The following is a 55,048-nucleotide window of genomic DNA, read 5'->3' as shown; positions in this document are numbered from 1 at the left end:
TCGGAGGACTCGACGACGACCGCTGTCGCGCCGGAATCCGTGACGATCCACTCGATCTGTTCGCGTGACGAGGTCGGGTAGATCGGCACCGGCACCGCCGCGACGGCCCAGATCGCGAAGTCGAACAGCGTCCACTCGTAGCGGGTGGACGACAGGATCGCGACCCGCTCCCCCGGGCGGACCCCCGCCGCGACGAGGCCCTTGGCGAGCCGCTGCACCTGGTCGCGGAACTCCCTGGCAGTCACCGGAGACCAGCCGTCGGAGGTTCTGCGCCGGAACGCGACGTGGTCCGGCGCCTCCTCGGCGTTGGCGTAGACCAGTTCCGCCAGGCCGCCCCTCTCGGGGGCGGGAGCGAGCGGGGCGACGACGACCTCGCGCATGGTGCGTCTCCTTCGACGCGGGAACCCGGAAGTGTGATGATGGGTCACGAACACGCGGAGGAGATATGGCTCGTATCCCAGAGTTCTGCGCCGGATGTTGTGATGGGTAACAACCTCGATGGCTGACCGGGAGCCGTTCCACCTCGGCGGGCGTGCGCTGCACGAGCGGCTCACCGAGGACCTGCCCGCGCTCACCGAACTGGTGCTCGCCGCGGTGACCTCGCGCATCCCCGCGTACGGCCTGCTGCCGTCCGAGGAGCTCGCGGGCGATATCAACCGGGTGATCGCGCAGACGTTGCGGTCGTTCGTCGCCATGGTGCGGACGAAGTCCCTGCCGAGCGCTGAGGAGCTGGCCTTCTTGCGGGAGTCGGCGGCGCGGCGGGCCGAGGAGGGCATCCCGATCGACATCGTGCTCACGGCGTATCACATCGGTGTCCAGGTGGTGTGGGAGTCGTTGACGCCGGAGGTGCGCCCGGAGGAGGTGCACGACGTGATGGCGGTGAACTCGCTGGCGTTGCGCTACCTGGAGCTCATCACGCCCGCGGTGGGCGCTGGCTATCTCGACCAGCGGCAGACGCTCTTCGACGACGAGCGTTCGGCGCGGCACACCCTGTTGACGGCGCTGTTGGACGGCGCGCCCGCTGATGCCGCGGCGGGCCGGACCGGGTTCCGGCTGCCACCGTGCTACCTGGTGCTGGCGCTCTCTGTGGGCAGTCATCCGGACGAGACCCAGACCGGCGTGGACCAGTTGGTCGCCGGGCGGCGCAAGCTCAGGCGGCTCCGGGCGGAACTGGAGCGCCAGATCAGGGGGCCGGTGCTGTCCTCGCTCACGCCTGCGGGCGGGATCGCGCTGCTGCCGCATCCGACGCCGGTCGGCGAGGTGGGTGATCGGGATTGGGATCGGTTGCGGCGGATCGTCGCTGACGTGGCTCGGGCGGCGGGGGCGGAGATCACCGGCGGGGTCACCGCGGTCGCTCCTCAGGAGGTCGCCGGGGCGGCGAAGCTGGCTGATGAGGTTCGCGCGGTCGCGGCGGCTTCGGGCAAGCCCAGCGGCGTGTACCGGCTGGATGACGTGCTGTTGGAGTACCAGTTGTCGCGGCCGAGCGCCGCGCGCGACCGGCTCGCCGCGATGTTGCGCCCGCTCGACGGGAACGAGGAGCTGGTGCAGACCTTGGAGACCTATCTGCGGCGTGGGAGCCGGCGGCCGACCGCGACGGACCTGCACGTGCATCCGAACACGGTCGACTACCGGCTCCGGCGGATCGCGGAACTGACCGGGCTCGACCCGACGAGCGTCGCGGACATCGCCTTGATCAGCGCGGCGCTCGCGGCTCGGGCGACGCCGCGCTAGCTGGTCGCGTCAGCGGGCCTTGGAGGCGGCTGCCGCGACGACCGCGTTGGCGAAGGCGGCCATGCCCTGCGCGTTGGGGTGCAGCGGGGCCGCGATGTGCGTCGGGACGAGCCCTTCGAGGTACCGGTCCTTCGGTGCCGCGCAGATGTCGTGCCCGACCGTCACCGCGGCGAAGTCGACGAACCGCATTCCGCGGGCGAGCGCGTTCTCACGCGCCGTCGAACTGATCTTGTTCATGATGCGCTGGAGGTAGTTGGCGTCCCGCGCCCACACCGGTTGGACGGGGAAGCAGCCGTTGGGGCGCACGTAGGTGCCGTAGCCGGTGACCAGCACCTTCGCGTTCGGAGCGCGGCGCCGGATCTCGTCGAGCGCGGCCCCGAACTTCGGTGCCCACGCATCGACGGCCTCGCCGATGGTGTCTCTGCCGCCCGCTGTGAGCCGGTCCGCGCAGGAGAACCCGATCGGCTCGGGCAGGAGGTTGATGCACGAGAGCGCGTGGGTGAACAGCCCGGAGTCGTTGGCGCCGATCGTGACGGTGACCAGGCCGGTCGTGGTGCTCAACGAGTCGAGTTGGGGCGCGAGAACGCCGAAGCGGCGGTTGGTGAGGTCGCTCGTCGTCGCGCCGGAACAGCTCACATCGGTGAGCTTGGCGCCGAGGGACTTGGCTGCGATCGCCGGGTAGTTGTTGTTCGAGCGCAGGCACAGGAGGTTGATGTCCTGGTTCGGGATCAGCGGCCCAGCGGCCGCGGAGTCTCCGAGCGCCACGTAGTTCAGCGGTTCACGCGCTTGCGCGGGTGCTGCGGTCACCGCTGCCGCGGTGGCGACGCAGAGGACTCCAGCCCAGATTCGTCGACCCAGCCGCATCCCAGCCTCCAACACCGTTGTTGTAGCGCGTGTTCACATGGTGAGGGGTGGGAACGTGAATCTGAGTGGGATTCCGCCCAGATTGCGCAGCTGGTGCTTGTGACCGGTCACGAAAGCCACACTGAGGCATGCCGGATTTCGCGACTGCGCAGGCCTGGAACGCACTCGGTGGCCACGCGGAGATGGTCCACGGGGTGACCTATGTGGGAGCGCGAGGTGTACTTCCGGCTCGATTGCCCGTTCGAGAGTTGGCGCGGGCGACCGTGGGCGCGTGCTCGCTCGCTGCGGCGGAGCTGCTGGCGGCGCGAAATGGAACCGCGGTTCCTGCGGTGCGCGTGCATGAGGCGGCAGTCGCGACGGCTTTCGTCAGTGAAAGGCACCTTCGGGTGGACGGCCGCGCGACGGTCGGGTTCGCGCCGTTGTCGGGCTTCTGGCGGACTGCGGACGGTTGGGTCCGAACGCACGCGAACTACCCGCACCATCGTGCTCGGTTGCTGCGCGCGCTTGGCCTCGCGGACGCCGGGGACGACGAACGGCTGGCGGAGGTCCTGGCCGACAGGTTGAGCACCTGCCGGGCGGAGTGGGTTCAGGAGGCGGTCTACTCGGCGGGCGGCTTGGCCGTTGCGGTGTCGTCGGACACGCCCGATCACCCGCTCGTGGAGACCTTTGACTTCGGCGATGCGGCGCGCGCTCTGCCAGGTGCTTCGTTGCCTGCCAGTGGGGTGCGCGTTCTCGATCTGACCAGGGTCATCGCGGGGCCGATCGCGACGCGCACGCTCGCCTTGCTGGGAGCGGATGTGTTGCGTGTGGACAGCCCTCGGCTCGCGGAGAGCGATGACGCTCACGCGGACACGGGCCAGGGCAAGCGCTCGACTCTTCTCGACCTCGCGGATCGTGCGGACCGAGGTGGTTTCGACGAGCTTCTCGACGCGGCGGATGTCGTTGTCACGGGGTATCGGCCGGGGTCGCTCGACCGGCTCGGTCTCTCCGCTGAGGCGATGCGCGAGCGGCGGCCCGGGTTGGTCGTGGCTCAGCTGTGCGCGTGGGGTTGGAGTGGTTCGTGGGCGCGGCGTCGCGGTTTCGACAGCCTCGTCCAAGCCGCGAACGGCATCGCGGCGATCGAGGGAACTGGCGATCAGCCGGGTGTCCTGCCCGCTCAAGCGCTCGACCACGGCACCGGGTACTTGCTGGCCGCGGCGGTCTTGCGCGCGCTCAGCGAGCGGCGTGGGCGGACCGTGCGGTTCTCGCTGGCGGGGACGGCGGCGTGGTTGGTGCGCGAAATCCGCTCCGCGGTACTGGAGGGCGCGGAGTACTCGGCTGAGCCCTGGTTGGCCACGGCCACGTCCGCTTACGGCGAGCTGAGGCATGCCCTGCCGCCCATGCACTACGACGGCTGCCCGCAGACCTGGAGCGACGCACCGACTCGCTGGGGCACCGATCGGCCGCGATTTCGGGACTGGCGGAACGCGTAACCAGTAGGTTACGCTTTTGGTGTGGACGAGGTGGCCGGAGCGATCGCAGACCCGGTGCGACGGGAAATCCTGACCCTGCTGCGCGAGCAGCGGCGGTCGGCGGGAGAGCTCGCTGACCGCTTCCCGATCAGCCGTCCCGCTGTGAGCCGCCATTTGCGGGTGCTCAGGGACAGCGGGCTGGTGCACGACGAACTTGTCGGCAGACAGCGGTTCTACGTGCTGCACCCGGAGCGGATGACCGAGCTCGCCGAGTGGCTGGCCACCTTCGCCCGGCCGTCCGGCTGGGAGCACCGCCTCGACGCTCTGGAGACCGAGGTCTACCGGACTCGGCGCGAACGCCGCGCACAAGACCTGCAAGAAGGAGAAACAGCATGAGCCGCACACCTACCGCCCGCCTGCTCCACACCGACTCCGGTGCCGAACTGGTGATGGACCGCACTTTTCGCGCGCCCATCGACGACGTCTGGGCCAGCGTCACCGAGTCCGAACGCACCGCGCGGTGGTTCGGGCCGTGGAAGGGCGACGCCGGCCCAGGTCAGATGATCAAGCTTCAGCTGGCCTTCGAGGAGCAGCAGCCGTGGTGCGACGTGCGCATCGAATCCTGCGCGGCACCCCGGCAGCTCGAGGTGTCGATGAAGGACGAGGTCGGCAACTGGAGGCTGGCGCTGGCGCTGTCCGAGAAGGACGGCGTGACCACGCTGCAGCTGACCCACCACCTCGAGTCGGTCGAGGGCATCGGCGAGATCGGGCCTGGCTGGGAGTACTACCTCGACATGCTCGTCGCGGCGCGGGAGGGGACCGCCCAGCCCGAGTTCAGCGAGTTCTACCCGAAGATGAAGGAGTACTTCGAGGGCCTGAGCTAGCCGACGACCACGGTGTTCTGGCACACGGTGAGGCGCCAGCGCCCTTCCTCCTTGGTCATCACGTACAGCGGGGCGCCTTCGCCGTCCCCTGGCACGGGCTCGCCATCGAGGGTCAGGTAGCGCTGGCGCACCTTCACCGCGGCGACGTCGGGCCGGATGAACAGCACGTGCACGACCTCGTAGGTGGCGGTGGAGTCGGCCGTCGCGCCCGGGAGCACCTTGCGGGTGAACTCCGCGATGGCGTCGCGGCCGATGAGGACCTTGCCGTGGCCGGTCGTCCAGACGGCGTCCTCGCGGAACAGTCCGACGAACTCCTCCACCAGCTCGTTGCGCTGTGCGTGCTCGACCTCGGCGACCACTCGCTCGATGGCCTCGATCTCCTGCTGCTCACTCGTCGCTGTCATGCGAGCAGCTTCCAACCAGAACTCAGGTTGAGGTCAACCCGGCCTCACGCGACCCTCGTCGCGAGCTCGGGCGATAGCCTTCCCGGGTGAGTGAGCAGTCCCTGAGCGAGGACGAGATCCGGCAGCGCGTTCGCGAGGCGATGCGGCGCAGCCAGCTGCAGAAGGCGCAGGAGAAGAAGGCCGAGCAGCGGGTCGAGGGCACGCTGCTGCCGATCCTGCGCAGCACGTCCTCCTCGCCCGATCTGGCTCACTTCCCGCACGTGCCGATCGTCCCCGGGACGCTTTTCGCGTCCTTCGCCCACGTCAGCATGACCTCGGAGGGCACGATCGGCATGCACCACGTCGTCGAGGACCAGCTCGGCGAGCGCGGCGTCGACGAGCTGATGGCGGAGGCGACGGCGAACCTGATGGCGGGGCTCACGGCGCAGATCAGGGGTAGCGAGGAGACCCCGGACCGGATGGTCAGCCTGGAGCGGGAGGGCTACTTCGCCGGGTCGGCGGTGGTGGCGCCGGACTTCCACGAGTGGATCTCCGGCATCCTGGAGGAGGAGCAGCTGCTCATCGCGCTGCCGTGCCCGGACCAGATCTACGTCACCGGCGCCAGCTCGTACTGGTCCGACCAGCTCGCCAAGATGGTGCTCGACTCGGACTACGAGCCGAACCCGCTCACGCCGACCCTGCTGCTCTCGGAGGGCTCCGGCCTGGAACTGGTCGTGGAACAGCCGGTCAGGACGGAGAACGCCTAGCTTCGGAGAGCACCTGGACGGCGTGAACGGTCGTGTAGCCGCGCCAGTCCAGGGCACCCGCCGGCGAGATCTTGGCGTAGTCGACGATCCAGCCGCCGTCGTCCTGCTGGAGACGCGCGAGGCGGTCGAGGTCGGCGGCGATCACCTCTGGGGTGAACAGGGACCGTGACGGCAGTCCGGGGCGCGGCGAGAAGTCCAGTGGGTGCAGCGACTCCTCCTCGGTGCCGCCGTCGACGAGCACCCGGCCGTCCGCTGGCACGTGCGCGGCGAGCGCGCGGAAGAGTTCCATGGCCTCGTCCGGGTAGCGGTCGTGCACGGCGTCCAGAAAGCGGATCGCGAAGGACAGGACGTAGGCGAAGGGCTGTCCCTCGATCCGCCTGATCGCTTCGAAGCAGTAGTGAATCGCGCGGTCGAGCCACGGGTGCGCGGCCACGGCGGGGTCGTGGGCCGCGACGCGCAGTGCCTCGGCGGCGGTGATCGAGGTGATCTGGAGCGAGGACCCCGGCTCGGCGTTCTGCCACCACGGTGCTGAGGCGGCGGAGATGGTCAGCGGTAGCGCGAACGGCAGACCGCCGTCGGGGAGCGACACCGACGCGAGCCAGTCGCAGAGCGCCACGGCTTGGGGTGCGCACACGGGCCCGATGTCGCCCAAGGCTTCGAAGGCGTGCAGGGCCGCGCCGGGCTGGCTCTCCGGTGACCGCAGGTCGGGTTCTAGTCCCCAGCCGTAGCCGCCGTCCGGGTTGCGGTAGGCGTCCAGCGCGGCGAGCACGGCTGTGGGGTCACCGCCTCCGACCAGCAGCTCGAAGCGGCGGCGGTCGAGCACGCGGGCGTGCCCGGCCATGAACGCGGAGGCGGCGGCGAGGTCGATCGTCATGCGCTCATCGTGCTTCGCCGCCGCGACGGCGGTCTTGCAGAAACCGGTCATTCCCCCGGCGGTGGTTCGAGCGCGAGGACCGAGGGCACGCTCTCCGGGTCGAGCAGGCGGAGCACGCCGTAGCCGATCCCTGCCAAGCCGGTGAACAAACCGGCTCCGACCAGATTCGGATGCATGCCGCAGCGCCACCCGTGGTCGTCGACCCCGTCGAGCACTCCAGCAGCTTGCCGGTAGATCGCGTCGGTCAGGGCGGGGTCGCGTTGTGCGGCCAGGAGGAGGAAGTCGAGGTTGCCGAGGTCTCCGTGGCAGAGGGAGTGGTCGCTGCCGAAGCCGGACTTCAGCGTGACCGCGGTGGCGGTGTTCAGTTCTTCGCGCCAGGCCGGGTCGTCGATGACGTCGAGCACGATGTGGCGCGCGATACCGATCCCGGGCGCTCCGTGGCACCAGGCGACCGCTTGGTCGGAACCGCTCCCGTCGGTGGCGAAGAGGAGTTCGGTCTTGACGTCGCGGCGGACATCGCGCCAGTGCCCCGTTTCGGCGTCGAACAGGTGCGCCTCGTAGGCCAAGGCCGCACGCATCGCTTCCTCGTAGCGACCGTCACCGAGCACCTGGGTCGCGACGGCCAACGCGGCCGCGATTCCGGAGACGCCGTGTGCGAAGCCACCGAGAGGATCAGCGCCCAAGCCCATGTTCCTGAGCGCGGCGACCGTCCAGCCCGCTCCGACCGCGCACGGCTGCTGCTGGGACGCGAGCCGGTCGGCCGCGGCGGCGATCGCGTCGCGGACGACGCCGTCGGGGCGCACGTGGTGCAGCGCGGCGAGCCCGAAAATCGCGCCTGCGCCTCCGCCCACGACCTCGAACTGCTCGTCGGCGTCCACTGCGGAGCGCAAGTGTTTCGCGATCGACAGCGCCTGGCCGAGGAGATCTTGGTCGGGGACGAGGGCGTGCAGCTGCGTGAGCCCGTAGATCAGGCCTCCCGCGCCTTGCAGTCCCACAACGCCGATTTCTGGGATGCGCTCGACCTGGCGCACTGCGGAGCGCGCGGCTTCGGCCGCCAAGCGCGTCGATTCGCGAGAACCGCGCAGCTCGCCGTGGCGCGCGAGGAAGGTCGCGATGCCGGTGAGCCCGTCGTAGAACCCCGCGCCGAGCAGGCCGACCGCGTAGTTGCCGCTGCGGCCGGTCGAACAACCGAGCCAGACCGCCTCGCCTTCGGCGCTGACCGCCAAGGCCGCGACCTTTTCCGCGAGCGCGTCGGCAGCGGCGGCGAGCCGCGTCCGGTCCACGGGCTGGGCTGTGGGGGTCGGCTCGTGGCGCTCGCGCGCGACGGTCAGCTCCGATCGGATCGTCTCCGAGGTGACTGCTGTGCGGATGAGCCAGGTCTGCAACTCCAGGTCGTCCGAGCCGAGCCGGTCGAGGACGTCGCGAGCGATGCTCATGCCGGATCGCACGGCGAGGTCGGTCAGGGGCGTGCCGTCGGCGGCGTGGACGGGACCGCCGTCAACGCCCACCGTGAACAGCGGGACGTCGTTGCGCCACATGTCCCGCTGTTCAGCTTCGACGAACGCGGCCAACCCAGGCCGTCGCGCGACGTCAGCGCGGAGCCGGTCGAAGTGCCGCTGACGGTCTGCGGTGTCGCGCAGCAGGCTCGGGTGGAAGGAAGTGGACAACAGGAGGCCGTACACCATCGTGTCCCGCACGATGCAGCGGACGCGATCGCCCGAGAAGGCCGCGAGCGGGCCAGCCTCGTCGAGCAGTTCGGCGCGGTGGCGGACGAACACGTCGTACGTCGCGGCGAAGCCGGAGAGGACGTCCTCCAGGTGCTCGATCGGGCGGGGAGTCCGTGACTGCGCGGCGGGCTCAGCGAGCTGCGGCCTGAACTCGACGCGCATGCGATCGGTGCCCGCGTCCACGACCACGGCCTTGGGTTGTGCGGCGCCTGGGCGCGGCGCGACGGCGGACGACCCGAGACCAGCCACTTCCGTCGCGTCGGCGGGGCGGGCACCGACGGGCAGGAGACCGCTGAAGAGGACCGAGCCGTCACGCATGGCCGCGGCGGTCGCTTCAGCCGCGGAACCGGAGCCGGAGTTCATCGAGGGGAACAGCGGTTGGAAAACCGTCTCGATGTCGATGAGAAACGGACGTTCTCCGCAGACGATCACGTTCTCGACATGGCAGTCACCGGCGTGCACGAGGTAGAGGACCGCGAGCAGTCCGCCGTACCTGCGGAACAGTCGCTCAACTGATTCACCGGGCTCGCAGTCGGACGCTTCGACGAACTCCGTCCATCCGTACTCGCCGCGATTCAGGCAGCGCAGTGTCGGCAGCTCAGGCCCTGCGAGGCGTTCGTTCACCCACTCCAACAGAGCCTTGAAATGGACATCAGTGGCGAGCGGGCGCGGTTTGTACACGCATCGGAGCCCGCCCTCGAATTCCACGACCGAGACGGTCCGCGCACCGCCGTGGGGGTCGCCGAGCCCGAGCCGGACATCGACGACGGCACCCGGGTCCGCGCCCCCGGCGAAGCATTCGACCAGGTCAGGAAGGTCTCGGGCCAGCCGCTCGGCGAACTCGGCCGCCTGGCGGGCCCAGAGGTCGGTGACAACGGCCAGCTGCCGCTCGAGAACGGGATACCGGTCCAGCACCGACTGGCGCTCATCGGCCAGTTTGATCAAGAAATACGCGAATCTGCGCTCGCTGTCCTCGCCGTCGAGAGTGCCCCGCTCGCGAGCGTCGGCCAGCTCGGCGAGGCAGACCCGCTGCGCCATGCCGTTGAGCCTGCGCGCCAGATCGGGCAGCAGCATCTCCGCCCAGCGCCGCGCGTCGAGCACCGCGGGCGCTGTCTCCACCAAGCCCTCGTGCGCCCAGCCGATCAGCGGCTCGGCCAGCACCGCGAACGGTGCGGCCGTCCGGTCGACCAGTCGCGCACCGAGAACGCGGTGGCGATCCTCGACAACGATTGCGTCACCGCGCCCCCGGGCTTCGCTCATCGATCAGAAATCAGCGAGCGAGCAGCACTTCGGAAAGCCCGAGAGAAAAGTCGGACAGTTCATGGTCGGAAAAGCACCGGTCACGTCACTTTCCAGAGCGGACAGAACGGACAGCTCGGCTTCCACGTCGCCTGCGGCGGCGTGTGCACTGGTCGGCGCGTCAACAAGCTGAACGGACATTCAGGAGCACCTCTCACATTCGCATTGTGACCAAAACCCCAGGCAGCATGACGCAGCGGGACCCACCGCCGCAACCGATTCAGGTAAATCAAAATTCTCAACGTGCGTTGCGACTTCAATTCACGAACTGTTGAGTGCGTCGCGCTGTGCCGGAGTGAGGCGGTCAGGCGCGGCACCAGCTACGAACGCACCGTCCGCCAAGCGCAGGACGGCGACGGGGCCAGCTAGGTCGGGGCGTTGGTCGGCATTGCGAAGGGCTTCGGCTACGCGTTCCGGCGACCAGTCGAGCGCGGTGGACAGCTCGGCGACGGTGAGTGGGCGGGCCGCGTGCACGAGGGCGGCTAGGACGGTCAGGACGTCGCGCAGGACGGATTCGGTGAGGCCGCCACCGGTCATGTCGTCGCTGAGCTGCGCGAAGAACTGCGCCATCTTCGCCAAGCGGGCGCCGGTGGGCGTGGCGCGGTCGAAGACCTCGACGCCGCGCTGCGCCGTCTCGGCGAGCATCTGGTTCGTGCGGGCGCTGGTCATCCACGTCTGGAGCCAGACGTCGTCGTCGATGAGGTACCGCTCGCGCCCCCGCGACCCCTCGCGCTCGCGGCGGACGAGCTCGAGCCCTTCGAGGTAGGCCACCGACTTGGACACGGAGGCGGGGCTGACCGCGAGCTGCCGCACCAACTCGGCGGCGGTCAGGCTCCCGGAGTCGGCCGTGACCAGGGCGGTGAGCACGCGAGCGGCCATGCGGGGCACCCCGGTCCGGACCATCAGCTCGGCGAACTGCCCGGCGAAGTCGGTCATGGATCGCGGATCGCGTCCGTGCTGGTCAGCGGGTGGAGACGCCGCCGGGTGGAAGACCGGTTTGCGGCGCCTGGCCCTGGCCCAGGTGCTCGTGCGCGCCTGGTCGGCCCGGTACTCGGCGGCGCCTCCGTTGCGGGCCACCTCCCGGCTCACGGTGGAGGTCGGCCGCCCGAGCTGCCTGGCGATCTCGGCGAACCCCAGGCCGTCCACCAAGCCGGTCGCGATCTGCTCGCGCTCCTGATCGCTCAGCCTGCCGCCCGGCATCCGCGGTGCCTTTCCCTCGCTCGTCGGTGGGGAGAGTGTGCCGGTTTTCGGCGGCGACGGTCGGGTAGGCCCTCAGGAACACAGCCTGGAAGGAGACGAGGATGAGTCAACGCGTCGAGGTCCGGCCGATGGGTGCGCACGAGTTCGCCGCCCTGGTGGGCGAGGGTGACATCGCGACCCAGCACCGCGTGGTCGTGCCGGAAGAGCTCGCCGAGGAGCTGCGGGTGCAGGTGGCGCGGCCGGAGCTGACGGAGCGGCAGATCGTCGCCGAGGCGCTCGCCTTCCTCCTGGAGCACAAGCCCGCGACCGCGCTGCCGCACGACATCGACCTCGGTGGGGTGCACCGCGCCGACACGCGGTTCCTCCCGGACGTGCGCACGCGCCTGACGCGCTGACGTCCGGGAGGACCTCACCTCAGTAGTCGCTCGCGTGGCTCTCGATGACCCACAGCGTGCCGCCGGACGGTGACGCTGACTTCTTCTTGGCGTTGTAGCCGAGGGTCAGGAACGTGCCGGGCGCGATCTCGACGCTCGACGGGTTCGCCTGGTCGCCGTGGCCGGAGTTGTACAGCGGGAGCACCTTGCTCTTGGCCCACGTGGCGGTCGGGTTGCCGATCAGCATCCCGGATGTCGGACGGCCGGTGCGCGCCCTGTCGCCGTAGGTGAACAGCAGCTTCCCGCTTGCGGTCTTGAGCAGGTGGTGCGAGTTCGCGAGCACACCGGTGAAGCTCTGGTACGCGAAAACGGGCTTCGCGGTGTACGGGTTCCACCTGGCGATGATGGCCGGGGAGCCATTCCCGTTCTGCTCGGCGCGCACGACCGCGACGACGGTGTCGCCGTACTGGACGAAGCTCGGCTCCTGGTAGGCGCGGCCGGGCGGGTTGCTGTTGCCGATGATCTTGTGGGCCGAGCTGACCTGGAGCCGGGGATCGGCCGTGGGGCGCCAGGTCGCCTGGATGTAGTGCGCGCCGCCCGCAGGACCGCCGGTGTAGACCGGGATCAGCACCTGGTCGGTGTGCGTGCCGCGGTCGGCGAGCGCCAGCGGGCTGCCGTGGCTGTAGACACCGGTGGCGAGTCCGGGCGCGGTGAGCTGCACGGGGTCGGTGAACCGGGTCCAGCCCGGCTTCCACACCGAGTAGTAGACCTTGCCGCCCGGGACGAAGAACGTCATCACGACGCTGCCGTCCTGCATCTTGCCGAGCTTGGGGTCGCGGGTGTCGATCCCGTTCATCGAGCCGGGGTTGGCGAGCGCGGGGGCGGCCGCGCTCCACGTGCGGCCGTTGGCGCTGCCGAAGGACAGCCGGATCGTGCCGACCGTGCCCGCGTGCTCGGCGGCGCGGTGCCACACGGCCATCAGCCTGCCGTCGTTGAGCTTGACGACGTCGGGGAACCGGGCCTCGAACTCGCCGGGCTCCTGCACGATCTTCGCGACCATGCTGACGGCGGCCGTCGCGGGCTGTGCGGTGACCCCGACCAGCAGCACGGCCGCGAGCACGGCGAGAGTTCTCTTGATCACGCGGGCATCCTGGCCCACAACCGGCGCCGGGGAAAGCACTTCCTTGACCTCCAGCGCGCTGGAGGTCGCACGCTGCGCTGATGTCTTCTCCTCTGTGGTCCTCCGGCGGCTTCCGTCGCCTGTGGACGGTGGCGCTGCTGGGCGCGGTCAGCACGTGGGCGACGCAGGTCGCGCTGTCCGTCGGTGTCCTCGCGCACCACTCCGGGGCCGCGCTGGCCGCGGTCCTGCTGGCGGGGAACGTGCCGGCGCTGCTCGTCGGGCCGCTCGGCGGGGCCGTCGTGGACCAGGTGCGTCCGCACGTGGTGCTCCGCGTGGCGCTCCCGGCTCAGGCGGTGGGGCTCGTGGTCATGGCGGTCGCGATCGGCGGTTCGCTCGTCGCCACCGCGTTCGGCTATGCGGTGTTCCTGATCGCGGGGCGGTTCGCGGGACCGGCGGCGCAGCGGCTGCGGTACCTGGCAGCACCAGAATCCTTGCGGGGTAAGGCAAATGCCGCAATCGGCGCGGTGACGGGGATCAGCACGATCGGGCGCGGCGCTCGGGACGGTCAGCGTCGCCACGCTCGGGGCGTTCGCCGCGTTCCTGCTGGCCGCCGGAATGTGCGTGGTCGCGGCGGCGGTGGCGTGGCCGGTGCGCTCCCGCTCGGCTCGTGAGCGCGAGGAGGGCCAGCGGTTCAGGTTCGGTGGTGGGCTCGCGGCGCTGCGGCGGTACCCGCTCGCGCGGCGGATCGTGCTGGTGGGCATCGCCTGGGGGTTGGTCGGCGGCGGCTACGAGGTGCTGTTGGCGGTGTTCGCGACGCGGGTGCTCGGCGCGGACGGCACCGGGATCGGCCTGCTGTACCTGGTCGACGGCGTCGGGGTGCTCGTGGGCAGTCTGCTCGGCGGACGCGTGCCCGCGCACCGGCGACAGCTCGCGTTCACGATCGGCTACATCACGCAGGGTGCGCTGTGGACGCTGTTCGCGGCCAGTCCTGGACTGCTGACCGCGATGGCGGTGCTGTTGGGAATGCGCGTGGCGAGCGGCGTGGTCATCGCGCTGGACACCACGTTGCTGCTGGAGTCGGTGCCGGAGTCCTTGCACGGCAGGGTGTTCAGCATGCACGCGGTGAGCTACGGCGCCGTCCTGCGCGTCTCGCTGAGCGCGACCGGTGCGCTGCTGGGGGTCGTCGGCGCGCCCGCGCTCGTGGTGGCGGGCGGCGTCGGCTCGGTGCTGATCGGCCTGTTTTGGGCATATGCCGGAAGATCATCGCGTTGAAGTCCATTGTGGACAGACGTGGCGGGCGGACCGTAACCGCCGCTCCACAACCGCGTGAACGCCACTCGCATCCGGGTGAGCTTCCCCCGCGCCCCCACCGGACGTGGCTTACTGGCCTGCGATGGCGATGGAGAGGCGGTTCGAAAAAGCATGTCCTTGATGTCTCGCCTGAGTGCCCCGAACGCGACCGACGACCTGTCCCGGCTGGCGGCCGAGGTGCTGGCCGACAGGGGCTCGGCGCCGCCCGGTGAGCTGGCCGCGCTGCTGGAGGACCCACCTCGGGTGACCCCGTCCAGCCTGGTCTTCGTGACCGAGCAGCCGAGCATGCTGGGCATGTCCGCGGCCCAGCTGTCGTTCCTGCGCCCCGAACCGGCCGCGGTGGCGGAACCGGCGGCAGCGGATGACGACGAGATCCCGGAGCTGTTCTGCCCCGGCCCGGTGCGCGACAACCCGGAGCTCGGAGAGGAGGTCAACGAGCGGATGGTGGAGTGGGCCGAGCAGGTCGGGATCTACGAGGGCCGCTCGGAGCACCTGCGCTCGTGCGGCTTCGGCAGGCTGATCATGCTCACCCACCCCGGGACCGACGACGCGGACCGGCTGCTCGCGGCGACCAAGGTGGTCGTGGCCGAGTGGGCGGCGGACGACTACTACCTCGACGAGGAGGAGGTCGGCGCCGATCCTCGGCGGACGGCGGCGCGCTTCGGCATCCTCTACGGGGTGGTCGACCCGGTTCCGCTGCCGCACCGCTACGAGCACGAACTGCGGCGGCACATCGAGGAAGACCCGATCGCGCTGGCCTTCCGCAGCGGCATGGAGCACCTGGCGCGCTACACCTCGGTGACGCAGATGGCGCGCTTCCAGCACCAGATGTCGATCCTGTTCACCACGCTCGACCAGAACGCGAGCTGGCGGGTCACCGGGGAGCGGCCGCCGGTGTGGGAGTACCTGATGCACCGGCACCACAACAGCTACCTGCCGCCGATGATCCTGATCGACGCGGTCGCCGGCTACGAGCTGCCGCCGCAGGAGTTCTACGACCCGAGGGTGCGCGAGGCGTTCTCGATGGCGGGCATGGCGGCGGTGCTGCTCAACGACCTGCACTCGATGAGCAAGGAAGCCGACGACGACCTCAGCCTGCCGATCGCGCTCATGGAGCAGGAGGGCTGCACGCGCCGGCAGGCGGCCAAGCGCACGGTGGAGATCCACAACGAGCTGATGAAGCGCTTCGTGGCCGAGGCTGCGGCGCTGAGCCTGGTGGGTTCGCCGATGCTGCGGCGCTTCTTCGCCGAGACGTGGGCGTGGTGCGGCGGCAGCCGCGAGTGGCACGCCACCTCCCGCCGCTACCACGCCGACAAGGCCGAAGTGGCGTAACGGCAGCAACGGAGAAGGGGCCGCCCGGCTGGGCGGCCCCTTCTCCGTGCGGGTGGGTCAGATCCGGTCGGCGGCGATGAGCAGGTAGTGGAAGCTGCCCTCGCGGTAGGCCTTGAGGAACGGGGCCTCCACGCCGGTGGCGACCGAGGACTGCTCGCGCAGCTCCCAGTACGGGATCGCGGTCGGGGTCAGGTCGACAACGGCGATCGGCACCAGGTTGTTGGCCTGCATGGCCTTGAAGTACGCGCTGCGCGGGTGGATGTTGCACGTGTAGTGCTGGTCGATCTGGCTGACCGCCTTCGACCGGCCGCCGGTGACGTCGTTGTAGCAGCCGGTGATGGTGACGTAGCGACCGCCGACCTCCAGTTGCCTGGCGTGTTCGGCGAACAGTTCGTGCAGGTCGACGTACATGGTGCTCTCGTTGTTCCAGATGGCCTTGCGCGAACCGGACTCGAAACCGGTGTCGAGCATGTTGCGGAAGTGGTAGCGCACGCGGTCGTCGACGCCGCGCTCCCGTGCTCGCGCGTTGGCGAAGGCGACCTGCTCCTCCGAGATCGAGACGCCATCGACCTCGCAGCCGAAGCGCAGGTTGGCCATGATGCTCGACCCGCCGCGGCCGCATCCGGCGTCCAGCAGCCGGTCGTGCGGCCTGACGTCGCCGAGGTGGTCGAGCAGGACGTCGGCCTGGGCGGTTTCCATCCGGTGCATTTCCGCGATCACCGCCTGGTCGCGGATCTCGGCGGGCGCCCGGAGCACGGCCGGGTCGTAGTCACCGAGGCCGTAGTGGTGGTGGTAAAGGCCATCGACGTCACCGAGGCGCAGGTTCACCGGGTCGCGCTCTTTGTTCCAGTACTCGGCGACCGAGCGCTGGTAGTCGCTGCGCAGCACGGGCTTGGCAGTGGCCGGGGAGTGCGTCGCGGTCATGCGTGAGCTCCTTCGAAGACGCGCTGGATTTATCGGGTCACGGCACAAAAGACACCATTGCGAAACAATTCTGAGATATTCGCACGGATTGACCCGAAGGCATTTCGAAGCTAGCCCGCATTTCTCGGGCAGTACAGTCACCCGAAGGTGTGAGGGCTTCATAAAAGCGATCAGAAGTAATTCGATGCTGCACTCGGGGGAAATACCGGAAGACTTCGTCACCTTCAGTGACAAATCTCTAGATCATCGCAGGTGGGAGGCTGCTGCACCGCCATTCAGGCGACAGGAGAAAACCGGTGCGGCCGAGCGCGAAACGCGACCGGGACCCCTCCCGGTCACCCTGGGTTCTGATCACGTCGACACGAACGACGGCTTTGAAGGAGCGCCCCTTGCGCAGCAGCACCAGGGCCGAGGTATTGCAGCTCGCCGAGACTGTCGTGCGGAACCTGTGCGCGCACAGCAATCTGCTGTGGCGGGTCGAGTGCGACATGCGGGCGCGGCTGCCGGCGATCATCCAGTGGGAAGCATCCGCGCTCGTGCCGGACATGGCGCGGCACGCGGTCGGCGAGGCGGCGCCGGACCCGGCGGAGCTCCAGCGCGTGGTCGAGGAGAAGGTGCGCGCGGGGCTCGCGGAGCTGATCCGCGCGGAGGCGGGCCAGCTCGTCCCCGGGCTCGCGGCCGAGGCCGTGGCGGCGGCGACGCCGGACGTGGGCGAGCTGCGGGAGGAGCTGACCCGGCACACCGCGATGAGCGCGGCCGGGACGGTGCGCGGGGAAGTGCTCAAGACGATCCCGGAGGTCGTGGCGACGTCGGCGGCGGAGGCGCTGAAGACGATCGGCGAGGCGCTGCGCGAGGAGCAGGCCAAGGCGATCGGCACGATCCGCGGGGTGGTGGAGCGGGAGGTCGACCAGCTCCTGGAGGAATTCACCCCGAACGTCGTGCAGGTCGTGCTCCCCGAGGGCGGGGTCATCGACCTGGGCACGGACTCGCACGCGGTGCTGCCGGACCTGCTGACCGCACTGCACGCGCGCTGCCACGTGCTCCTGGTCGGCCCGGCTGGCACGGGCAAGTCGATGCTGGCGAAGCAGGCAGCGCAGGCGCTCGGACTGGACTTCCAGGCGCTCTCGCTCGGGCCGACCACACCGATGAGCAAGGTGTTCGGGTACTTCGACGCGCACGGCACCTACCACGACACGCCGTTCCGCAGGGCCTTCGAGCACGGCGGGGTGATGCTGCTCGACGAGATCGACAACGGTCACCCCGGCCTGCTCGCGGAGCTGAACCAGGCGCTCGCGCTGGGCACCTGCGCCTTCGCCGATGGGATGGTGGTCGCGCACGCGGACTTCCGGCTGGTCGCGACGGGCAACACCTACGGGACCGGCGCGGACCGGAACTACGTCGGGCGGCAGACGCTCGACGCCGCGACGCTGGACCGGTTCGTGGTGGTGGACGTGCCCATCGACGAGAAGCTGGAGGAGCGGCTGGCGCTGCGGCACGCTCCGTCGCACCGGGACGCGGTCCGCGAACTGCTCCAGTTGGTCAGGGGGCTGCGCGCGAAGGCGGCGGAGAAGCAGCTGCCGGTGATGTTCTCCCCGCGCACGACGATCGATGGGGCGAAGCTCATCGAGGCGGGCGCCAGCACCGAGCAGGTGATGAGCTGGCGCGTGATCCGCGGACTGTCCCCGGCGCACCGCGGCGCTCTGGAACTGGAGTAGGGCGATGAGCGGATTCGTGCTCGCCCCGATGCTGTCGTGGCAGGAGTTCCTGGACGCGGCAACGGCTCGTCCGTCCACCGAGCACGGCAAGTCCCGCGGCTACACGACCGAGTGGGCGGGCGCGTCGTGGGAGGAGGCCGTGCGGCTCGGCCGGGACGGTTGGGCGGTCGCGCTGCGGGAGGCCGACATCACCGTCGGACAGCTGCGCGAGCGGGCCGGTCTCGACAGCGCGGTCACGATCTTGGAGCCGTCGTGGGACGTGACCGGCAGCGAGGTCGACGTCGGCGCCTACCTGTCCGGGGTGCCCGAGTGCATGGTGGACGCGGTGCCGAGGCAGGTCTCGCGGCGCGGCAAGGTGATCACCTTCCTGATCCCGATGTCGTACTCGTCGAAGGTCCGGCACGAGTGCATCGTCAACCGCGGCCTGGCTCTGGCCACGCTGTGCGCCGCGATCATCGAAGCGGGGCACAGCGTGGAGATCTGGTCCGGCGACGCGGGCCTGGTGAACCCGAGCACCCGGTACCGCGCGATGGTGCGGGTGATCAGCGCGGGCGAGCCGCTCGACGTGGGCAGGCTGATCTTCGCGACCGCGCACCCGGCGATGTGCCGTCGGCTGGCACTGGGGTTGTGGGACGCGCAGCCGAGGAAGGTGGCACTCGCGATGCGCGAGGCCGAGTACGGCTGGCCGCCTTTCGAGTGCCGGGCCGACGACCTCCCCGAGGGCATCACCGACCCGTACGTCTTCCCCTACCTCTCCGAGAACGACACCCAGTGGAACGACCTGGACACCGCGCTCGACTGGTGCCACCAGATGTTCGTCGAGCTGGGGCTCATCGAAGAGTGACGCGGGCGAGCGCCCCGGTCTCCAGTGCGGTCCAGATCGCGCGGTCCGGGCCGAGCGCGATTCCGTGCGGCTCGGAGCCGGGCGTCGGCAGGTCGTGCACCGCGATCTCGCCGCGCGTGGTGATGCGGCCGACGCGGTTCGCGCCCCATTCGGTGAACCAGAGCGCGCCGTCGCCGCCGCTGGTGATCGCGTGCGGGCGGGCGGATCGGTCGGGCAGCGGGAACTCGTCGATCTTGCCGTTCGTGCTGATGCGCCCGATCTGACCCGCGGCGATCTCGACGAACCAGAGCGCGCCGTCGGGACCTGCGGTGATGCCGACCGGGGCGGCTGCTTCGGTCGGCAGCGGGTGGACGGTGACCGTGCCGTTCACAGTGCCCTTGCCGTTCACGGCGATCCGGCCGATCGCGTTGGCCTGGTTCATCGCGAACCACAGCGCGCCGTCCCCGCCCGCGGTGATCGCGGAGGGGAACGCGCCGCTGACGGGGAGCGGGAACTCGGTGAGCTGGCCCTTGACGGTGAGCCTGCCGATCCGGTCGGTGCCGGTCTCGGTGAACCACAGAGCACCGTCCTGCCCGGCGGCGATGCCGAACGGCGCGCACCCCTCCGGCAGCGGGAACTCCGTGACGGCGCCCTTCGTGGTGATCCGGCCGACGCGGTGCGCCTGGTACTCGGTGAACCAGAGCGCGCCGTCCGGGCCCGCGGCGATGATGGTCGGGCCGCATTTCGCGTCCAGCTGGTGCAGGGTCGGCTCGGCGCCGGGTTCCATGCGGCCGATCTGCCCGCTGTGCACCAGCGTGAACCACAGCGCGCCGTCCAGGCCGGTGGTCAGCGCGTACGGGCCGCTGTCCGGGCCCGCGACGACGTGCTCTTCGATGTGGACGCTCATCAGCTCTTCTCCAGACCGTGCTCGGCGGCGACGCGTTCGATGTCGGCGGGGGTCCCTGCCATGATCGTGCGGGCGTTGGCGGTGACCAGCTCGGCGGGCCAGTCCCACCACGCGGCGCGGCGCAGGCGGTCGACGTCGGCCTCGTCGAAGCGCCGCCGGATCGGTTTGGCCGGGTTCCCGCCGACGATCGTGTACGGCGGCACGTGAGCGGTGACGACCGCACCGGCCGCGATGATCGCGCCGTCCCCGATGTGCACGCCGGGCATGACCACGGCCTGGTAGCCGAACCAGACGTCGTTGCCGACCACGGTGTCGCCCCGGCTCGGCATGCCGGTGACGATGTCGAGGGTCCGCTCGGCCCACTCGCCGCCGAACATCGTGAACGGGTACGTGGACACGCCCATCGTGGGGTGGTCGGCCCCTGCCATCAGGAACCGCGTTCCGGAGGCGATCGCGCAGTACTTGCCGATCAGCAGCCGCTCCGGCCCGTAGCCGTAGAGCACGTTGCGCTGCTCGAACGCGGTCGCCCCGTCCGGGTCGTCGTAGTAGGTGTACTCGCCGACGACGATCTTCGGGGAGCTGACCAGCGGCTTCAGGAACACGACGCGCTCGTGCTCGGCCAGCGGGTGGACGGTCGTCGGATCAGGTGACACGCGGTGTCCTTTCGTGGAGCTCGTCGCGCGGCCCAATCTGCCTCAACCGCCGCGCGAACGGGTCGGATTTTCGGTCGTCACTCCGGCATGAGGATCGTGGAGAGGATGCGGCGGGTCCGCCCCTCGCCCGGGTCGCGGTCGGCGAAGTCGGCGATCAGGTCACCGAGCCGCTGCTGGAACTCGGCGTACTCGGCGTCGGTGACGCGGAGCGCGGCCTGGCGGAACGCGATCCCGTCCCGCATCGGGTCGACGTCGTCCCGCTCCAGGTAGCGGTCCATGTCGCCGGTGATGCCCGCCAGGTAGACGGTGAACATCGTGCGCAGCTGGTCAGGGCTGATCCGGTCGGTCTCGGGCTCCGGCATGGCCAGTTCGTAGGTGCGCTCCACGGTCCCCCGCACCTTGCGCTCGCCGACCACGCGCAGCACCTCGGCCTTCACCAGCACGCCGACGTGCCGGTAGAGCGTGGTGTGCGGGACGTCCGGCAGCCGCTCGGCGAGATCGGCCGTGGTCAGGCGGCGCCCGATCAGCGCCTGGGCGATGCGCCAGCGCACGGGCTGGTGCAGCAGGTCGGTCAGGGACGGCCGGTCAGCGGGCACGCTCGCTCCCATTGATTCCAAATGTGGTATTAATACTGGTGTTGGAATCAGCCTAGGAGGGGAGCGGGCCATGGCGGTGCTTCGGGTCGGCGACACGGCGGTGCGCGTGGAACTGCGCTGGTGGGAGCGGCCCTTCGCGGGCTGGCGACGGCGGGTGGAAGTCCCGCTGACCGCGATCGGGGACGTGGAGCGGGTCGAGCACCCGACGCGGCGCGCGGCCACGCCCGGCGGTCGCTCCGGCGCGGTGGTCACCGGCGTGCTCAAGGTCGGGCGCTGGGGCGTCGGCACGCGCACGAGGCAGTTCGTCAGCGTCCGCCGAACCGTTCCGGCCGTGCGGATCACCACCGACCGCGCGGTCGTCGGCTACGACGAACTGCTGGTCAGCACGCCCAACGCGGAGGACGTCGTCGCGGTCCTGAGCCGATGACCACCCGGAAGAAGGTCGGCGTCGCGGCGCTCGTGCTCGTCGCTCTGCTCGTGGGCTGTCTCGGCGTCGTGGGCGTGCTGCGCTCGCGGACGCTGACCTTGCCGCAACCAACGGGTCAGCACCCGGTCGGCCGCACGATCACGACGGTGCCGGGCGGGAGCGCGGCCGCCGACGAAGCACTCCGCGCCGCCTGGATCTGGTACCCGGCCGAGCCCGGGTCCGCGCCGCTCGCGGAGTACGTCCCGGACGGCTGGCACGGCTCGTTGCCGCCGACCGTGGGCCTCGGCTGGCTGCTCCAGGACGTTGACGCGGTGCGGCCATGGGCTCGCCAGGACGCCAGGCCCGCCGCGGGCAAGCACCCGCTCGTCGTCATGGCGCCTGGTTTCCAGAACGCGCCGTGGATGTACAGCTCGTGGGGTGAGGAGTTGGCGAGTCGCGGCTACGTCGTGGCGCTGCTCGTGCCCGTGTCGACGCCGGCGCGAGTGGTCGACGGCCAGCGCCGGAGCACGCCCGACGCGGCAGAGCCGCCGAAGCCCGCCGAGATCGACGAGCTGATCCGACAGCAGGCAGCCGACATGAACGCGCTCGCCTCGGCGATCGGGGGCGAGCACTACCGGGCCACGTCGTCGAGCACGGCGCGCATCGGCAGCCCGCTCGCCGGGCACGTCGACCTCACGCGGACCGTTTTCGCCGGTCACTCGCTTGGCGGGAGTGCGGCGGTGCTGGCGTGCGCGGGGCGGACGGACTGCGCGGGCTCGATCAACTTCGACGGGCCGCAACCGGTGCTGCCGCCGGGCTTGGTCGCGAAACCGGGCCTGCTCATCGGGTCCGACCGATCGTGCGCGGCCGTGTCACCGTGCTCGCCGGAAGGACAGTCCGAGGAACACGTTCGCTGGGTGCAGGAGCGGCGCACAACGACACCGCCGACGTGGACGGCGACGATCACCAGCGCCGGTCACAACGGTTTCGGCGACACAGCGTTCTACTTCGCCGCTCCGCCTGTCAGTGGGCTCACCGGAACGGGCACGATCGCGCCGGAGCGCATGCACGCGGCGGTCACGGCGGTCTTCGGGGCGGCGATCCCGGCCTTGCGGGACGGGAAGAGCCCTCGGCTCGACCTGCCTGATCTGACTACGACGATGCGATGACCGCGAAGCCGCACACCAGGAACATCGTGACCACGACGGTGATGGGGAGGATGTGCTTCTTCAACGTTGCTCCGTAGGCGAGAGGCGGGTGGCCGCGACGGATCGACGCACGACTAATCGTCACCCATCCGTGGGACCTTGAGGGGAATTCAAGCACCCGCGAGCAGCCCGCCATGACCGGTATGCGCCCCTTGTCCCGGAACACTGACCGCCGCGCAGTCGTGAACTCCGCTCGCGATTCTGGGCGCGAACGCGTGTGCCGCTGACCACTGAGGGTCAGCGGCACACAGCGGTTTCAGGCGACCGGGGTGGGGGTTCGACGGGCTTGGGTCATGGGGCGTGCGGCAGGCGTGGTGTTGGTGCTGCGGAACCCGCGCAGGCGCAGGCTGTTGGTCACCACGAACACCGACGACAGCGCCATGGCCCCACCGGCGATCATCGGGTTGAGCAGCCCGGCCGCCGCCAACGGCAGCGCGGCGACGTTGTAGGCGAAGGCCCAGAACAGGTTCGTCTTGATGGTGCTCAACGTCTTGCGCGCCAACCTGATCGCGTCCGCCGCGGCCCGGAGATCGCCGCGCACCAACGTGATGTCACCGGCCTCGATCGCCGCGTCCGTCCCGGTGCCCATGGCCAGCCCGAGATCGGCTCGCGCGAGCGCGGCGGCGTCGTTCACGCCGTCGCCGACCATCGCGACGACCTTGCCCTCGGCCTGGAGCCGCGCGACGACGTCGACCTTGTCCTTCGGCAGCACTTCGGCGATCACCTCGGTGATGCCGACCTCAGCGGCCACCGAGCGAGCCACGGCCTCGTTGTCGCCGGTGAGCAGCACCGGGGACAGCCCGAGCGCGCGGAGCTGCCGGATCGCCTCGGCGGAGGTGTCCTTGACGGTGTCGGACACCACGAGCACGGCCCTGGCCTCGCCGTCCCACCCGACCGCGATGGCGGTGCGACCGGCCGACTCGGCGGCTGCCTTGGCTTCAGCGAGCGGTGCGGGCAGGTGCTGGCTCCACTCCTCCAGCAGCGCGGTGCGACCGGCGATCACCGCGCGGCCGTCCACGATCCCTTGCACACCAAGGCCTTCGACGTTGGTGAAGCCCTCGACCTCGGGGAGTTCACCGACGCGCTCGCGAGCGCCCTTGGTGATCGCTTGGGCGATCGGGTGCTCCGAAGCGTTCTCCAGCGCACCGGCCAGGCGCAGCGCCTCGGCCTCGTCGACCCCGGCGGTGTGCACCCCGACGAGCGCCATCCGCCCGGTGGTGACGGTGCCGGTCTTGTCCAGCACCACGGTGTCCACGGCGCGCGTGGACTCCAGCACCTCCGGCCCCTTGATCAGGATGCCGAGCTGCGCTCCCCTGCCGGTGCCCACGAGCAGCGCGGTCGGCGTCGCCAGGCCGAGCGCGCACGGGCAGGCGATGATCAGCACGGCAACGGCCGCGGTGAACGCGGCGCCCGCCTCGGCTCCACCACCGAGCCAGAAGGCAAGTGTGCCAACGGAAAGCGCGATCACGACGGGCACGAAGACCGCCGAGATCCGGTCGGCGAGGCGCTGGGCCCTGGCCTTGCCGTTCTGCGCGTCCTCGACGAGCTTGGCCATCTGGGAGAGCTGGGTGTCCGAGCCGATCCTGGTGGCGCGCACCACGACGCGACCGCCCGCGTTCACCGTCGCGCCGACCACCGAGTCGCCGGGACCGACCTCGACCGGGACGGACTCGCCGGTGAGCATGCTCGCGTCGACCGCGGAGGAGCCCTCCTCGACAACGCCGTCCGTGGCGATCTTCTCGCCGGGGCGGACCACGAACCGGTCCCCGACCGCGAGCTGAGCCGTGGGGACGCGGATCTCCTTGCCATCACGCAGAACCGCGACGTCCTTCGCGCCCAACTCCAAGAGCGCGCGCAGTGCCGCGCCCGCCCGTCGCTTGGAGCGCGCCTCGAAGTAGCGCCCGGCGAGGATGAACGTCGTCACCCCGGCGGCGACTTCGAGGTAGATGTTGCCCGCGCCGTCGCTCGGAGCGATCGTCAGCTCGAAGGGGTGCGTCATGCCGGGCGTGCCCGCCGTGCCGAACAGCAAGGCGTACAACGACCACAGGAACGCGGACAGGGTTCCCATGGAGATCAGGGTGTCCATGGTCGCGGCGCCGTGGCGCAGGTTCGTCCACGCCGCGCGGTGGAACGGCCAGGCCGCCCACACCAGCACGGGTGCCGCGAGCGTCAGCGAGATCCACTGCCAGTAGGTGAACTGCAACGCGGGCACCATGGCCATCGCGACCACCGGGACGGACAGCACGACCGAGCCGGTCAGCCGCTGCCGCAACGCCCTCAGCGGATCGTCTTCTTCTTGCACAGCAACGATTTCCGGCAAGGACGCGGAGTAGCCCGCCGCTTCGACCTGCTCGATGAGCGCGGCCGTTCCCGTGCCCTCGGGGAAGACGACCTTGGCCTTCTCGGTGGCGTAGTTGACGGTCGCGGTGACGCCGTCCAGCTTGTTGAGCTTGCGCTCGATCCGGTTGGCGCACGAGGCGCAGGTCATCCCGGAGATGGAGAGCTCGATCTCGTCAGTGCCCATGGGGTTCCGCCTCCTCGTGCGACTGCGCGGCACCGGTGTTCACGGTGAACTCGGCGGTGCGGACCTGCCCGGCGTGCTGGAAGTCCAGGAACAGCCGGTAGGAACCGGCGGTCGGGACCTCGGCGAAGAACGTGATCTTCGGCCCGGGCGCGGTCTTGCCGTCGCCGGGCGAGCCGTCGGGGTGCACGTGCAGGTACGCCAGGTCTCCCGAGCGCAGCGCGACGAGGTGCCCGTACGCGCCGAGGTAGGGCTGGAGGTCGGTGACCTCGCGGCCGTCCTTCTTCACGGACAGCGTCACCTTGGAGGAGCGCCCGGGAACCAGCTCCCCGTCCAGCCGCACCTCGTATCCGTCCACTGTGGACTTGCGAGAGGGCTTGTGGACCTCGGGCTGGTAGTCCCCCGCTGCCGACACGTCGGTGCCGAGCGTGAGCCCCTTCGCCCCGGTCGGCGCGAAGTCGGCGAAGACGCGGTAGCTGCCCGCGCGCGGCAGGGTCAGCGGGACGCGCCAGGTGCCGTCCTGGTCCAGCTCCGGGTGCACGTGCTGGAAACCGGCGGTGTCCCTGCGGACGACGATGAGGTGCATCCGCTTCTCGTGCTCGACGTCGAAGCGGGTCACCGGAGCGCCGTCGGGGCCGAGGACGCGGAAGGAGAAGGTCTGGGCGGTCCCGGTGCGCAGCGTCGTGTCGGTGGGCGCGAGGGTGTATCCGCCCCTGGACGACGCCAGCCCGCCGGGCTGGTCGGTTTGCGCGGCCTCCGCGACAGTGCCGCTGTGGCCGTCCCCGTGCCCGGCGTTCCCGCCGCCGGGCGCTCCGCCGGGGCCGGGCGCGTCGGACTGCGCTCCGGCCGGGGCGGCGAAGGGACCGACAGCGGTTCCGGCGGCCCAGGCGCCCGCGGCGACCAGGGCGAGCGCCGCACCGTAGGCGGAGAGCTTCGCTGCTGTGTTCATGTCGAGTCCTCTGTGCTCGATCTGGGATTGCTTGGTAGGTGGGTCAGACCAGGGAGTACCCGGCCTCGTCGACCGCGGCACGCACCGCGTCGACGCTGACCGGCTCGGTGCTGGTCACGGTGACCGCGCCGGTGGGGAGGTCGACGGCGACGCCGGTCACCCCGTCGATCGCGCCCACCTCCTCGGTGACCGACGCGACGCAGTGCCCGCAGGTCATGCCGGTGACGGTGTAGGTCGCAGTGGTGCCGCTCATGGTGCTCCCCTTCATCAGGACCGGACGAGGCGGGCGATCGCCTCGCTGGCCTCACGGATCTTGGCTTCGGCGCCCTCGCCGCCCTCGGCGATGGCGTGGCTGACGCAGTGCTTGAGGTGCTCGTCGAGCAGACCGAGGGAGACCGCCTGCAACGCCTTGGTGGCCGCCGAGATCTGGGTGAGCACGTCGATGCAGTACTCGTCGTTGTCGACCATGCGCTGCAGGCCGCGGATCTGGCCCTCGACCCTGCGCAGGCGCTTGAGGTAGTCGTCCTTGCCCTCGGTGTATCCCCGCATGCCCTCATTGATACCCCAGGGGGGTAGGGTGGTCAAGGTACGGGGAGGGGGTATGCCCGCGCTCACACGAAAAGGGCCGGGCCCCCGATCGGGTGCCCGGCCTTCGTTCGGCGGTGCGATCACCAGCAGACCCCGGCGCCCGGGTCGCAGACGCGGTGGCGGATGTGCCCCTTCGAGGTGAGCCCCTGGAAGCCGGTGCCGGTGATCTCGTTGGAGGTCTTGGTCATGGTGGCGGTCCAGCCGGTGGAGTCACCGACGACGCGGAAGCAGAAGTAGGAGTTGCACTCGTCCTTCACCCGCGACGCGGCGGCCTCGGCGTTGGCCACGCCCGGCACGAATGCCAGGGCGAGCGCGAGAATCGCACCCTTGGCAAAAGAAGACTTCTTTCCCCCAGATCAAACACATCAAGAGACAGGACGGGGCGGAACGTGGCCAAGCGGCGCGGACTTTCGTATTCCGGTTCAGCACTGACTGAAACGTGGAATTCGCCCTAGTATCGGATGATGCTCTCCGAGGTGCAGGCGTGGCTGGAGCCGAAGGCCGATGACATGGCCGAACTGCTGATCGAACTGATCGCCATCGACTCCGAGAACCCGCCAGGACGCGAACTGGGCCGGTGCGCGCGGGCGGTCCGCGACGCCATGGCCGCGCTCGGCATGGACCCAGAGATCGTCGAGCTGGCGCCCGCGCGGGAGCTGGAGGAGCCGGGCATCGTGCGCGGAGAAGTGGGCAGCGGGCACAGGACGCTCTACTTCCACGGGCACTTCGACGTCGTTCCGGCGCAGGACCGCGCGCAGTTCACCGCTCAGCGGCGGGACGGCCGGATCATCGGCCGGGGAAGCGCGGACATGAAGGGCGGCATCGTCAGCATGCTCTACGGCGCGGTCGCTGCGCGGGAGCTGGGGCTGCTCGGGGACGGGCGGATCGTGCTGAACCTGGTCTGCGACGAGGAGACGGGCAGCGTCACGGGCGCGGGCCACCTCCGCGAGGCGGGCCTGATCGATCCGGGAGCGCTGGCGATGGTGACGGCGGAGCCGAGCGGCGGGGCGATCTGGAACTCCGCGCGGGGCGCGCTCTCGCTGCGGGTGGACGTGCGCGGGGTTGAGGCTCACGTCGGGCACGCCGATCGGGGCGTGAACGCGTTCCAGCACATGCTGCGCATCGCGCGGCCGGTCGAGGAGTACGCGCGGGAGATGACCGCGAAGGGCTCGATGCTCGTGGTCGGCGGGCTGTTCGGTGGCGGGTCGAACTTCAACGTGGTGCCGGGCTCGGCGTTCTTCACGGTGGACGGGCGCTTCCAGCCGGACGTGGACCTCGACCGCGAACGCGACCACTTGACGGGCGTCGTCAAGGAGGCGGCGGCGGAGATCGGCGCGGACGTCTCGGTGGAGGTCACGCAGCAGCAGCCGCCCGCGAGCACGGATTTCGCGCACCCGGCGGCCACAAAGCTCGCGGAGGTCGTGCGGGAGGTCGACGGCGACGCGCGCTTCGAAATGTGCGCGGGAATCTTGGAAACGCGGTGGTACAGCCAGCTGGGAATTCCCGCGTTCGGTTATGGAGCCGGGCTGCTCGATGTCGCGCACGGCCCGCACGAATACGTCGACGAAGCCGCGATGCGCCGGTGCGCGGCCGTGTACGCGCTTTACGCCGCGCGGATGTTCAGCTCCTGATCCGGTCGAGCACCGCTTCGACGTGCGGGCGGACTCGGGCTTTCAGCTCGTCGTCCCAGTGCTCCTCGGAATAGTGCCGGTGCAGGTACAGCTCCTTGGCGTGCCGCAGAACGGGGCGGTGCTCAGCCGGGAGCTGGGTGAGCGCCCAGTCCGCCGCGGCGTCCTTCGACCTGATCTCGCCGGTGGCGAGCGTGGTCCACACGCGCGCCAGGGTCAGCACGACGTTGCGGGTGTCGCCTTCGAGATCGTTGAGCAGATCGGGAACGCCCGCCAGGCTCGCGCGGACCACGTCGGCTCGCGGAACGGGATCGAGCACCTCCGCCGCAGGTGGGCCGAAGAGGGCGTGGTCGCCGTTGAGGGCCACCGTCAGGAGGACGGCGAGGTCGGGCATCGGGGCCGCACGAGGCATCGCACCGGCCTCGAACTCGGCGCGAAGCCACTCGCCGTAGAGGAAGTCGCAGGTCGGCGGGTACCGCCACGGCCGAACCCCGGCCTGGACGACGACGATCAGCTCAACCGGGCGCGCACCCCGCGCGCTGAGCAGGCCGTCGAGCAGCGCGCGCCGTTCGCGGTCGTCCATGCTCCGCCGGGTCACCACGAGCACGTCGACGTCGCTGGCCGGTTTGACGCCGCCGAGCACGCAGGAGCCGTGCAGGTAGGCGCCGATCACCTCGTCACCGAGAACCGCGCGGGCCAGACGCGCGATCTCGTGGGCCTGGTCGATCACGGCTTCGCGGCCAGCCACTCCGGGGCGAGCACCGACCAGACCTCGACGTCCTTGCGCACGCCCCGGTGCGGGTAGCTCTCGCGCAGCACACCGTCCTTGGTCATCCCGAGCCGCCGCGCGACGGCGATGCTGGAGGTGTTCTCGCTGGCCACGCACCACTCGACGCGGTGGATGCCGCGCTCCGCCACGAGCCAGTCGATCATCAGGCGGGCCGCCCTGGTGACGAGCCCCTTGCCCACGGCGGAGGGCTCCAGCCAGCACCCCACCTCGGCGACGCCCCTGGGCACGTCCATCGTCCGGACCAGCACTCCGCCGACGAGCGTGCCGTCCAGCCAGATGCCGTCGATGCGACCGGTGTCGGCGGCCACGCGCTCGGCGTAGGCGTGGAGGAGCGCGCGGCTCGACGCCAGGTCGGTGACCGCGTCGGCGAACCCGATGTGCTCGCCGATGTGCTCGCGACCGCGATCGACGTTGGCCAGGAGTTCTTCGGCCCGCCACGGCTCCAGCGGGCGCAGAAGGGCTCCGTCCGCACCGAGGGATGTCGCGTACATGCAGTTCCTCCGACTTCGAAAACCATTGCGCCGCAAGGATTCTGACATGAAGTTCGGCGCAGTCCGAAACGAGTTCCGGGCCGTGCAACCCGGTGGTCGCCGGTGGCGTCTTGGTCGGCACACCACCTCGGAACAACCGTCTCGAAAGGACACCTGGATGCGCATCACCCTCACCCGCGCGGGCGCCGCCGTGCTGGCCGCTTCGGCACTCGCGCTGGCCGCCACCGGACCGGCATCGGCTTCCGCCGGGAACGTGCTCGGCCCGGACGGCTTCGGTCCGATCAAGGTCGGCATGAGCCTGGCCGACGCGCTCGCGACGGGCAAGGTCGGTGAGCCGGTCGGCGGCAACGAGCTGTGCCGCGGCTACAAGTGGGCGTACTCCCCCGGCCCGGTGCTCACCATCTCCAAAGCGCACGGCGTGTACTCGATCCCCGGCACTGCGCCGGGCACGCGCACCCCGGAGGGCGTCGGCCTCGGCTCCACCGCCGCCGAGGTGAAGAAGGCCTACCCGAAGGCCGTTGACGGCTGGCAGAACGGCGTCGCGATCATCACGACCGCCACGCCGCAGAACCCGGCCAACCGCTACCTGTTCGGCACCAAGGAGGGCAAGGTCGTCGGCTTCGCGCTCCAGGCAGTGAACGCACGCGACTGCGCGGCGGGCTGACCGGTCCTGACGACGAGGTGGGTGCCGTGCGCGCGGCACCACCTTGGCAGGATCTGCGGTCATGACGACTGACTCGCCGACGGCCGCCCGGCGGCTCGCGAAGGCCGTGACCGAGGTGCTGAGCCCCTACGTGGTGCTCGCGGTCCTGGCGTTCACCGCGGGCGCCCTTCCCGGGCCGCAGCGCGCGGAGTCGCTGTGGTGGGCCGCCGCGCTGACGCTCGGCAGCTGCGTCATCCCCTACATCGCGATCGTGCGCGGCGCCCGGCGCGGGCGGTGGGACGGCCACCACGTCAACGACCGCGCGGGGCGCCTGATCCCGCTGGTGATCATCACTGTGTCGATCATCGTGGTGACCGTCGCCATGGGGGTCACCGGAGCGCCAGCGCACATGTTCGCGCTCGGGCTCGGCGAGGTCGTGCTGATCGTCGTCCTCGGCCTGATCACCGTGCTGGGCAAGTGGAAGGTCAGCGTGCACGCGGCCGTCGGCGCCGCCACCGTGGTGATCGTCGTGGTGCTCTACGGCGCCGTGTGGCACCTGCTGTGGCCGCTCGTGGTGCTGCTGGGGTGGTCCCGCGTGGAGCTGGAGGACCACACCCTGGCGCAGGTGCTCGTCGGCACCGCGCTCGGCATCGCCTTCCCCGCCGTGCTCTACCCGCTGATGCTGTAGTCCGTTGAGTACCACCGGTTCGGGCGCATGCGGAACGTGGTGATCTTCGCGCCCTCCAGGGACTTGAGGAAGTCGTCGGCGGCTTCGCCAGCCAGGTAGCGGCGGGCCAGCTCCTCGACCTCCGCCCACGGCGTCTCGTCGTCGACGGAGACCACCGGCCCGGAGACGCTGACGTAGCGGTACGGCGGGTTCTCGTCCTGCACCACCAGGGTGAACTCGCGCGCGGCGTCGATCAGGCGGAACTTCAGCGACTCCGGCGCGGTCTGCACGAGAACGTCCCCGCCGGGCTCGTAGCCGTACCAGACCGGAACGGCCAGCGGCGGGCCTTCGCGGCGCGCGATGCTGATCACGCCGACGTGCACGCCCGCCAGGAACTCCTCGCGCTTGGACTCACTCATCACAGCCATGCGCCCAGTCAAGGCCATCGGGTGGTGGTGGGCCATGCGAGCGCGTCCGCGATTGATGTGCGCGCGTCTGCGGCGTAGAAAAACTTCGGCGCAGAAAAAGTTCGGGTGGCGTGTCCACGGAGCCCGGTCCCGTTCGTAGTGGTGGTGACGACACACCAACGCTGAGGAGCACGAGATGAAGTACATGCTGTTGATCAACGCGGGTTCGGTCGACGCGAACGGCGGGGCCGCGGAGTGCTCGGTCGAGGACTGGATGGCCTACGACAAGGAGGTCCAGGAGTCAGGAGTCCTGGTGTCCAGCGAGTCGCTGGCCGACCTGGTCACGGCCACCACCGTGCACGTCGGCGAGGACGGGAAGCGCCTGGTCACCGACGGTCCGTTCGCGGAGGGCCGCGAGGTGCTCGGCGGCTTCTACGTGATCGACGTGCCGGATCTGGACGCGGCGCTGGACTGGGCGGCGCGCTGCCCGGGAGCGCGCGGCAGCGGCTCGATCGTGGTGCGGCCCATCGCCGACTTCGGCGCCTGAGGTGGCGGACGACGCGCTGACCTCGGTCGAGGGCGTGTTCCGGGAGGAGCACGGCCTGCTGCTGGCGGCGCTCGTCCGCCGCTTCGGCGATCTGGACCTGGCCGAGGAGGTCGCCTCGGAGGCCATGGAGATCGCGCTCACCCGCTGGCCGGTCGACGGGGTCCCGCCCAATCCCGGGGCGTGGCTGATGACCACGGCGCGGCGCAGGGCGGTCGACCGGCTGCGGCGGAGCAAGGTCTACGCGGAGCGGCTGGCGGTGCTGCGGGTGGAGGCCGAGCGGGCCGATCCGGCGCCAGCCGCCGATGTCGGGGGCGGCCTGCCCGACGACCGGTTGCAGCTGTTCTTCACCTGCGCGCACCCCGCCCTGCCCGCCGAGGACCGCCTCGCGCTGACCCTGCGCTGCCTCGCCGGGATGACCACGCCCGAGGTGGCGCGGGCGTTCCTGGTGCCGGTGGAGACCATGGCCAAGCGGATCACCAGGGCGAAGAAGAAGATCCGCGAGGCGCGCATCCCGTTCCGCGTGCCCGGTGCCGACGAGCTGCCGGAGCGCCTGCCCGGCGTGCTCCAGGTGGTGTACTCGATCTTCACCGAGGGCTACGCGGCCAGCTCCGGCGAGCAGTTGCAACGCCTGGACCTGGCCGAGGAAGCGATCCGCCTGGCCCGCATCCTGCGCTCGCTGATGCCCGCCGAGCGCGAGGTCTGCGGGCTGCTCTCGCTGATGCTGCTGGTGCACGCCCGCCGTGACGCGCGCAGCGGGGTCGACGGCGCGGTGGTGCTGCTGGAGGAGCAGGACCGCACCCGGTGGGACCGCGCGATGATCGAGGAGGGGACCGGCCTGGTGGAGGTGGCGCTGACCGGCGGGCGCCCCGGCCCGTACGGCGTGCAGGCCGCGATCGCCGCGCTGCACGACGAGGCCGCCGACCTCGACAGCACCGACTGGCCGCAGATCGTTGCGCTCTACGACGTGCTGCTGGCGCTGCTGCCGTCGCCGGTCGTCGCGGTGAACCGGGCCATCGCGGTGGCCATGCGCGACGGTGCCGAAGCCGGGCTCGCGCTGCTCGACGAGCTGGCCGACGAGCCGCAGCTGCGCGCTTACCACCCCTATCCGACCGCGCGGGCCGAGCTGCTGCACCGGCTCGGGCGCGAGGAGGAAGCCGCGTCCGCCTACCGGCGAGCGTTGGAGCTGGCCGGAACCGAACCCGAGCGCGCCAGTCTGCGGCGCAAGCTGGACGGAGTCGCGGAGTGAGCAGTTGGGACCTGGCCGCTGCGGGCTACGAGTCCTATTACGTCCCGCGATTCGCCCCGTGGGTGGACACGGCCGTGCGCGCCGTCACCGCCACCGAGCTCCCGGACGGCCCGGTTCTGGTGCCGTGCTGCGGCACGTTCCCCGAACTCGATGCATTGGTGAAGTCCTTTCCTGACAAGGAGATCGTCGGCATCGACCTCTCCGAGGGCATGCTCCGCATCGCCCGCGAACGCGCTTCGGGACAGCCGCGGGTGCGCTTGGTCCACGGCGACGCCTCCGTGCTCACCGAGTGGGCGGGGCGGTGTGCGGCGGTGGTGTCGGTGTTCGGGCTCCAACAGCTGCCCGAGCCGGACGTCGGTCTCCGTTCGTGGGCTTCGGCGTTGCGTCCCGGTGGTCGGCTCTCCGTGGTGTTCTGGCCGGGCAACATCGAGTCCGAAGGGCCGTTCGCGTTGCTGTCCAAGGTTCTCCGCGCGCGGGTACCCGCCGGCGACCGCTCGTGGGAACAGCGGCTCACGGTGGACGGAGTGGAGCGCGACGAGTTCGTGGCGCACGCGATGTCCCACCCCGGTGCGGCGGAATTCTTCAGCGCGCACACCGAATCCGGGCCGATGCGCGCGTTGGCCGAAGCTCGTGGGCCGGAGTTCGTGGCCGACCTGCGCGCGGAGTTCCTGAGCCTGGCTCCGTCCGGTGAGTGGCACCACCGGCCGCGCGCGCGGCTCATCGTCGCCAACCGTCCATAGTGGACACATCGGCTGAGGCCGAAACGTCCCTTGCACCAAGGCAAATCACGTGGTGACCTAGCGCCATGAAGAGCCACGTCGTCGGTTCGCTGCTCCGCCCGCAGGCCCTGCTCACCGCTCGCGAGCAGCACGCCGCCGGTCAGCTGTCCAGCGAACGGTTGCGGGAGCTGGAGAACGAGGCCGTCGACGTGGCGATCGCCTTGCAGGAGGCGGCCGGGATCGACGTCGTCACCGACGGCGAGCAGCGGCGCGGCGTGTACTTCGACTCGCTGGCCGGGGTGCTCGACGGCATCACGCCGGTGCTGCCCGGGCAGAGCGAGGTGCTCGACGCGATGGTGGGCGCGGACGCCTGGCACACCGAGGAGTCGGCGACCGAGCTGTCCGACCTGGAGGCGAAGCTGCTCATCACGGGCAGGCTCGCGCGGCGGGAATCCCTTGCGCTGCGCGAGTTCGAGTACGCCAGCCAGCGCGCGAAGCACCCGCTCAAGGTGACGTTGCCGTCGCCGAGCAGCATCGCGCTGGTGTTCTGGTCCACCGAGCACTCCACCGCCGCCTACCGCGACGTGTCCGAGGCGATGGACCACGTCGCCGAGCTGCTGCGCGAGGAGATCTCCGCGCTGGCCGCGCACGGGTGCCGCTTCATCCAGGTGGACGCGCCCGACCTGACCTTCCCGATCAACGAGGCGAAGTTCTTCTACGAGGCGGCCGGGCTCGACCGGGACCGCTTCCTGGCGAAGAGCGTCGAGCTGCTGAACAGCGTCATGACCGAGCCCGGCGTCACGTTCTCCACCCACGTCTGCCGGGGCAACAACCAGGGGCAGTGGCACACCTCCGGCGGCTACGGCGCGATCGCCGCGCAGGTGTTCCCGCGCATGGACAACGTGGACCTGGTGTTCCTGGAGTACGACGACGAGCGCTCCGGCGGGTTCGAGCCGCTGGCCGAGATCCCCGACGACAAGACCGTGGTGCTCGGGCTGATCTCCACCAAGACCGACGTCGTCGAGTCCCGCGCGCAGGTCGAGCGCCGCATCGAGGAGGCCGCCCGCTTCCACCCGCTGGAGAACCTGGCGATCTCCCCGCAGTGCGGCTTCGCCTCGGCCATGCAGGGCAATCCGCTGTCGGCGGCCACGCAGCGCGCCAAGCTCGAACTCGTCGGCGAGATCGGGCGTTCGCTGGCGTCCTGACCGCGTGCGCCATGCTGACGGCATGACTCCCACCGAGCTGCGGGTCGGCAGCACCTACCGGGTCCGCGTGCCCCGCGGCGAGAGCCCGGCGAAGTACGTGACGGGACGCGCGGACGCGGACCTGATGTTCTTCCAGATGGCGCTGGAGCACGGGAACGGGCTGAGCGAGGACTTCGACATCACGCTGACCTCCGTCAGCGAAGTGCTCGCGGGCGAACCCGCCGTGACCGGGATCAAGGTCGTGGACACCACGCACGTCAGCACTCCCCTCGCGCCACAGGTCGCCGCCGCGCTCGGCTTGGCGCCGGGCGTCGAGTACATCGTGGAGGGCGTGCTCAAGGACGCGCGCTCCGGAGCGCCGGTGCGCGTGCTGACCGAGGAGACGCTGACCGTTCCCGCGTCGTGGCTCCACCCCACCGAATAGCAGAACCCGTTTCACAACTACGTAGGAAGTAGATCAGCGCAGGCGGTCCGCGTCCGGGGCGTCGACCAGCTCGAACAGGGCCAGCGCCCGGCGCCGCAGCTCCTCCGCGCGCTCGGGGTCGGTGCGCTGCGCCAGGCTGCTGAGGATTTCCAGCGCCAGCCCCTGCCCGAACGCGGAGTTCAGCGCGGTCATGGCGGACAGCGCCGCGCTGGCGTGCTCCTCGGCCAAGTCGTGCTGACCGTCCTGGAGGTAGGCCTCGGCGAAGAAGATGTCGTGGCGGGCGTGGTGGTAGGGGTCGACGTCGTCGAGGGCGGTCAGCCGCGCCTTGGCTTCGATCAGCAGCGGCAGCGCGGTCGCGGCCCGGCCGACTGCCACGTGCGCCCGGCCCAGGTTGAGCATGGACAACGCGACCTTGCGCTCCGCTCCGGCCACCTCGCGCCAGACCTCCGCCGCGCGCCGGAAGTGCTCGACGGCCTGCTCCGGATCGCCGTCTGCCAGGCACGCCGAGCCGAGGCCGTCCTCGACGTTGCCGGTGTTCCACCCGTCGCCGGTGCGCTCGTTCACCACCGCCGCCAAGCCGAAGTGGCGCCGAGCCTTGGCGCGGTCACCCCGGGCCTTGCAGCCCATCGCGGCCTGGAACAGCATGCGCCCTTCAGCGACCTCGTCACCGCACGACCGTGCCGCCGCGACCGCCAGCCCTTCCAGCTCTTCGCGGTCCTGGTTGTACCGGCGATGCAGGAACAGCGGCCACATCGCGTCCACCACGCGCCAGGTGATCTCCGGAAACCCTTGCCGCGCAACCGCACGGAGGTTGTCGCGCTCTTCCTCCAACCAGTCGACCGCGGCGCGCGCGTCGTCGAAGTCCACGTGCTCCGCCGAGGTGAACGCGTGCGGCAGTCGTCGTCGGTTCGGCGTCGCCGCCCGGTCCGCCGCCATCGCGTTGACGAGATACCACTCGCAGACCGCGCGCCGAGCTTCATCGGACTCCTGCTCCGTGGCTCGCTGCGCGGCGTGCAGGCGGAGGAGGTCGAGGAACTGGAAGCGGTCCTCGCGGACCTCCTCCAGCATGTTGGTGTCCACCAACTCTTCCAGCGCCTGCTCAGCGGTTTCGGCCATCAGACACGCGGCGGCGGCGCCGGTGCTGAACTGAGGGCCTGGATGCGCGGACAGGCGGCGGTAGAGCTGTGCGGCTTCGTCGGACAGCTGCGCGTAGGACATGTCGAAAACCGCGCCCACAGAAAGCTCTTCGTGCTTCGACAAGCCCTTGAGCCGGGTCCTCTCGTTCTCCAGCTCACCGAGAACCCTTGCCAGGGACCATTTCGGCCGCGCCGCGAGGCGGGCGGCGATGACGGCGAGCGCGATCGGCAGGCCTCCGCACACCACGGCGATCCGTGCTGCCGCGTCCGGCTCCGCCGCGACTCGTTCCGCCCCGATCACGTTGGCCAGCAACACAACGGACGTCTCGGTGTTCATCGGCGCGGCGTCGACCCACTGCGCCCCGTCGGCGGCGAGCGCGCTGAGCCGCCGCCTGCTGGTCACCACGACCACGCCCGCGGCTCCGCCGGGCAGCAGTTGGCGCACCTGGGCGACCGAGGACGCGTTGTCCAGCAACACGACCAGCGACCTGTCGGCCGTCATCGTGCGATAGAGGTCCTGTTGCTCAGCAAGGGATGCGGGAACCCGCTCCGGCGCCACGCCCAGTGCTCGCAGGAACCGTCCGAGCGCGTCGGCCGGGCGAAGCGGCCCCGCGGGGCCGAAGGCACCGAGGTTCACGAACAGCTGGCCGTCGCGGCCCAGCTCCGGCCGCTCGCTCAGCCATCGCAGCGCGAGACTGGTCTTGCCGATCCCTCCGGCGCCGGTGATCACGATCAGCGCCCGCGCACCGACCGCGCGCGAGAGTGCTTCCAGCTCGGGCGCGCGGCCGGTGAAGTGCGAGGGCGGTGCCGGCAGTTGCCTGGGCGTCGCGTTCTCAACCGGGGCCCGGTGGAAGTGGACATCGCCGTGGATGGCTCCGGCCTGCACCAACGAGCCCGACACCGAGCCCGTCACGTCGTTGCTCACCGCGCCCCCAGTTCGGATCGACCGCCTCCCACGCTAGCTGCCGAGGGGCCCGGGTGGTCAACGATGATCGACAGGGGAAGCTCCCTCAGCGGACGTTCGGAGGCCGGGATGACGAGCACTGTGCGCCTGTCGGTGCTGGACACCTCGCCGATCGTGGCGGGCTCCACCGCGCGGCAGGCACTGCGCAACACCGTCGACCTCGCCGAGCTGGCCGATGAGCTGGGCTTCCACCGGTACTGGGTGCCGGAGCACCACGGGATGCGCGGGGTGGCCAGCTCCGCGCCCGCAGTGCTCATCGCCCACCTCGCGAACGTCACGCGCACGATCCGCGTCGGCGCGGGCGGAGTGCTGCTGCCCAACCACGCGCCGATCGTGGTCGCCGAGCAGTTCGGCACGCTCGAAGCCCTGCACCCCGGGCGGATCGACCTCGGCGTCGGTCGCGCGCCCGGCGGAGCGGGCCCAGCCGTGGAGGCCGTGCGCGGCGGGCGCACCGAGAGGCCATTCGAGGAGCAGCTGGACGAACTGCTCGCCCACTTCTCGCCGCCGGAGGACGCACGGGTCAAGGCGATCCCCGCCCTCGGCAACACTCCGCCGATCTGCCTGCTCGGCTCCTCGGCGACCAGTGCGCGGATCGCGAGCGCGCGCGGCCTCCCGCACGCGTTCGCACACCACCTCAACCCCTCAGCCGCGGCCGAGGCCGCGCAGGTCATGACGCCGATGCTGGTCAGCGTCTCCGCCATCGTCGCGGACACCGACGAGCGGGCCGAATGGCTCGCGGGCTCCACGCGGGTGAAGGTCCTCAGCCGCGTGCGCGGGCACCGCATCCGCCTGCCGAGCCCGGAGGACGCGGCGGCGCGGCCCTACACCGACGACGACCGGGCCGAGATCGCCGCGCGCTCCGGCAGTGTTCTCGTCGGGTCCCCGGAGACGGTGGCGCGCAAGCTCCAAGCGGTGCTCGACAAGACCGGCACCGACGAGCTGATGATCACCACGCCCGTCTTCCACCACGCGGACCGACGTCGTTCCCATGAACTGCTCGCGGAGCGCGTGCGCAGTGCGCTCACCAGCTCAGGACGCGCGGAGCCGCCCGGTCGGTGAGTCGCCGCGCCGTGGCCAGTTCCGGAACGCGGTCGCGCAACACGTTGAGCCCCAACGGAATCAGCGCCAGGCACGGGATCGCCGCGATGGCGACGTCAAGCAGCGCGCTCTCCTTGAGGATGCCGTGGGCGATACCCGGGATGACCAGCAGAGCGCAGCGAACGAGCCCGAACACTCCCACCCGGTAGGCGCCGACCGCCAACAGCGCCATGCCCAGCAACGCGCCGAAGGTGACCCACACCGGAACCCGCCACAAGCCGTACGAGAGGTCCACATAGGACTCCAGCACGAAGGTCGTCGCCTGTTCCAGACCGAGCTTGTCGACGAGTTGGAACGCGGTCTGGTTGATTCCCGAGAAGTACCCCTTAGCGAACAGCGACGCGATGACGAGCAGAGTTCCCCAGAACGCGAGGCGCGGAGACCTCGCGGCGACCACTCGCCCGAAGGTGAGGACCGCCGGGATCATCAGGATGGCGGCGACGGCGTAGAGGACGAATCCGGCGGTGACCAGCCCGGGGTGTTGCTCGTAGGCGGCCAGCTGCTCGGGCGCGTCGAAGGTCTGCCGGTCGAACCAGGCTTGTTCCTGCGGCGTGAAAACCGCGATCTCGCGGGCCACGTGCCGCACGATCAGGGCCGCGAGCCACACCACCGGCCCCAGCAGGAGCGTCAGCCCGCCGAGGACGCGGCCGGGAATCCACGCGTTGGTCAGCTCGCGCGTCGGCTGAGTCCATCCCGGAAGCCGCGCGGCAAGAAGTCTGTTCGTCACAGCGCGGAACCCTGACAGGCCGATCCTCAAAGCACTCTCAGCGACAGATCCGATAGCGGACGTGCGTGGCCTCCGGCGTGTTCACCACGCGGATGATCTTGAGCTCGACGCTCGACGGCAGCACGTCGAAGAGGCGGCGGCCCCGCCCGAGCAGCACCGGGACGGTGTGGATCTGCACCTCGTCGAGCACGCCCGCCGCGATCGCCCGCCGCCCGGTGTTCGCGCCGAGCACGTGCACGCGGCGGTGCCTCGCGGCGTGTTTGGCGCGGCGCATCGCGCTGGTGATCCCGTCGTGCACGTAGGTCACCAGCGGGTAGTTCGCCACGGACGGCCCCGGAAGCCGGTTGCTCGGCACGAAGATCGGCACGCCACTGCCGTGGTGGTCGCCGCCCCAGTGACCGACCTGCTCGGCCGTCCGCCTGCCCGCGAGCACCGCGCCGATCGTCTTCAGCTCGTCGAGCAGGTCCCCGGCCGCCCCCGCTGTGCGGAACTCCCCGTCCGGGGTGAGCCCCCACGCGTGCAGCCGGGAAAAACCGTCTCCCCCGGGGTTGTGCGGCCCGTCGTTCGGACCGGCGATGAAACCGTCCAAGGACATCGACATGTCCAGCACAGCTACGCCCACGTCGTCCTCCCGCGCTCTCAACCACCGCGTCGTTCAGGCGCGGTTGGCACCCCAGCCGAGGACGTCGGCGCCGAGGTCGCACCACGCGGTCGACCAGCCGCCGTCCGGAGTCCGCGGGCCGTAGTGGGCGTACGTGACGCCGTTGTCCCGCCGCTTGCAGTGGACCATCGCCACGAAGAACCCGCCGTTGGCGCAGGACACGGAAACGCCCCTGTGCCCTTGGGAACCCGTCACGTGCTGCCCCTGGCACCCCGCCGAGGCGGCTGCTTGACCCGACACCACCCCCGTCGCGAGCACCGCAGCGGCAACAGCTCCTGCCAGCAACTTCGTCATCCCAGATCCCATGTGCACATGGTTGCCGTGGGCAGCGGCTGGCAACAGCTCACGCACCGGTCACGTGTGACCGGTGTCGTCAGTCGGTGTAGCCACCCAAGAGTTCGAGGTCGGAGTTGCGGTCGCACCACGCCGTCGACCACGCGCCGCTCGGTCCGTCCACAAAGGACTGGACGTGGGAGTCCTTCGCGTCAGCCCACCAGTCTGATCGAGTCGATCTTCACCGGTCCTGGCGCGTCGGTGGGGTCGACGCGGAACCGCTTGAGCGTTCCGGTCCACTTCGGGTGCGCGCCGACGTCGACGCGATAGGTCGTGTAGTAGGCGTCCCGTGCGACCGCCGTAGCGCCGATCTGCTTGTCATCAGCCCATTTCTGGTCCGCGTCAGTGGTGAAGTACACCTGCATCCCGGTTCCGGTGGTCTCGTTGCGCATCCGCACCTCGACGAAGCGCAGCGCACGCGTGTCCACCCCGAGGCCGTCCGGCGAGTACACGGCCGGGTCGCCGCCCGTGGCCTCAAGCCGCAGTTCCCCGCCTGCCGCGCCGCCGGTCAGCTGAACGGCTTCGTCCCAGCCGTCGCGTCCGTTGGTGAAGTCCCAGCGAACCTCCGGTCCCGGCGCGTAGCCCACCGCGGGCACCCAGCTCACCGAGTCGTTCGTCGCGTCGCCCTTGCTGCTGAGCTCGAACCGCAGCACGTCGCCTCGGCGCACCGGCACGTCATCGAGGTTGACGTCCACGCCGTTGCGCTCGCGCGGGCCGACGTCCAGCGGTCCGCCGATCACCTGACCGTTGCGCGTGATCCGCACGGCCACTCCGTCACCGCCGAGCTCGGTCTTGAGCACCCGGCCTCGCAGGTGCACCGAGCCGTCCTTGGGCGCGGTCCACGTCCTGGCGCTCCACGCCGCGCCTTCCTCGGCCGTCTGCGTGAACTTCCTGATCACCGGGCGCGGCCCCGCGTCCGCGCGGAATTCCTTTGCAGCGGCGTCATAACGCAGGTCCTGCCACCGCTGCCCGTCCGCGCTGCGCTGGTATCCCCACGGGCTCCCCGGAGTTCCGAAGGCCGCCGCCGCGTAGCTCGCCTCCGCCACGGCGTTGAGCTGGCGGTTGCCGCTGATCCGGAAGCCGTCGAAGGTGCCGCCGCTCGCCGCGTGCAGGAACCCGGTCGGCTCGGCGTGCAGGTTGGCCGCGATCACCCCGGTCGGCTTGTGGTTGCTGACGAGCCTGGCGATACCGCCCTTGTGCACCGGGTCGTTGCCGCGTCCGTTGTCCAGGAACAGGTTCCCGGTGATCTGGTGATCGAGGCTGCGGTCGTCCGTGCCGTGGTGCGCCAGGACGCTCACACCGGGCCCGGAGTTGCCGCTGATCAGGTTGTTGCGCAGGTGCACGCGCTCGGTGGCGGTCTCGTAGTCGAAGCCCGTCTCGTCGACCGACCCCGTGCGCGGCGTGTCCGCGAAGATCGAGTTCACCACCTGGAGATCGGCCACCCTTCCGACGAAGACCCCCGCCGTCCCCGTCTCCGACCGACACGCGGCCCCCGCGCGGACCACCGAGTTCATGATCAGCGCGTCACGCAGGTTCACCAGCCGCAGCGTGTCGTCGCACCCCCGCGCCGGGCCGCCGTTGTCGTGCAAGTTGAGCCCGTCCATGACGACCTCGCGCACGAGCGTGCTGCCGTCACCGCCGAGCACGTGCTGCGCGGCGAGCCCGTTGCACCAGTCGAAGGAGACCCCGGCCAGGCTGCTCGTCGCTTCGATGTCGCGCAGCAGCACGCCCTTCACCGCGTACTTGTCCGTGCCGAACTTGTGGGCGAAGTCGCCGGTGATCTCGATGCCCGCCGAGTTGTACACGTGGTTCGTGCGACCGCAGTCGATCGGCTGCGCGGGCCCCGGCCACGCCGTGTCGGTGTGGTGGATGCCGCGGATGTCGCGCACCGAGATGTCGGTCAGCGTCAGGCCCTCGTTGCCCAACGTGTTGTAGAAGACCATGAGCCCGGTGCCCGCGTTGCTGATGTCCACATTGGACACTCGCCAGTGCGTCGGGTTCAGCATCAGCACCGCGCGGTCCAACGGCTTGCCGTCGCGGCGGATGTGCGGCCGGGGCCCGCTCCCGTAGGCGTCGAGCACGATCGGCGCCGCCGCCGTTCCCGTGCCGCGCAGGTAGATCATCTGGTTCCAGGTCGCTCCCCTGGCCAGCAGGACGCGGTCGCCAGGGTCGAAGATCTTCGGCTCCACCGGCCCGAAGTCGCACCACGGCGCGCTCGGCGAGGTCCCCGCCCCGCCGTTGGCGCAGTTCGACCCCGCCCGGTTGTCGATGTAGTACGTCGTCCCCGGCTGCGCCGTCGCCGGCAGTGGCGCGAGCACCGCCGCCAGCACGACCGCCGCCACCGCGCCGCGCGCGAACATCCTTCTCACACCGGCGAAGTATGCCCACCCAATGCCACGCCCCCACAACACTTCGCCGATCTTCGACGCATCACCCGTGCACAGTGGACTCCCTGTGGTGGTCGTGGTGAAGCGCCCATGCGCGGGCGGCAGCGAGCAGGACGGCCTGGTTACGCTCGACTCGGCCAGCTTGGGCCAGGCCCCGCACACCACCACGATCACCGACCGGCAGTGGCGCGATGCCGAACTGGTCTGGTCCTACCACCAGCTGAGCCACGATCAGCGCGCCTGCGACGTCGCGATCTGGCTGGGGTCCCACGACCTCGGTGCCGCGAGCGCGGCCGCGTCTTTCCACGAAGCTGGCCTGTCCCCTTCGTTGCGTTCTCCAGCGCCACCACGCGGGGCCAGTTCTCGCGGGAAGGATCCACCGGCAGTCTCCAGCCGACCCGATCGGGCGCTCGCCCTGATTACGTTGTGCCACTAAGGAATTCACCCTTCGGAGCCATGATCGTTTAATTTTCGGGAGTAGAATTACGTTATGCCCCTTGATGATTCCGACGAGAAGGTGAAAGCGGCATTCGCTGGTGTTGGCCGTGCGGCCGGAGAACTCGCCATCGCACTGACGGGATTCGTGGATGGATTGACCGCGCATGAGCGGGAGTACGCGGAGGACTTGTTGTTGCCGCTGCTGCCGATCACGCGGATGAACGCGCGGCGCTTGTTGGACAACGCGTCGTCGCTTGCGGAGCGCCCTGGGGTGTTGGCGGCGTTGGTGGACGGTCGGATCGATGAGCGCAAGGCGCTGATGATCGTGGACCAGTTGCGGTTGCTGACCGAGGTCCAAGCAGTGGTGGCGGAGGGCGTGTTGATCGAGCACGCGGCGCGCAGCAACTACACGGTGACGCGTCAGTTCGCGGTCCGCCATGTCCACCGCTTGGATCCGAAGGCGGCGGAGCGGCGTCACAAGGAGAGGCGCGATGCGCGGTTGGTGGAGAAGGTCGCGCTGGAAGACGGGATGTCGTTGCTGCGGTTGACGATGACCGCGTTGGACGCCGCGATGGCCTTTGACCACGTGGATCGCATCGCTCGTGCGTTGGACAAGGATGAGCGCACGTTGGATCAGAAGCGCGCTGATGTGGCGAAGGATCTGTTGCTGGGCAGGGACACCGACGCGCCGCAGGGTCGGGTGTGCGTGTACTTGACGATGCCGATGGCGAGCTTCCTGGGCATGAGCGAGGAGCCCGCTCAGCTGCGTGGCTACGGGCCACTACCGGCGCCGGTCGCGCGGGATGTTGCGGTGAACGGGATCTGGAAGCGCGTGCTCACCGACCCGGCCACCGGTACCGCCGAGGACATCACCACGTACCGGCCGTCCGCGCGGCAGCGGGAGCTGGTGCAACTGCGGTATCCCACGTGCACGATGATCGGCTGCAACCAACCGGCGCACCGCTGCGATGTGGATCATTGTTGTCCGTTCGACGGGATGAACACCACGGTGGCGAACCTGCGACCGAAGTGCCGTCGTCATCACCGCATGAAGACCCACACCGACTGGAGCTGCGCGAACCTGCCCGACGGCACCCACACGTGGACCACCCCGGACGGCAAGCACTACCCGAGTGCGCCCGAACCCATCGCCGACCCCGCACCGTTCTAACCCCCGCAAGCCACCGGGTTGCCGATGATCGAGCAACGACACCGTTCCACGGCCTCCGCCCATCCCTCACGGGCTGTCGCAGTGATCGAGAAGCTCATTCGCGAACTCGACTCCGAGGACTCCGAACAGGCAATGGACGCCCAGGCGGCGTTGACGAGCCTCGCTCGCGAGAACGACGTGCTGCTGGACGTGCTGCGCGCGTTGCCCGGGCTGAGCCGCTACGCACAGCTCTGCGTCATCGAGATCATCGAGGAGCTGGCGGACACGCGCGCCGGGCCAGCCCTGATCGACCTGCTCAGCAGCGAGTTCGACACCGTTCGCGAGTGGGCGGCCCTCGCGCCGTCACGCCGCCGCTGACCGTGAGCCTGGCCGTACCCACGACCTACGGCTTCAAGGTGTGGCCCCTGCTCGACGTGTTCGAAGTCCTCGACGACCTGGCCGCCCTCGACGAGAACAGCTTCGCCGTGGTCGAGTGGATCGCCGAAGAAGACCTCTGACGAGCCGGAGGAACGCATGTCCCGTCGACTGAGCCAGCTGGGGCTGGTCTGCGCTTTGCTGCTGGGCCTGGCACCGGCCGCGCGGTCAGCCGAGCGCCCGGTGATCGGACCGGCGCGCGGCGACGCGCTGCACGTGATGTCGTTCAACCTGCGCTTCGCCTCGACGACGGAGCCAAACTCGTGGAGCGCGCGGCGGCCGGTGCTCGCGGAGCTGCTGCGCCGGGAACAGCCGACGGTGCTCGGCACGCAGGAAGGGCTGTACGGACAGCTGAAGGACATCCAGCGCGATCTTCCGCAGCCCTACGACTGGATCGGCACCGGCCGCGCCGGGGGCAGCCGCGACGAGTTCATGGCGGTCTACTACGACACGCGGCGGTTGGAGCCGGTGGAGTTCGACCACTACTGGCTGTCGGACACGCCGAACGTGATCGGCTCGAAGTCCTGGGGCAACAACATCACGCGCATGGTCACATGGGTCCGGTTCTCCGACAAGCGCACCGGCGCGGAGTTCGTCCTCGTGAACACCCACTTCGACCACGAGTCGGAGAACGCCCGCCAGCGCAGCGCGGAACTCGTGCGGGACCGGATCAACGCGCTCGCCCCGGGGCTTCCGGTTGTGCTCACGGGCGACTTCAACACCAAGGCCGGTGGCACGCCCACCTACGACACCTTGATGAACGGCGCACGCATGACGGACACCTGGCCGGCGGCCGCGCAGCGCCGGACTCCGCTGTACGCGACGTTCCACGGCTACCGCCCCTTGGTGCCCAACGGGGATCGGATCGACTGGATTCTCACCCGAGGTGCCGTGACGGTGGACGCGGCGGGCATCAACGCCTACACGAGAGGTGGCCAGTTCCCATCTGACCACCTTCCCGTGCAGGCGTTGCTCACGATCAAGCCCTAGAAGATCAAGCCCTAGCGGCCCGGTCGGACGGAGATCGGGTCGCGCGAGTCACGCACGAGCGGCCCGCGATCCGGTGCCCGCCAGTCGAGCGCCGCCGGGTCGAGCCGCTGCGCCGCCGAGCGCGCCGCGCCCGCGTCGTACGGTCCGACGTAGGAGCGGACGGTGTAGTCGCTCGCCGTCCACGGGGGCGAGTTCTTGGCGGGCTCCAACGTGATCGAGAGCTTCTTCTTGCCGGAGGTGAACTTCGCCGGGATCACGAAGGTGTCCTGGAGCCAGCGCTGCGAGGCGTTGCCCGTCACCTGGAGCCAGGTTCCGGCCTCCTTGCCGTCCACGAGGACCTTGACCTCCTGGTACGGGCGGGCGTGGTCGGCGGTGCGGACGAGCTGCACGCCGGTGTTCGCCTGGTCCACGGCGACGGAGAAGCTGACCTTGCCGCTGGTGGAGGTGACGGTGCCCGTCGCGGCGTCGTGGTCGTTGTCGCCCTCGAAGCTGGAGTTCAGCTTCGCCGTGGTCTCCGACTCGACGCGGTAGGAGTGCTGCTCGCGCTCCTTGGCGTTGGCGAGGTCGATCCGGTCGGTGTTGCGCAGCGTGGTCTGCGACTTGCCGTACCAGTAGGACGTGGCGCTGTAGTCGGCCGCGACGTCGGCGAGCGGACCGGACTCGATGCCGAAGCGGAAGGCGCTGCTGAACGGGATCGCGTCCGCCAGCATCAGCCGGTATGCGCCCGTGCAGTCGAACTGGCAGCCGTCGCCGCCGACCTCGTGCGCCGGGTACCCGGCCGAGGGCATGGCGAAGGTCCCGGTGCGGAAGTACCAACCGGACTCGTAGAAGTCCTCCGTGCCGGTGCCGTACTGCAACGGCGTGAGCACGCCGTCGGAGTAGATGCGCTCATCGCCCTCCAGGTACAGCCGAGGGACGTCGGTGCCGAGCGGGAGCTTGCCGCGCATCGAGTGCGTCATCCCGTAGTAAACGCCCCGGCCGGTGGTCTCGACGGCGATCCAGTCCTTGTCGCGCTCAGCGGCCGCGCTGCGGTGCTTCGCGTGGAAGTAGCCCAGGGAACCCTTGGCGCCCAAACGTTCCGCCACAGTGCTGTCCGGCGCCGAGGTGACCTCGACCGAAGCCCCCTGCACGGTGGTCGAGCTGCCGTTGACGAGTTCGACGACCGCGTTGCGCGCGAACGGCATCGGCCACCACGCGGTGTACCAGCCGTCCTTGCCCGGGTCCATGGAGAACATCAGCGAGCGCACGTCGAACTCGCCGAGGCCGGAGCCGAAGAACTCGCCGATCGGCGCGTCCACGGTGGTGACGCCGTCGAAGCTGATCCGCAGGCGCGTCCCGCTCAGCACGGCGTCGGAGGCGGCGACCTGCCCGGCGTCGGAGGGGTAGTAGGAGGAGCGGCGGCCCTGCCAGGTCTGCTTGTCGACCTTGTAGCCGTGCGCGGTCTCCTCGCCGGGGCGGTGCGGGCCGAGGTCCATCACGTCGGTGCGCACCCACGAGCCGTCGACGAGGCTCTGCACGTCGTAGCGGAACTCGTTGAAGTCCACGTCGGAGGAGACGAACTCGTTCCGGACGGTGATCTTCGACTTGCCCGAGGTGAGCGCGGGGGCCAGCGCCAAGCTCTGCTCGGCCCACGTCAGCGGGCCGAGGCGGGTCTTGTGCTTCCACTGCCCCGCCAGCACGCCGTCCACCAGCACGTTCGCCAGCTGGTTCTCCACCTCGGGGTCGTAGCGCCTGGTCAGCCGCACCCCGGTGTTCCTCGGGTGCACGGCGACGGTGAAGGTGCTCCCGCCGCCCTTGCCGTAGGCCCGGCCGTCGTCGATGACCGTGGGGCTGGGCACGACCTGGGGCAGGCGCACGCGCACCTGGCTGATCTGCGCGGGCCCGGTGAGCTGGGCGACCTTGGCCGAGGCGCCCGCCTGGATGTCCACAGTGGACTTCGCAGTGCTCGCGCCGCGCCGCTCCGGCTTGGGGTCGGTCAGGCCGGAGGACCGGAGCCGGGTGATCACGTCGGCCGCCTTGTCCTTCGGGTCGAAGGCGGGGACCCCCTCGGCGTCGGCGAAGGTGCGGTAGACCACGTGGTGGAACATCGGGTTGTTCTGCGTGGTGACACGCATCGACTGCCGGAACGGCATCGGGACCTTGATGACAACGCCACCGGAGGTGTCGTCGCGGTTGCCGACCAGCGGCCAGACGAACGGCGCGCCGAGCTTGCCGTCCACCACGTCCTGCAACGGCGCCTTCAGCACCGTCTTGCCGTCGAGCTCGATCTTGATCCAGCCGGTCTTGGTGACAACGCCCTCGTCGCGGGTGAACCAGATCGACTCGACCTGCCCGGCCCCGGTGCGCTCGGCGATCACGCAGTTGGTCGCGACCGTGCGCAGACAGGCGTACGTGCCGGTGAAGCCGTCGTTGTTGCGGCCCTCCCGGTCGTAGCTGGAGAACTGCCGCGTCTCGGTGGCACCGCGCAGCGCGGCCATGCCGTCGAACTGGCGGTAGGCGGCCCAGCCGACGGGGCCCTTGTCCCCCGCCGGCGGAGCCGCCGCCTGCGACGAGGCCGCCGGTGCCGTTGCCAGCACCGTGGCCGCTGCCGTGATCAAAGCCAAGAGCGCCCGCCCGCGAACGTGGTCGGGGCGACGGATACCGCGCACGGCTCCCCCTGATGTCTTGCCTGTCCGGAAAGTTCGATCTGTATGACGGAACAATCACGGGAAGGTTGTCAGGTTTCGCCGCATTTCACCCAGGACCGAAACGTCAGACCGCGCAGTTCACCTGGATCCAGTCGGTGGCGTTCCTGTTGTCGATGTTGTCGAATTCGTAGCTTCTCGCGTAGCGCATGGTCGGGGTGCTGCTGTCACCGGGCTTGCGCCCGTAGTTCCAGCCCCTGAGGTACGCGCGATCGGTAATGTAAAAAGAATTCGCCTTGTCCCACCACTCGTAGGGCAGGTCGTAGGCCCCGCAGCGCCGGATGACGTAACGGTCACCGGCACCCAGGTCCCCGTCGTACAGGCAACCGATCGCATCGTGCGGACAGTCGATGGCCGGGGCGGCCTGCGCCCCAGTGACCACCGTCGCCACTCCAGCGATGGTGAACGCGACCACGGCAGTGGCTCGCAGCGAGCGAAGAATCATGTTTCCCCAGCCCTTTCCCGCCAAGATTGTTGCCGACCTTTCAATTATCAGGACCGCTTCCACAGCCCCCGCAAGGCCGCCATTCGAGTTTCATTCCCAAATGAATCAGCTTTTGCGCCGGAGAGTCGAACCAACGTTTGCCGACTGGATTCCGCGCTGCCGAACGGCCGCTTTCGCACTACAGTCCGGCTGTGATCGAGATTCCGACGCCGCCATTCGCCGACTTCGACTCCGCCAGACGGTTCCACGGTCTGCTCCAGCTCTTCCTCCGCGAGCTGAAGTCCCCCGGCGAGCCGGTGTCGCTGCACGCGTTCCTGCTCACCCACGCACTCGCCCGGCACGCACCGCACCCGGCGGTCGGCGGCTGCGCGGACTGCGGGCCGCCCTATCCCTGCGCGACGGTGCTCACCGTGGCCGCGCTCAGCCGGTTCCCGGTGCCGTGGACCCCTGTGTCCCTGGTGGCGGCGATGAAAGCCGTCCGGCTGCTCACCCCGGACCGCGTCCCCAACCCGAGCACGACGTCGTTCGGCCTGATCGACAGCGATCCCCAGATCAGCGCCGAGAAGGACGAGCTCTCCGGCGGCTGGGTCATCCACGTCGTGGAACGCGGCCAGGACCAGCCCGTGCGGCTGGCCGACGACGACGCCTTCATCGACCGCCTGCTGAGCATGGCGCGCACCAACGCCTTCCCCTTCGGCTGGGGCGTGCCCGACGGCTGGGTCCCCGCCGTTCGCCCGGGCGTCGATGCGGCGCGCGGGTGGTGGCGCGAGCACGAGGCGCTGCCCTACATGCGCGAGCACCGCGACGAGGGCGCCCCGTGATCACTTCTCCAAGAATGAACCTTCAGTGAACGGGAGTTGCACACGAGAAACATTGATCAACGGAAACTTGTCCACCAAAATGCCGCCTGAAGTGGCGTTTCAGCCCCACATGAAACACCTATGCGGCCCAGTAAATAACGAATGCGTCTATCGACATCTTTTTTCGGGCCTGGCGATGAAAACTCTCGCCATGCTCACCATCCATCCCTTTTCGATCAACATCCCGCAGCAGGAAGTAGATGATCTGCGGGACCGGCTCACCAGGACTCGGTGGGCGAACGAACTGCCGTCGGCCGAGATCGCGGGCGTCCCGGCGTCCGGCCCCGTCCCCGAGGGCTGGCAGTACGGCGTGCCGCTGTCCTACGTCGAGAACCTCGTGCAGAAGTGGCGCGAGGACTTCGACTGGCGCGAGCAGGAGCGCAGGCTCAACGAGTTCCCCCAGTTCACCACCGAGATCGACGGCCAGCTGATCCACTTCGTGCACCTGCGCTCGGCCAACCCCGACGCCACGGCGCTGATCCTCACGCACGGCTGGCCGAACACCTTCGTGGAGTACCTCGGCATCGCCAGGGAGCTGTCGGAGAACTTCCACGTGGTCATCCCGTCCATCCCCGGCTACGGCTTCTCCGGGCACACCGCCCAGCGCGGCTGGAACGCGGAGCGGGTCGCGCGGGCGTGGTCGACGCTGATGCGCGGGCTGGGCTACGAGCGCTACGGCGTGCACGGCAACGACGCCGGGGCGATCATCGCGCCGATCCTGGGCCGGATCGCGGAGGCCGAGGTGATCGGTGTGCACGTGAACCAGATCTTCTCCTTCCCCTCGGGAGATCCGGCCGAGTTCGCGGGCCTGGCCCAGGCCGACATCGAGTACCTCGGGTTCCTGCAGTCCTTCGTGTCCCACGCCATCCACGACAAGGCCCAGCAGGCGCAGCCGCAGACCCTGTCGCACGCGCTGGCGGACTCCCCGGCAGGGCAGCTGGCGTGGATCGGGCAGCTGCTCGGTGACGCGCTGACGCCCGAGGACGTGCTCACCATCGCCTCGATCTACTGGTTCACCAACACCGGTGCTTCCTCGGCCCGCTTCTACTTCGAGAACAACCGCATGGAGCACTCCGCGGAGCCGACGACCTTCCCGATCGGGCTGTCCAGCTTCGCCCACGACTTCCGGCCGATCCGCCGCTTCGCCGAGCGCGACCACAAGAACATCGTCTTCTGGGTAGAGCACGACCGCGGCGGGCACTGGGCCGCGCACGACGCCCCCGACCTCCTCGTCGAGGACATCCGCACCTTCTTCACCTCCCTCACCTGACCGATCCCCGGCAGAGATCCCCGAAGGAGCACCACATGACCAGCTGGCCGATCCTCACCGAGTCCCACGAGGCACTGCACACCGCTGTCAACGCCACCACCGACTGGGAGGCCGCGACCCCGTGCTCGCAGTGGAACGCCACCCAGGTCCTGCAGCACGCCGCGGGCGACCAGATCGCCTTCGCCGCGTTCCTGACCGGCGGTGACGGTCCCACCGAGGACCCGTTCTCGCCGTCGGGCTCGCTGTCGGACACCCCCGGCAACGTCGCCGAGCACGCCATGAAGCTGTCCTCCACCGCGTGGTCCGGCGTCGCGGCCGACGCCGAGAACGTGGCCGTGCCGGTGCCGCCGAACTCGATGCCCGCCGCCCTCGGCGTCGGCGCGTGCGCGCTCGACGCCGCCGTGCACGCCTGGGACATCGCCAAGGCCGCCGGAGCCCCGTCGCCGCTGTCCGCCTCGCTCGCGCGCGAGCTGCTCCCGGTGGCGCAGCAGATCGTGGAGCCGCTGCGCAACTACGGCGCCTACGCGCCCGCGCTGCCCGCCGAGGACGGTGACGACGACGCCGCCGTGCTGCTGCGCTACCTCGGCCGCGACCCCAACTGGAGCCGCTGACCTCACTGCTCCAGGAGCACCGCGTCAGGCAGCCTGATCGTCACCACGAGGCCGCCGTCGGGGCGCGGTGCCAGGTCGATCGTCCCGTCGTGGGCCCGCACGATGCTGTGCACGATCGCCAGCCCCAGGCCGACCCCCGCGTAGCCGTCAGCGCGGGCCCGCGCCGTTCCGCGCTGGAACGGCTCGACGAGCGTCGGCACCAGTTCCGCCGGGACCGGGTGCCCGGTGTTCTCCACCCGCAACACACCCGAACCCAGCCACGGCTGAGTGTGGATCTTCACGGTCCCGCCCGCCGGGAGGTTGTGCACGATCGCGTTCTGGACGAGGTTCGTCACCACGCGCAGGATGAGCGCGGCGGAGCCGGAGACGTGCGTTGTCCCGCCGGTGACCTCCAGCGAGATCCCACGCTGTTCCGCGAGGGGTAGCAGCGTTTCGGTGGCCTCCTCGGCGACGAGGGAGAGGTCGACCGGCTCGCGGGTGAAGGTCCTGCGGTCGCTGCGGCTGAGCAGCAACAACGCCTCGGTCAGGTCGATCGCCCGCCGGTTGACCGAGCGCAGGCGCTCGATCAGCTCCTCCTGGTCGCGCTCCGGGTCGCCGCGCGCGACGTCGAGCAGCGTCTGCGAGATCGCCAGTGGGGTGCGCAGCTCGTGCGAGGCGTTGGCGGCGAACCGCTGCTGCTCGGCGACGTGCGATTCGAGCTGTTCGAGCATCGTGTCGAAGACGTCGGCCAGCTCGCGGAACTCGTCCTTGGGCCCGTCGAGGCGAATCCGGTGCGCCAGCGACCCCTGCGAGGCCAGCCGCGCCGCGTCCGCGACCCGGTGCAGCGGCGCGAGCATCCGGCCCGCCAGGAACCACCCGCCGACCAGGCCCACCACCAGCAGCACGGCCATCGCCTTCAGCGCGGCCCAGCCGAAGATCCGCGTCAGGAGGTACCGGTTGGGGCTGATCCCGAGCAGGCCCTGGTCGTTGTCGGGCACGTAGCGCAGCAGGTAGAGCCACGCCACGGCCACCAGAACGGCACCGACGACGAGCACAACGCCCGCGTAGCTGAGGGTGAGCTTCAGCCGGACGCTGAGCCCCTTGCGCCTGATCACGGGCTCACGTATATCCGGTAGCCGACGCCGGGCACCGTCGCGATCAGCCACGGCTCGCCGAGTCGCTTGCGCAGCGCGGAGATCGTGATCCGCACGGCGTTGGTGAAGGGGTCGGCGTTCTCGTCCCAGGCCCGCTCCAGCAGCTCCTCCGCGCTCACCACCCCGCCCTCGGCCGCGACCAGCACCTCCAGCACGGCGAACTGCTTCCTGGTGAGCGCGACGTGGCGGCCGTCGCGGAAGACCTCGCGCCGGAACGGGTCCACCCGCAGGCCACCGATCTCGCGCACCGGCGGCCGGGCGTGCGCGCGCCTGCGGTCCAGCGCCCTCAGCCGCATGACCAGCTCCCGCAGTTCGAACGGTTTGGTGAGGTAGTCGTCGGCGCCCAGCTCGAAGCCGGAGGCCTTGTCGTCGATGCGGTCGGCGGCGGTGAGCATGAGGATCGGGATACCGCTGCCCGAGGCCACGATCCGCCGCGCGACCTCATCGCCCGAGGGCCCGGGGATGTCGCGGTCGAGCACCGCCAGGTCGTAGGTGTTGACGCTGAGCAGCTCCAACGCGGTGTCACCGTCGTGGGCGACGTCGGCGGCGATCGCTTCCAGCCGGAGGCCGTCGCGAACGGCTTCGGCCAGGTAGGGCTCGTCCTCCACGATCAGCACGCGCATCCCCGCAGCCTAGGCAGCACCGGATGTCGCGGGCACGCGCGAACCCGACCTCACGCGCCACCAGCGGCGTGAGACCAGCGCGGCCAGCCCGGCGCCCACCGTGTTGAGCAGAACGTCGTCCACAGAGGACACCCGGTCCAGCTGGAAGACGTACTGCGCGACCTCGATCGAGAACGAGCAGGTCGCCGCGAGCGCCATGACCCGCGACAGCGACCCCAGTTCCGCGAACAACACCGGCCCGAAGCAGCCGAGCGCCGCGAACACCAGCAGGTTGCCGATGATCTGGCCCGCGTCCACGTCGAGCAGGTCCTGGAACGGCACCAGGCTCGTCCGGCCGGGCACTTGGCCCGCCCGACTGCCCGGCATCAGGGTCAGCCACACGAACGGCACCGTCCCGTGGACCAGGCCCACCTGAGCCAGCGACCTGCGCCAAGCGTCTCCGCTGCCGCGCCGGAGGTACGCCAGTCCGCACACCACCAGTCCCGCCACCGGCAGCGCGAACACCGTGCTCGCCACGATGCCGGTCTCCGTGCTGACCCAGTCCTGCCACTTGTCGAGCACCCGCGCTCCGCTTCCGTCGGTTCAGCGCGATCCCATGATCGCGAGCTGCTCCCGCTCCAGGATCTCCCCGAGCGGGAAGTCGTCGTAGTTGCTGGTGAGGACGCCGACCCAGCCGCGGTCCAGGTAGAGGTTCCAGTTGACGCAGCTGCCCGGGTTCACGCCGCCGCGCCCGGTGATCCACTCACCGTCGTGCAGCGAGATCGGCATCGTGTAGTTCGTGAACGCCGGGTACGGGGGCGGTGGCCCGCCGAACTTGCCCTTGCCGATCGGCAGCTTCGGTTGCAGGAGCAGGCCCGCGAAGGGCTTCTCCAGCACCGTGCCGTCGCACAGCCCCTGCGCGAACCGCGCCAGGTCCCGCGCCGAGGCGAATCCGCCGTCCCCGGCGTGGTCGATGAAGTTCCGCGCGTTGTTCTTGCCGGGCTCGTGCTGGCCCGGGCTGCCCTTGTCCAGGTTCCGCACGATGTCCACCCGGCTGCCGTCCGCCTGGCGCATGTACGAGTGCGCGATGTGCTCGTCGGTGAGCCACTGCGGCCTGGTGAAGAACCCCGATCCAGTCATGCCCGCGCGCTTGAAGACGTGCTCGTGCACGTAGTCCCAGTACGTCGTGCCGGTCACCGCTTCCACGATCTGCGCGGCGATCGCGAGACCGCCGCTCACCGTGTCCTCGCCCGCGCCGGGAGCGAAGTCCAGCTTCCCCTTGCGGCTCCACTGCTCCCAGTACGCGTGGACCTCTTCCTTGCTGTGGAAGACGCGTCGCAGGTCGTGCTCCGGGTGGACCAGCCCCGTGGTGCCGCCGATCAGGTGGTGGACGGTGACCTTCTCCATGACGTCCGGGGCGAAGCCCTTGAGGTACTTGCCCACGTTCTCCCAGAGCCGCAGCTTGTCCTGCTGCACCAGCTGAAGGATCGCCACCGCCGCGAAGGGCTTCGCCGCCGAACCGAGGTTGACCGCCGTGCCCTCGTGGTTGCGGACGCCCTTCTCCTTGTCCGCCATGCCATAGCTGCGCGACAGCACCGTCCGCCCCCGGTACGAGAGCAACACCGTGCCGGAGAACTTGTCCTCTCGCGCCAACTTCTCCACGAACCTGTCGTAGGCCCCGCCCGGCAACGCCTCCGGCGGAACGCGCTCGCCGATGTCCGCGTGCGCCCCGCCAGCCCCCACCACCGAC

60 protein-coding genes (1 of these 60 cut by a window edge) are annotated in these 55,048 nt (G+C 70.1%); 29 read left to right on the top strand and 31 right to left on the bottom strand.

Going from position 1 to position 55,048, the window contains the following annotated elements:
* Positions 1-380 carry the 5' portion of a long-chain fatty acid--CoA ligase gene (locus CCN37_RS09585; RefSeq protein WP_086820343.1) on the bottom strand. 1,375 nt of this gene lie to the left of the window's left edge, so the window shows 380 of its 1,755 coding nt (coding positions 1-380); it begins with the start codon at positions 378-380; the stop codon falls past the left edge of the window.
* A gap of 118 nt (positions 381-498) precedes the next feature.
* On the opposite strand from CCN37_RS09585, the gene CCN37_RS09580 reads away from it, so the two are divergent.
* Positions 499-1,731, top strand: coding sequence for a CdaR family transcriptional regulator (locus CCN37_RS09580; protein WP_086820342.1), 1,233 nt, complete (start codon positions 499-501; stop codon positions 1,729-1,731).
* A 9-nt stretch (positions 1,732-1,740) separates the two neighbouring features.
* Here the strand turns inward: CCN37_RS09580 and CCN37_RS09575 are convergent, their stop codons facing one another.
* Positions 1,741-2,538 carry an SGNH/GDSL hydrolase family protein gene (locus CCN37_RS09575; protein WP_246842917.1) on the bottom strand — a complete coding sequence of 266 codons (798 nt, stop codon included), beginning with the start codon at positions 2,536-2,538 and terminating at the stop codon, positions 1,741-1,743.
* A 548-nt stretch (positions 2,539-3,086) separates the two neighbouring features.
* Between CCN37_RS09575 and CCN37_RS09570 the strand changes: the two genes are divergently transcribed.
* Genes CCN37_RS09570 through CCN37_RS09560 form a run of 3 tightly spaced genes read left to right on the top strand, consistent with a single transcriptional unit; the run spans position 3,087 to position 4,930 of the window.
* Positions 3,087-4,067 (top strand): CoA transferase, encoded by a 981-nt coding sequence (locus CCN37_RS09570; RefSeq protein ID WP_246842916.1) that lies wholly within the window; start codon positions 3,087-3,089, stop codon positions 4,065-4,067.
* Positions 4,068-4,088: 21 nt separating this feature from the next.
* Positions 4,089-4,442 (top strand): metalloregulator ArsR/SmtB family transcription factor, encoded by a 354-nt coding sequence (locus CCN37_RS09565; RefSeq protein WP_086820339.1) that lies wholly within the window; start codon positions 4,089-4,091, stop codon positions 4,440-4,442.
* Entirely contained in the window at positions 4,439-4,930 is a 492-nt protein-coding gene (locus tag CCN37_RS09560) for an SRPBCC family protein (RefSeq protein ID WP_086820338.1), read from the top strand. Before CCN37_RS09565 ends, CCN37_RS09560 begins: the two co-directional genes overlap by 4 nt.
* On the opposite strand, the gene CCN37_RS09555 is transcribed toward CCN37_RS09560, so the two are convergent.
* Positions 4,927-5,334, bottom strand: coding sequence for an SgcJ/EcaC family oxidoreductase (locus CCN37_RS09555; protein WP_086820337.1), 408 nt, complete (start codon positions 5,332-5,334; stop codon positions 4,927-4,929). The genes CCN37_RS09560 and CCN37_RS09555 overlap by 4 nt on opposite strands.
* Positions 5,335-5,420: 86 nt before the next feature.
* On the opposite strand from CCN37_RS09555, the gene CCN37_RS09550 reads away from it, so the two are divergent.
* Complete coding sequence (locus CCN37_RS09550; RefSeq protein WP_086820336.1) at positions 5,421-6,080, top strand: hypothetical protein; 660 nt, start codon at positions 5,421-5,423, stop codon at positions 6,078-6,080.
* Here the strand turns inward: CCN37_RS09550 and CCN37_RS09545 are convergent.
* From CCN37_RS09545 to CCN37_RS09535, 4 genes are all read right to left on the bottom strand, one after another.
* Positions 6,061-6,954: a hypothetical protein gene (locus CCN37_RS09545; RefSeq protein WP_086820353.1), complete on the bottom strand. Its 894-nt coding sequence runs from the start codon at positions 6,952-6,954 to the stop codon at positions 6,061-6,063. The genes CCN37_RS09550 and CCN37_RS09545 overlap by 20 nt on opposite strands.
* Before the next feature lie 47 nt (positions 6,955-7,001).
* Positions 7,002-9,941 (bottom strand): type 2 lanthipeptide synthetase LanM family protein, encoded by a 2,940-nt coding sequence (locus CCN37_RS09540; RefSeq protein WP_086820335.1) that lies wholly within the window; start codon positions 9,939-9,941, stop codon positions 7,002-7,004.
* A 3-nt stretch (positions 9,942-9,944) separates the two neighbouring features.
* Complete coding sequence (locus CCN37_RS39720) at positions 9,945-10,121, bottom strand: hypothetical protein (RefSeq protein WP_168200597.1); 177 nt, start codon at positions 10,119-10,121, stop codon at positions 9,945-9,947.
* A 120-nt stretch (positions 10,122-10,241) separates the two neighbouring features.
* On the bottom strand, positions 10,242-11,180 hold the full coding sequence (locus CCN37_RS09535) for a MarR family transcriptional regulator (RefSeq protein ID WP_086820334.1): 939 nt from the start codon (positions 11,178-11,180) through the stop codon (positions 10,242-10,244).
* A 101-nt stretch (positions 11,181-11,281) separates the two neighbouring features.
* Between CCN37_RS09535 and CCN37_RS09530 the strand changes: the two genes are divergently transcribed.
* Complete coding sequence (locus CCN37_RS09530; protein ID WP_086820333.1) at positions 11,282-11,575, top strand: hypothetical protein; 294 nt, start codon at positions 11,282-11,284, stop codon at positions 11,573-11,575.
* A gap of 19 nt (positions 11,576-11,594) precedes the next feature.
* Here the strand turns inward: CCN37_RS09530 and CCN37_RS09525 are convergent, their stop codons facing one another.
* Positions 11,595-12,695: a sialidase family protein gene (locus CCN37_RS09525; protein WP_210407940.1), complete on the bottom strand. Its 1,101-nt coding sequence runs from the start codon at positions 12,693-12,695 to the stop codon at positions 11,595-11,597.
* Positions 12,696-12,775: 80 nt separating this feature from the next.
* Here CCN37_RS09525 and CCN37_RS09520 point away from each other — a divergent pair, with 80 nt between their 5' ends.
* The 3 genes from CCN37_RS09520 to CCN37_RS09510 all read left to right on the top strand — a co-directional run bounded on the left by CCN37_RS09520 (position 12,776) and on the right by CCN37_RS09510 (position 15,317).
* Positions 12,776-13,345: an MFS transporter gene (locus CCN37_RS09520; protein ID WP_143261530.1), complete on the top strand. Its 570-nt coding sequence runs from the start codon at positions 12,776-12,778 to the stop codon at positions 13,343-13,345.
* Entirely contained in the window at positions 13,275-13,946 is a 672-nt protein-coding gene (locus tag CCN37_RS09515) for an MFS transporter (protein ID WP_371503874.1), read from the top strand. The genes CCN37_RS09520 and CCN37_RS09515 overlap by 71 nt, the downstream gene beginning before the upstream one ends.
* Before the next feature lie 159 nt (positions 13,947-14,105).
* Positions 14,106-15,317 (top strand): family 2 encapsulin nanocompartment cargo protein terpene cyclase, encoded by a 1,212-nt coding sequence (locus CCN37_RS09510; RefSeq protein WP_210407939.1) that lies wholly within the window; start codon positions 14,106-14,108, stop codon positions 15,315-15,317.
* A gap of 57 nt (positions 15,318-15,374) precedes the next feature.
* On the opposite strand, the gene CCN37_RS09505 is transcribed toward CCN37_RS09510, so the two are convergent.
* A complete protein-coding gene (locus tag CCN37_RS09505; RefSeq protein WP_086820329.1) occupies positions 15,375-16,241 on the bottom strand; it encodes a geranyl diphosphate 2-C-methyltransferase in 867 nt (288 codons plus the stop codon).
* Positions 16,242-16,630: 389 nt separating this feature from the next.
* Here CCN37_RS09505 and CCN37_RS09500 point away from each other — a divergent pair, with 389 nt between their 5' ends.
* Positions 16,631-17,956, top strand: coding sequence for an AAA family ATPase (locus tag CCN37_RS09500; RefSeq protein WP_210407938.1), 1,326 nt, complete (start codon positions 16,631-16,633; stop codon positions 17,954-17,956).
* A 4-nt stretch (positions 17,957-17,960) separates the two neighbouring features.
* Entirely contained in the window at positions 17,961-18,800 is an 840-nt protein-coding gene (locus CCN37_RS09495) for a hypothetical protein (protein ID WP_086820328.1), read from the top strand.
* On the opposite strand, the gene CCN37_RS09490 is transcribed toward CCN37_RS09495, so the two are convergent.
* The 3 genes from CCN37_RS09490 to CCN37_RS09480 all read right to left on the bottom strand — a co-directional run bounded on the left by CCN37_RS09490 (position 18,787) and on the right by CCN37_RS09480 (position 20,935).
* Positions 18,787-19,686, bottom strand: coding sequence for a virginiamycin B lyase (locus CCN37_RS09490; protein ID WP_086820327.1), 900 nt, complete (start codon positions 19,684-19,686; stop codon positions 18,787-18,789). The genes CCN37_RS09495 and CCN37_RS09490 overlap by 14 nt on opposite strands.
* Complete coding sequence (locus CCN37_RS09485; RefSeq protein ID WP_086820326.1) at positions 19,686-20,339, bottom strand: CatB-related O-acetyltransferase; 654 nt, start codon at positions 20,337-20,339, stop codon at positions 19,686-19,688. Before CCN37_RS09485 ends, CCN37_RS09490 begins: the two co-directional genes overlap by 1 nt.
* 77 nt (positions 20,340-20,416) lie before the next feature.
* Positions 20,417-20,935, bottom strand: a complete 519-nt coding sequence (locus CCN37_RS09480; RefSeq protein ID WP_246842915.1) for a helix-turn-helix domain-containing protein — start codon at positions 20,933-20,935, stop codon at positions 20,417-20,419.
* Between the two features lie 70 nt (positions 20,936-21,005).
* On the opposite strand from CCN37_RS09480, the gene CCN37_RS09475 reads away from it, so the two are divergent.
* Both CCN37_RS09475 and CCN37_RS09470 read left to right on the top strand, forming a co-directional pair.
* A complete protein-coding gene (locus tag CCN37_RS09475; protein WP_086820324.1) occupies positions 21,006-21,362 on the top strand; it encodes a hypothetical protein in 357 nt (118 codons plus the stop codon).
* Complete coding sequence (locus CCN37_RS09470; protein ID WP_086820323.1) at positions 21,359-22,510, top strand: hypothetical protein; 1,152 nt, start codon at positions 21,359-21,361, stop codon at positions 22,508-22,510. Before CCN37_RS09475 ends, CCN37_RS09470 begins: the two co-directional genes overlap by 4 nt.
* Positions 22,511-22,805: 295 nt before the next feature.
* On the opposite strand, the gene CCN37_RS09465 is transcribed toward CCN37_RS09470, so the two are convergent.
* The 5 genes from CCN37_RS09465 to CCN37_RS09445 all read right to left on the bottom strand — a co-directional run bounded on the left by CCN37_RS09465 (position 22,806) and on the right by CCN37_RS09445 (position 26,903).
* Entirely contained in the window at positions 22,806-25,073 is a 2,268-nt protein-coding gene (locus CCN37_RS09465) for a cation-translocating P-type ATPase (protein ID WP_086820322.1), read from the bottom strand.
* Positions 25,063-26,019 carry a hypothetical protein gene (locus tag CCN37_RS09460; protein ID WP_086820321.1) on the bottom strand — a complete coding sequence of 319 codons (957 nt, stop codon included), beginning with the start codon at positions 26,017-26,019 and terminating at the stop codon, positions 25,063-25,065. The genes CCN37_RS09465 and CCN37_RS09460 overlap by 11 nt, the downstream gene beginning before the upstream one ends.
* A 43-nt stretch (positions 26,020-26,062) precedes the next feature.
* On the bottom strand, positions 26,063-26,272 hold the full coding sequence (locus CCN37_RS09455) for a heavy-metal-associated domain-containing protein (protein ID WP_086820350.1): 210 nt from the start codon (positions 26,270-26,272) through the stop codon (positions 26,063-26,065).
* 14 nt (positions 26,273-26,286) lie between these two features.
* Positions 26,287-26,568, bottom strand: a complete 282-nt coding sequence (locus tag CCN37_RS09450) for a metal-sensitive transcriptional regulator (RefSeq protein WP_086820320.1) — start codon at positions 26,566-26,568, stop codon at positions 26,287-26,289.
* Between the two features lie 119 nt (positions 26,569-26,687).
* Positions 26,688-26,903, bottom strand: coding sequence for a hypothetical protein (locus CCN37_RS09445; RefSeq protein WP_143261528.1), 216 nt, complete (start codon positions 26,901-26,903; stop codon positions 26,688-26,690).
* Positions 26,904-27,071: 168 nt separating this feature from the next.
* On the opposite strand from CCN37_RS09445, the gene CCN37_RS09440 reads away from it, so the two are divergent.
* Positions 27,072-28,238: a M20 family metallopeptidase gene (locus tag CCN37_RS09440; RefSeq protein WP_168200596.1), complete on the top strand. Its 1,167-nt coding sequence runs from the start codon at positions 27,072-27,074 to the stop codon at positions 28,236-28,238.
* On the opposite strand, the gene CCN37_RS09435 is transcribed toward CCN37_RS09440, so the two are convergent.
* Positions 28,228-28,983, bottom strand: coding sequence for an aminoglycoside adenylyltransferase family protein (locus CCN37_RS09435; RefSeq protein ID WP_246842914.1), 756 nt, complete (start codon positions 28,981-28,983; stop codon positions 28,228-28,230). The two genes, CCN37_RS09440 and CCN37_RS09435, sit on opposite strands and share 11 nt — an antisense overlap.
* Positions 28,962-29,516, bottom strand: coding sequence for a GNAT family N-acetyltransferase (locus CCN37_RS09430; protein WP_086820317.1), 555 nt, complete (start codon positions 29,514-29,516; stop codon positions 28,962-28,964). The genes CCN37_RS09435 and CCN37_RS09430 overlap by 22 nt, the downstream gene beginning before the upstream one ends.
* 157 nt (positions 29,517-29,673) lie before the next feature.
* Here CCN37_RS09430 and CCN37_RS09425 point away from each other — a divergent pair, with 157 nt between their 5' ends.
* Both CCN37_RS09425 and CCN37_RS09420 read left to right on the top strand, forming a co-directional pair.
* A complete protein-coding gene (locus tag CCN37_RS09425) occupies positions 29,674-30,180 on the top strand; it encodes a hypothetical protein (protein WP_086820316.1) in 507 nt (168 codons plus the stop codon).
* 61 nt (positions 30,181-30,241) lie between these two features.
* Entirely contained in the window at positions 30,242-30,847 is a 606-nt protein-coding gene (locus tag CCN37_RS09420; RefSeq protein ID WP_086820315.1) for a hypothetical protein, read from the top strand.
* On the opposite strand, the gene CCN37_RS09415 is transcribed toward CCN37_RS09420, so the two are convergent.
* Positions 30,829-31,254, bottom strand: a complete 426-nt coding sequence (locus tag CCN37_RS09415) for a pyridoxamine 5'-phosphate oxidase family protein (RefSeq protein WP_210407937.1) — start codon at positions 31,252-31,254, stop codon at positions 30,829-30,831. The two genes, CCN37_RS09420 and CCN37_RS09415, sit on opposite strands and share 19 nt — an antisense overlap.
* 175 nt (positions 31,255-31,429) lie before the next feature.
* On the opposite strand from CCN37_RS09415, the gene CCN37_RS09410 reads away from it, so the two are divergent.
* From CCN37_RS09410 to CCN37_RS09390, 5 genes are all read left to right on the top strand, one after another.
* Positions 31,430-31,780, top strand: coding sequence for a YciI family protein (locus CCN37_RS09410; protein ID WP_086820314.1), 351 nt, complete (start codon positions 31,430-31,432; stop codon positions 31,778-31,780).
* A gap of 1 nt (position 31,781) precedes the next feature.
* A complete protein-coding gene (locus CCN37_RS09405; protein ID WP_086820313.1) occupies positions 31,782-33,026 on the top strand; it encodes an RNA polymerase sigma factor in 1,245 nt (414 codons plus the stop codon).
* Positions 33,023-33,766 (top strand): trans-aconitate 2-methyltransferase, encoded by a 744-nt coding sequence (locus tag CCN37_RS09400; protein WP_086820312.1) that lies wholly within the window; start codon positions 33,023-33,025, stop codon positions 33,764-33,766. Before CCN37_RS09405 ends, CCN37_RS09400 begins: the two co-directional genes overlap by 4 nt.
* A 65-nt stretch (positions 33,767-33,831) precedes the next feature.
* Positions 33,832-34,950, top strand: a complete 1,119-nt coding sequence (locus tag CCN37_RS09395; protein ID WP_086820311.1) for a cobalamin-independent methionine synthase II family protein — start codon at positions 33,832-33,834, stop codon at positions 34,948-34,950.
* Between the two features lie 22 nt (positions 34,951-34,972).
* Positions 34,973-35,374 carry a hypothetical protein gene (locus CCN37_RS09390; protein WP_086820310.1) on the top strand — a complete coding sequence of 134 codons (402 nt, stop codon included), beginning with the start codon at positions 34,973-34,975 and terminating at the stop codon, positions 35,372-35,374.
* 33 nt (positions 35,375-35,407) lie between these two features.
* On the opposite strand, the gene CCN37_RS09385 is transcribed toward CCN37_RS09390, so the two are convergent.
* Positions 35,408-37,435 carry a tetratricopeptide repeat protein gene (locus CCN37_RS09385; RefSeq protein WP_086820309.1) on the bottom strand — a complete coding sequence of 676 codons (2,028 nt, stop codon included), beginning with the start codon at positions 37,433-37,435 and terminating at the stop codon, positions 35,408-35,410.
* Between the two features lie 108 nt (positions 37,436-37,543).
* Between CCN37_RS09385 and CCN37_RS09380 the strand changes: the two genes are divergently transcribed.
* A complete protein-coding gene (locus CCN37_RS09380; RefSeq protein WP_086820308.1) occupies positions 37,544-38,533 on the top strand; it encodes an LLM class flavin-dependent oxidoreductase in 990 nt (329 codons plus the stop codon).
* Here the strand turns inward: CCN37_RS09380 and CCN37_RS09375 are convergent.
* From CCN37_RS09375 to CCN37_RS09365, 4 genes are all read right to left on the bottom strand, one after another.
* Entirely contained in the window at positions 38,496-39,299 is an 804-nt protein-coding gene (locus CCN37_RS09375) for a hypothetical protein (RefSeq protein WP_086820307.1), read from the bottom strand. The two genes, CCN37_RS09380 and CCN37_RS09375, sit on opposite strands and share 38 nt — an antisense overlap.
* Before the next feature lie 37 nt (positions 39,300-39,336).
* Entirely contained in the window at positions 39,337-39,921 is a 585-nt protein-coding gene (locus CCN37_RS09370) for a dihydrofolate reductase family protein (RefSeq protein WP_086820306.1), read from the bottom strand.
* Between the two features lie 33 nt (positions 39,922-39,954).
* The gene (locus tag CCN37_RS38905) at positions 39,955-40,254 is read right to left on the bottom strand and encodes a hypothetical protein (protein WP_143261527.1); all 300 of its coding nucleotides are present in this window, start codon (positions 40,252-40,254) and stop codon (positions 39,955-39,957) included.
* Positions 40,255-40,445: 191 nt separating this feature from the next.
* Positions 40,446-42,662: a hypothetical protein gene (locus tag CCN37_RS09365; protein ID WP_143261526.1), complete on the bottom strand. Its 2,217-nt coding sequence runs from the start codon at positions 42,660-42,662 to the stop codon at positions 40,446-40,448.
* A 508-nt stretch (positions 42,663-43,170) separates the two neighbouring features.
* Between CCN37_RS09365 and CCN37_RS09355 the strand changes: the two genes are divergently transcribed.
* From CCN37_RS09355 to CCN37_RS09345, 4 genes are all read left to right on the top strand, one after another.
* Positions 43,171-44,289 (top strand): HNH endonuclease signature motif containing protein, encoded by a 1,119-nt coding sequence (locus tag CCN37_RS09355; protein ID WP_086820303.1) that lies wholly within the window; start codon positions 43,171-43,173, stop codon positions 44,287-44,289.
* 81 nt (positions 44,290-44,370) lie between these two features.
* On the top strand, positions 44,371-44,646 hold the full coding sequence (locus tag CCN37_RS09350) for a hypothetical protein (RefSeq protein ID WP_086820302.1): 276 nt from the start codon (positions 44,371-44,373) through the stop codon (positions 44,644-44,646).
* Positions 44,613-44,786: a hypothetical protein gene (locus CCN37_RS39715; protein ID WP_168200595.1), complete on the top strand. Its 174-nt coding sequence runs from the start codon at positions 44,613-44,615 to the stop codon at positions 44,784-44,786. Before CCN37_RS09350 ends, CCN37_RS39715 begins: the two co-directional genes overlap by 34 nt.
* Before the next feature lie 16 nt (positions 44,787-44,802).
* Complete coding sequence (locus CCN37_RS09345) at positions 44,803-45,693, top strand: endonuclease/exonuclease/phosphatase family protein (protein WP_086820301.1); 891 nt, start codon at positions 44,803-44,805, stop codon at positions 45,691-45,693.
* A gap of 11 nt (positions 45,694-45,704) precedes the next feature.
* Here the strand turns inward: CCN37_RS09345 and CCN37_RS09340 are convergent, their stop codons facing one another.
* Positions 45,705-48,341 carry a glycoside hydrolase family 172 protein gene (locus CCN37_RS09340; RefSeq protein WP_246842913.1) on the bottom strand — a complete coding sequence of 879 codons (2,637 nt, stop codon included), beginning with the start codon at positions 48,339-48,341 and terminating at the stop codon, positions 45,705-45,707.
* Positions 48,342-48,444: 103 nt separating this feature from the next.
* Positions 48,445-48,768, bottom strand: a complete 324-nt coding sequence (locus tag CCN37_RS09335; protein ID WP_143261524.1) for a hypothetical protein — start codon at positions 48,766-48,768, stop codon at positions 48,445-48,447.
* A gap of 245 nt (positions 48,769-49,013) precedes the next feature.
* Between CCN37_RS09335 and CCN37_RS09330 the strand changes: the two genes are divergently transcribed.
* The 3 genes from CCN37_RS09330 to CCN37_RS09320 all read left to right on the top strand — a co-directional run bounded on the left by CCN37_RS09330 (position 49,014) and on the right by CCN37_RS09320 (position 51,563).
* Complete coding sequence (locus CCN37_RS09330; RefSeq protein ID WP_086820299.1) at positions 49,014-49,643, top strand: hypothetical protein; 630 nt, start codon at positions 49,014-49,016, stop codon at positions 49,641-49,643.
* 190 nt (positions 49,644-49,833) lie between these two features.
* Positions 49,834-50,952 (top strand): epoxide hydrolase family protein, encoded by a 1,119-nt coding sequence (locus CCN37_RS09325; protein ID WP_086820298.1) that lies wholly within the window; start codon positions 49,834-49,836, stop codon positions 50,950-50,952.
* A gap of 35 nt (positions 50,953-50,987) precedes the next feature.
* Positions 50,988-51,563, top strand: a complete 576-nt coding sequence (locus CCN37_RS09320; protein WP_086820297.1) for a TIGR03086 family metal-binding protein — start codon at positions 50,988-50,990, stop codon at positions 51,561-51,563.
* Positions 51,564-51,565: 2 nt separating this feature from the next.
* On the opposite strand, the gene CCN37_RS09315 is transcribed toward CCN37_RS09320, so the two are convergent.
* The 4 genes from CCN37_RS09315 to CCN37_RS09300 all read right to left on the bottom strand — a co-directional run.
* Positions 51,566-52,657: a HAMP domain-containing sensor histidine kinase gene (locus CCN37_RS09315; protein WP_086820296.1), complete on the bottom strand. Its 1,092-nt coding sequence runs from the start codon at positions 52,655-52,657 to the stop codon at positions 51,566-51,568.
* Entirely contained in the window at positions 52,654-53,319 is a 666-nt protein-coding gene (locus tag CCN37_RS09310; RefSeq protein WP_086820295.1) for a response regulator transcription factor, read from the bottom strand. The genes CCN37_RS09315 and CCN37_RS09310 overlap by 4 nt, the downstream gene beginning before the upstream one ends.
* A 9-nt stretch (positions 53,320-53,328) precedes the next feature.
* The gene (locus CCN37_RS09305) at positions 53,329-53,880 is read right to left on the bottom strand and encodes a VanZ family protein (protein ID WP_086820294.1); all 552 of its coding nucleotides are present in this window, start codon (positions 53,878-53,880) and stop codon (positions 53,329-53,331) included.
* A gap of 21 nt (positions 53,881-53,901) precedes the next feature.
* A partial coding sequence (locus CCN37_RS09300; RefSeq protein WP_143261523.1) for a serine hydrolase occupies positions 53,902-55,048 on the bottom strand: 1,147 nt, incomplete at its 5' end.

Origin of the sequence: Allokutzneria sp. NRRL B-24872, assembly GCF_002155965.1 — a bacterium.
Taxonomy (GTDB): Bacteria; Actinomycetota; Actinomycetes; order Mycobacteriales; family Pseudonocardiaceae; genus Allokutzneria.
Note: the sequence above shows the minus strand (reverse complement) of the source record. Positions and strands in the feature narration are given on the sequence as shown.

What these genes read in the sequence shown, in the direction of transcription:
- CCN37_RS09580 (WP_086820342.1), top strand. Translation starts at nt 499, where the DNA reads ATGGCTGACCGGGAGCCGTTCCACCTCGGCGGGCGTGCGCTGCACGAG.
- CCN37_RS09560 (WP_086820338.1), top strand. Translation starts at nt 4,439, where the DNA reads ATGAGCCGCACACCTACCGCCCGCCTGCTCCACACCGACTCCGGTGCC.
- CCN37_RS09555 (WP_086820337.1), bottom strand. Translation starts at nt 5,334, where the DNA reads ATGACAGCGACGAGTGAGCAGCAGGAGATCGAGGCCATCGAGCGAGTG.
- CCN37_RS09545 (WP_086820353.1), bottom strand. Translation starts at nt 6,954, where the DNA reads ATGACGATCGACCTCGCCGCCGCCTCCGCGTTCATGGCCGGGCACGCC.
- CCN37_RS09540 (WP_086820335.1), bottom strand. Translation starts at nt 9,941, where the DNA reads ATGAGCGAAGCCCGGGGGCGCGGTGACGCAATCGTTGTCGAGGATCGC.
- CCN37_RS39720 (WP_168200597.1), bottom strand. Translation starts at nt 10,121, where the DNA reads ATGTCCGTTCAGCTTGTTGACGCGCCGACCAGTGCACACGCCGCCGCA.
- CCN37_RS09535 (WP_086820334.1), bottom strand. Translation starts at nt 11,180, where the DNA reads ATGCCGGGCGGCAGGCTGAGCGATCAGGAGCGCGAGCAGATCGCGACC.
- CCN37_RS09530 (WP_086820333.1), top strand. Translation starts at nt 11,282, where the DNA reads ATGAGTCAACGCGTCGAGGTCCGGCCGATGGGTGCGCACGAGTTCGCC.
- CCN37_RS09520 (WP_143261530.1), top strand. Translation starts at nt 12,776, where the DNA reads ATGTCTTCTCCTCTGTGGTCCTCCGGCGGCTTCCGTCGCCTGTGGACG.
- CCN37_RS09510 (WP_210407939.1), top strand. Translation starts at nt 14,106, where the DNA reads ATGTCTCGCCTGAGTGCCCCGAACGCGACCGACGACCTGTCCCGGCTG.
- CCN37_RS09505 (WP_086820329.1), bottom strand. Translation starts at nt 16,241, where the DNA reads ATGACCGCGACGCACTCCCCGGCCACTGCCAAGCCCGTGCTGCGCAGC.
- CCN37_RS09495 (WP_086820328.1), top strand. Translation starts at nt 17,961, where the DNA reads ATGAGCGGATTCGTGCTCGCCCCGATGCTGTCGTGGCAGGAGTTCCTG.
- CCN37_RS09490 (WP_086820327.1), bottom strand. Translation starts at nt 19,686, where the DNA reads ATGAGCGTCCACATCGAAGAGCACGTCGTCGCGGGCCCGGACAGCGGC.
- CCN37_RS09475 (WP_086820324.1), top strand. Translation starts at nt 21,006, where the DNA reads ATGGCGGTGCTTCGGGTCGGCGACACGGCGGTGCGCGTGGAACTGCGC.
- CCN37_RS09470 (WP_086820323.1), top strand. Translation starts at nt 21,359, where the DNA reads ATGACCACCCGGAAGAAGGTCGGCGTCGCGGCGCTCGTGCTCGTCGCT.
- CCN37_RS09465 (WP_086820322.1), bottom strand. Translation starts at nt 25,073, where the DNA reads ATGGGCACTGACGAGATCGAGCTCTCCATCTCCGGGATGACCTGCGCC.
- CCN37_RS09460 (WP_086820321.1), bottom strand. Translation starts at nt 26,019, where the DNA reads ATGAACACAGCAGCGAAGCTCTCCGCCTACGGTGCGGCGCTCGCCCTG.
- CCN37_RS09455 (WP_086820350.1), bottom strand. Translation starts at nt 26,272, where the DNA reads ATGAGCGGCACCACTGCGACCTACACCGTCACCGGCATGACCTGCGGG.
- CCN37_RS09450 (WP_086820320.1), bottom strand. Translation starts at nt 26,568, where the DNA reads ATGCGGGGATACACCGAGGGCAAGGACGACTACCTCAAGCGCCTGCGC.
- CCN37_RS09440 (WP_168200596.1), top strand. Translation starts at nt 27,072, where the DNA reads ATGCTCTCCGAGGTGCAGGCGTGGCTGGAGCCGAAGGCCGATGACATG.
- CCN37_RS09430 (WP_086820317.1), bottom strand. Translation starts at nt 29,516, where the DNA reads ATGTACGCGACATCCCTCGGTGCGGACGGAGCCCTTCTGCGCCCGCTG.
- CCN37_RS09425 (WP_086820316.1), top strand. Translation starts at nt 29,674, where the DNA reads ATGCGCATCACCCTCACCCGCGCGGGCGCCGCCGTGCTGGCCGCTTCG.
- CCN37_RS09420 (WP_086820315.1), top strand. Translation starts at nt 30,242, where the DNA reads ATGACGACTGACTCGCCGACGGCCGCCCGGCGGCTCGCGAAGGCCGTG.
- CCN37_RS09415 (WP_210407937.1), bottom strand. Translation starts at nt 31,254, where the DNA reads ATGGCTGTGATGAGTGAGTCCAAGCGCGAGGAGTTCCTGGCGGGCGTG.
- CCN37_RS09410 (WP_086820314.1), top strand. Translation starts at nt 31,430, where the DNA reads ATGAAGTACATGCTGTTGATCAACGCGGGTTCGGTCGACGCGAACGGC.
- CCN37_RS09395 (WP_086820311.1), top strand. Translation starts at nt 33,832, where the DNA reads ATGAAGAGCCACGTCGTCGGTTCGCTGCTCCGCCCGCAGGCCCTGCTC.
- CCN37_RS09390 (WP_086820310.1), top strand. Translation starts at nt 34,973, where the DNA reads ATGACTCCCACCGAGCTGCGGGTCGGCAGCACCTACCGGGTCCGCGTG.
- CCN37_RS09380 (WP_086820308.1), top strand. Translation starts at nt 37,544, where the DNA reads ATGACGAGCACTGTGCGCCTGTCGGTGCTGGACACCTCGCCGATCGTG.
- CCN37_RS38905 (WP_143261527.1), bottom strand. Translation starts at nt 40,254, where the DNA reads ATGACGAAGTTGCTGGCAGGAGCTGTTGCCGCTGCGGTGCTCGCGACG.
- CCN37_RS09355 (WP_086820303.1), top strand. Translation starts at nt 43,171, where the DNA reads ATGCCCCTTGATGATTCCGACGAGAAGGTGAAAGCGGCATTCGCTGGT.
- CCN37_RS09345 (WP_086820301.1), top strand. Translation starts at nt 44,803, where the DNA reads ATGTCCCGTCGACTGAGCCAGCTGGGGCTGGTCTGCGCTTTGCTGCTG.
- CCN37_RS09325 (WP_086820298.1), top strand. Translation starts at nt 49,834, where the DNA reads ATGCTCACCATCCATCCCTTTTCGATCAACATCCCGCAGCAGGAAGTA.
- CCN37_RS09320 (WP_086820297.1), top strand. Translation starts at nt 50,988, where the DNA reads ATGACCAGCTGGCCGATCCTCACCGAGTCCCACGAGGCACTGCACACC.
- CCN37_RS09310 (WP_086820295.1), bottom strand. Translation starts at nt 53,319, where the DNA reads ATGCGCGTGCTGATCGTGGAGGACGAGCCCTACCTGGCCGAAGCCGTT.